Source organism: Streptomyces sp. NPDC004111, assembly GCF_042874215.1.
In the GTDB taxonomy this organism is placed as follows: Bacteria; Actinomycetota; Actinomycetes; order Streptomycetales; family Streptomycetaceae; genus Streptomyces.
Window position 1 is genome coordinate 1 of record NZ_JBIAMU010000040.1, and the last position, 44,911, is coordinate 44,911.

Here is a 44,911-nt window from a genome sequence, read left to right on the forward strand (position 1 = left end):
GCCGCTCCGCACCGGAATGGCCCGCTGCGCGGGGCCTCACCCCCCCCCGCCCCTTCCCGAAACCGGAGCTCCGCCCCGGACCCCGAGTGGCGGGCCCGCCCAGGGGAGAGTGCGCACGCGCGGGAGGAGCGTGGTTGCTCGCGCAGTTCCCCGCGCCCCCGGCCGGGCGCCCCCCCCCCCCCCCCCCCCCCCCCCCGCCCCCCCCCCCCCCCCCCCCCCCCCCCCCCCCCCCCCCCCCCCCCCCCCCCCCCCCCCCCCGGGCCGGGTACCGCCGGACAGCCGAACCGGCCACAACCGGAGCATCAGATACCAAGTCGGCCTCATCCTTGGGACGACCGGCCTGTGGCCTGGTCCATCCGCGTAGACTCCTGCGCGTGGCCAAGGTGACGCGGGACGATGTGGCACGACTGGCGGGTACTTCGACCGCGGTCGTCAGCTACGTCATCAACAACGGACCCCGGCCGGTCGCCCCGGCCACGCGCGAGCGTGTCCTCGCCGCCATCAAGGAGCTGGGCTACCGCCCGGACCGGGTCGCGCAGGCGATGGCGTCCCGGCGGACCGACCTCATAGGCATGATCGTGCCGGACGCCCGGCAGCCGTTCTTCGCGGAGATGGCGCACGCGGTCGAGCAGGCCGCCGCCGAGCGCGGGAAAATGGTGCTCGTCGGCAACTCCGACTACCGCAACGAGCGCGAGGTGCACTACCTCCGCGCCTTCCTCGGGATGCGCGTCTCCGGCCTGATCCTGGTCAGCCAGGGCATGAGCGAGAGCGCGGCGGCGGAGATCGACGCGTGGGACGCCCGGGTGGTGCTGCTGCACGAGCGGCCCGAGGCGATCGACGACGTCGCGGTCGTCACGGACGACGTGGGCGGCGCCCAGCTCGCCACCCGCCACCTCCTCGAACACGGTCACGCGTACGTGGCGTGCCTGGGCGGGGTCGACTCCACCCCGTCCGTCGGCGACCCGGTCGCCGACCACGTGGAGGGCTGGCGCCGGGCCATGCAGGAGTCGGGCCGCCCGACCGAGGGCCGGCTCTTCCAGGCCCCGTACGACCGGTACGCGGCCTACCAGGTCGCCCTGGAGCTCCTCGCGGGCCCCGACCGTCCCCCGGCCATCTTCTGCTCCACGGACGACCAGGCGATCGGTGTGCTGCGGGCGGCGCGGGAGCTGCGGATCGACGTGCCGGGAGAGCTGGCGGTGGCCGGCTTCGACGACGTCAAGGAGGCGGCCCTCACCGACCCGCCGCTGACGACGGTCTCCTCGGACCGCCCGGCGATGGCCCGTGCGGCGGTGGACCTGGTGCTGGACGACGGGCTGCGGGTGGCGGGCTCGCGCCGCGAGCGGGTGAAGCAGTTCCCGTCGGCGCTGATCGTGCGCCGCTCCTGCGGCTGCGGCTGACCGCACCCGCACCCTCCCGGACGGCGGGGCCACTCCCCTGGCCCCGCGGCCCTTACATCGGGCATACAGGAATCTGCCGCCCTTCTTAAGCTGCCCTCAGGTTCTTCTCATGCAGCGGGCCGAAGCTCATGAGCATGACGAACGAGACCCCGCAGCCCGGTATCCCGCAGCCCTCACCGTCGTACGCCGGCTTCCCGCCGCCGCCCGAGCAGCCGCCCACCGCGCACCGGGCCCGTGCCCGCCGCCCGGTGGCCCTCCTGGCCGCCGTCGCCATCGTCGCGGCCACCGTCGGCGGCGGTGCCGCCTACCTCACCGAGCGGTACGTCGGCGGGGACGGCACCACCGGCACCGGCACCGGCGCCGCCGGTACGAACGTCTCGCAGTCCAGCATGGGCACCGTCGCCGGTGTCGCCCAGGCCGTCGGACCCGCCATCGTCGAGATCAGCGCGACCTCCAGCGCGGGCGCCTCCACCGGCTCCGGCGTGATCATCACCGAGGACGGCGAGATCGTCACCAACAACCACGTCGTCGCCGGCGCGGACACCGTGAAGGTCACCCTGTCCACCGGCAAGTCGTACACCGCGAAGGTCGTCGGCACCGACCCGGACAAGGACCTCGCCCTCATCAAGCTCCAGGGCGCGAGCAAGCTCCCCACCGCCAAGCTGGGCAGCAGCAAGGACCTCAAGGTCGGCGAGCAGGTCGTGGCGATCGGCTCCCCCGAGGGCCTGTCCGGCACGGTCACCAGCGGCATCGTCTCCGCGCTCGACCGCGACGTCACCGTCTCCAAGGACCAGGACAAGGGCCAGGGCCAGGGCGGGCAGGGCGGCGGACAGGGCGGCTGGCCGTTCGAGTTCGGCGGCGAGCGCTTCAACGGCGACACCGGCTCCTCCAAGACCACGTACAAGGCGATCCAGACCGACGCCTCCCTCAACCCGGGCAACTCCGGCGGTGCGCTGATCAACATGCGCGGCGAGATCATCGGCATCAACTCCGCTATGTACGCGCCGAGTTCCGGCTCCGGCAGCAGCTCGGGCAGCGTCGGCCTCGGCTTCGCCATCCCCGTCGACACGGTCAAGTCCGACCTGGACAGCCTCCGCAAGGGCGGCAGCGGCGACACCGGCTCCCGGAACGACACCCCCTCGTCCCCCCAGGACCGGCTCGGCGGCTTCGGCATCTAGGCGTGCCCCGCGCCCAGGCAGCGGCGGCCCCCGGTCCCGCCGGACGGGCCGCGGCCCCCTCGGCCGTGCAAAGCTGGACCGCACCGCCCACCGGAGAACACCAGGAAGCCCCGATGACCCCCGCGACCTCCGCAGCCCCGCCCCCCGAGGAGCGCCCGCACGGCGCCGAGCGCATCCTCGTCGTCGACGACGAACCGGCCGTACGGGAGGCGCTCCAGCGCAGCCTGGCCTTCGAGGGGTACGGGACGGAGACGGCCGCCGACGGCATCGAGGCCCTCACGAAGACGGCCGCGTACACGCCCGACCTGATCATTCTCGACATCCAGATGCCGCGCATGGACGGCCTCACCGCCGCCCGCCGGCTCCGGCACTCCGGGGACACCACCCCGATCCTCATGCTGACCGCGCGCGACACGGTCGGCGACCGCGTCTCGGGGCTGGACGCCGGGGCGGACGACTACCTGGTCAAGCCGTTCGAGCTGGACGAACTCTTCGCGCGGGTACGGGCGTTGCTGCGCCGCAGCTCGTACGCGGCGCAGGCCGGGCTGCCGGCCGCGCCCGGCGACGTACTCACCTTCGAGGACCTGCGGATGGACATGGTCACCCGGGAGGTGACGCGCGGGGAGCGGCAGGTGGACCTGACGCGCACCGAGTTCACCCTGCTGGAGATGTTCCTGGCGCACCCCCGCCAGGTCCTCACCCGGGAGCAGATCCTCAAGTCGGTCTGGGGCTTCGACTTCGAGCCGTCCTCGAACTCCCTGGACGTGTACGTGATGTACCTGCGCCGCAAGACGGAGGCGGGCGGCGAACCGCGGCTCGTCCACACGGTGCGGGGCGTGGGCTACGTACTGCGCACGGACTCCGGGACTCCGGCGGGCACCGGCACCGCGCCCGGCACGCCTCCGGGCCACCGGCCGGGCGGCTCCGCGTGACCTCGCCGCTGCGGCGCCTGCGCACCCTGCCCATCCGCTCCCGGCTCGCGCTGCTGGTGGCGACGGCCGTCGCGGTGGCGGTCGCGGCGGTGGCGGCGGCGTGCTGGCTGCTCACCCGCGAACAGCTGCGCGGCGAACTGGACAACTCGCTGCGCAACATCGGCGTGCCGAGCTTCATGCTCCAGTCCACGTACACGGAGTGCCTGCCCAGCGGCCCGCCGCCGGACCGCAACGCGCTGCCTGGGACGGCGGACCTCCAGCTGGTGCTGGCCGACGGCAGCCGCTGTGTGCACAAGGGCTCCTCCCCGGTGACCGTGGAGCCGGCGGACATTCGGGTGGCGCTGCGGCTGCTGCCCGAGGCGCTGCACGACGGCACCAACAGCCAGGGCCAGTCTGTCCGCATCCTCACCCAGCGCGACGACGCCACCGGCCTCGCCTACTCCCTCTCCCGCCCCCTCAAGGAGGTCGACAACTCCCTCAACCGCCTCGCGCTGGTCCTGCTGGCGGTGACCGGCCTGGGGGTGATCGGCGCGGGCGCGGCCGGACTGTGGGTGGCCCGCACCGGTCTGCGCCCCGTGGACCGCCTCACCGGGGCGGTCGAGCACGTGGCCCGCACCGAGGACCTGACGGTCCGCATCCCGGTGGAGGGCGAGGACGAGATCGCCCGGCTGTCCGCGTCGTTCAACGCGATGACGGCCGCCCTGGCCTCCTCCCGGGACCTCCAGTCGCAGCTCATCGCCGACGCCGGCCACGAACTGCGCACCCCTCTCACCTCCCTCCGCACGAACATCGAGCTGCTCGCCCGCAGCGACGAGACGGGCCGCCCGATCCCGGCGGCCGACCGCAAGGCGCTGCTCACCTCGGTCAAGGCCCAGATGACCGAACTCGCCTCCCTCATCGGCGACCTCCAGGAGCTGGCCCGCCCGGAGAAGCCCACCGCGGGCCCGTCCGCCCCCCAGGTCGTCTCCTGGCACGACCTCACCCGCATCGCACTGGACCGCGCGCGGCTGCGCGGCCCGGAGCTGACCTTCGAGACGTCGCTGGCCCCCTGGTACGTACGGGCCGAACCGGCCGCGCTGGAGCGGGCCGTGGTCAACATCCTCGACAACGCGGTCAAGTTCAGCCCGCCGAACGGCACGGTCGAGGTCCGCCTGCACCTGGGCGAACTCACCGTCCGCGACCACGGCCCCGGCATCCCGCCCGCCGACCTCCCGCACGTCTTCGAACGCTTCTGGCGCTCGGAGTCGGCCCGCGCGCTCCCCGGCTCCGGCCTCGGCCTGTCGATCGTCGCCCGCACGATCCGCGAATCCGGCGGCGAGATCGCCCTGCGCGCACCGTCGGACGGCGGCCCGGGAACAGAGGCGGTCGTCCGCCTCCCGGGCGCCCCGACACCGCCGCCGAGCGAGGTGCCCTAGGGGCGGGGACGGCGGCGCACGGCCGGGAAGCGAATCACCCCAACGAGACGGACCGTCTTGCCAAGTCGCGGACAACCCGCTACTGTCGTGCGAGTCGAGACGGTTCGTCTCGTTGAGCGACACCTTCCTCGCCCCCTGCGAAAGGCCCCCACTTGTTCCCAGCAGCACCCCTCACCCCCGCCACCGCCTCCCAGCTCGCCGCCCTCGGCCTCACCAAGCGCTACGACGACCAACTCGTGCTGGACCGCGTCTCCTTCAGCGTCCGGCCCGGCGAGAAGGTCGGTGTGGTGGGGGAGAACGGGTCCGGCAAGTCCACCCTGCTGCGGCTGCTCGCCGGGCAGGAGCAGCCCGACAACGGCAGCCTCACCGTCGTCGCCCCCGGCGGCCGGGCCCACCTCGCGCAGACGCTCGGCCTGCCGGGCACCGCCACCGTCGGCGACGCGATCGACCTCGCGCTGGCGGACCTGCGGGAGCTGGAGCGGCGGATCGCCGACGCCGAGACCCGGCTCACCGAAAGCGGTCTCGACGCGTACGGCGCACTGCTCGCCGCCCACGAGGCGCGCGGCGGGGCGGACGCCGACCGGCTCGTCGACATCACCCTGCGCGACCTCGGGGAAGCCGCGGCGCTGGACCGGGACCGGCCGCTCGGCACGCTCTCCGGCGGGCAGCGCTCCCGGCTCGCCCTCGCCGCCGCGCTCTCCTCCGGCGCCGAACTCCTCCTCCTCGACGAGCCGACCAACGACCTCGACGACTCTGCCGTCCGCTGGCTGGAGGACCGGCTGCGGGCGCACCGCGGGACGGTCGTCGCCGTGACGCACGACCGGGCTTTCCTGGAGCGGGTCACCCCGACCGTCCTGGAGGTGGACGGCGACACGCACACCGTGCACCGGTACGGCGACGGGTACCGCGGATTCCTCGTGGCGAAGGCCGCCGCGCGGGCCCGCCGGGCGCGCGAGCACGAGGAGTGGAAGCAGGAGGTGGCCCGGCACACCGCGCTCGCCGAGGCGAACGGCGGCGCCATGGCCGCGGTCCCCCGCAAGCTGCCGCGCGGCTTCAGCGGCGCCGGCGCCTTCCGGGCCCGCTCCCGTACACACGGCGCCGCGGTCCGCGTCCGCAACGCCCGCGAGCAGCTGCACCGCCTGACCACCCACCCCGTACCGCCGCCGCCCGAGCCGCTGCGCTTCACCGGCCGGATCGCGGACACGGGCGAGGGGGCGGCCGTCGAGCTGACGGACGTACGGGTGGCGGGGCGGCTGCACCTGCCCGGCACCACGACCCTGGAGCCCGGCGCCCGCCTCCTGCTCACCGGCCCCAACGGCGCGGGCAAGTCGACACTGCTGGACGTCCTGGCCGGACGTCTCGCCCCCGACTCCGGGAGCGTCGTACGCCCCGCCCGGGTCGGCCACCTGCGCCAGGACACCCCGCCCGGGGACGGCCGCCGGGTCCGCGCCGCCCTGGGCGAGGAGCACACCGAACTCCTCGTGCGGCACGGCCTGCTGAGGCCGCGGGACACCGACCGCCCGCTCGCCGCGCTCTCCGTCGGACAGCGCCGCAAGCTGGCCCTCGGCGCACTCCTCGTCGCCCCCGTCGACCTCCTCCTCCTCGACGAGCCGACCAACCACTACTCCCCCGCCCTGGTGGAGGAGCTGGAGTCCGCCCTCGCGACGTACTCCGGAACCCTGGTCGTCGCCTCGCACGACCGGCTGCTGAGGGAGCGGTTCGGCGGGCGGACGCTCGCGCTCGGCACCACGTGAGGCAGGACGCGGCAGGGGCGGCACACCCGGAGGTGTGCCGCCCCTGCCGCCGTACGGGGAGGTGCTACTTGACGATCGTGATGCGGTCCGTGGCCGGCGGGGCCAGCGGCTTGGCGGCGCTGGAGTTCGCGGCCAGGTAGGCGTTGAAGACGTCCAGGTCGGAGGCCGCGTTCAGCTTGTTCTTGCCGAGGGCGAGGGCCGGGAAGTTGTCGCCGCCGCCCGCCAGGAACTCGTTCATCGCGACGCGGTAGGTCTTGGCGGGGTCGATCGCCTCGCCGTTCAGCTTGACCGTCGCGGCGTCGACGCGGTCGGCGCCCTTCTTGGTCAGGTCCAGGGTGTAGGTCAGGCCCCTGGAGATCTGGAGGATCCGGGGGGAGGCCTCGTTCGGGCCGCTGACCTGCTGCTTCAGGGCGGCGATGAGGTCGGCGCCGGTCAGGTCGACGACGTTCATCAGGTTGGTGAAGGGCTGGACGGTGAAGGCTTCCCCGTAGGTGACGACACCGTCGCCCTCCGCGCCGGACGCCTTGTAGACGAGGTCGGAGCGGATGCCGCCCGGGTTCATCAGGGCGAGCTGGGCGCCGCCCTTGTCGGCGGCGGACAGGCCCTGCTGCTGGGCGTCGGCGATGAGGTTGCCGAGCGGCTTCTCCATCGCCGTGGAGCCGCGGCCGTTGATGTCGGCGGAGATGTAGCCCTGCGGGCGGTTGGCGATCGGCGCCGCGAGGACGTTCCAGCGCTCGATCAGCTTCCGCATGTCCGCGCCGAGCTTCTCCCGCTCGGGCTGGTCACGGGTGACGATGTGGTTGCGCGAGCTGGGCGACTTGGCCGTGGTGCGGACGATGTCCTTGGTACGGCGGTCGTAGGTGAGCGTGGTCTCCGTGTAGACCTTGCCGAAGGAGGCGGCGGAGGTCACCAGACGGGGGTTGCCCGCCGGGTCGGGGATGGTGCAGACGTAACTCTGGTGGGTGTGGCCGGTGACCAGCGCGTCGACCTTGGGGCTGATGCCCTTGGCGATGTCGGTGATCGGACCCGAGATGCCGTCGCCGGGGCCGGGGCTGTCGCAGTTGTAGTCGTACGCGGTGGAGGCGGGGGCGCCGCCCTCGTGGATGAGCGCGACGATGGACTTCACGCCCTGCCGGTCGAGCTCCTTGGCGTACTTGTTGACCGTCTCGATCTCGTCGTGGAACTTCAGCCCCTTGACGCCCGCGGCCGTGACGATGCCCGGGGTGTTCTCCAGCGTGACGCCGATGAAGCCGATCTTGACGCCGTTCTTCTTCCACACCGTGTACGGCTTGAGGAGCGTCCTGCCCGTCTTCTCCTTGGTGACGTTCGCGGAGAGGTACGGGAAGTCGGCGCCCTGGAACTTCTTGGGCTTGCCCTTCTTGTCCTTCTCGTAGCAGCCCTCGGTGGGGTGGCAGCCGCCGTTCTGGATGCGCAGCAGCTCCGCCGAGCCCTCGTCGAACTCGTGGTTGCCGACGGACGTCACGTCGAGCTTCATCTTGTTCAGGGCTTCGACGGTGGGCTCGTCGTGGAAGAGCCCGGAGAGCATCGGGCTGCCGCCGATCATGTCGCCCGCGGCGGCCGTGACCGAGTACTTCTTGCCCTCGCGGGCCTTGCGGAGGCTGGTCGCCAGGTGCTCGGCACCGCCGGCGTCGATGGTGCCGACCTTGCCGGAGGAACCGGCCGGGGGCTCCAGGTTGCCGTGCAGGTCGTTGAAGGAGAGGAGCTGCACGTCGACGGTCCGGCCGTGGCCGTTGCCGTTCCCGTGGCCGCCGCCGTGGCCGTTGCCGCTCGGGCCCTGGGCACCCGCGGGCATCGCGGCGACGAGCGCGCCGACGGTGGTGAGCCCGGCGGCGGCGACCAGAAGGCGCCGCACCGCGCGGTTCGGACGAGGGTTCGCTGACATCTGTCCCCTTGTGAGTTCAGCGTGAAGGGTGTGGGCTGCGCCTCGCAGCCTATGGTTGACGCGCGTAGCGCAACAGGGGTGAGCCGGTTACGAGGTGGTTTCCGTTGGCCGTACGCGGGGCGTGGGCGCGCGGCACCCGTCGCCCCTGCCGCCCGCCGCCCCGCGGTCGTAACCTCGTCACCATGACCACTGACGCATCCACCGCCGCCTCCCCAGGCCCCGCCGCACCCCGGATCACCACCCTCGACGCGCTCGACGAGCGCCGCGCCGCGGACGTCCTCGCGCTGCTCGCCGACGCCGCGCGGGCGGACGGCGCCCAGGCCGTCTCCGAGCAGGGGCGGCTCGCCCTCAAGGGCGGGCGCCGGGAGGGGGTTTCGCACCTGCTGGCGTACGACGCGGACGACGTGCTCGTCGGGTACGCCCAGCTGGAGGACACCGACCCGGTGGAGGCGCCGGCCGCCGAGCTGGTGGTCGACCCGGAGCGGCGCGGGCAGGGGTTCGGGCGGGCGCTCGGGGACGCGCTGCTCGCCGCGTCCGGGCGGCGGCTGCGGGTGTGGGCGCACGGCGGCAAGTCGGCGGCCCGGCATCTCGCGCAGGTGCTGGGGATGGCGCTCTTCCGCGAACTGCGCCAGCTGCGGCGCCCGTTGGGCAAGCTCGACGAGCTGGACATCGCCGAGCCGGTGTACCCGGCGGGCGTGCGGGTGCGGACCTTCGTGCCGGGTCAGGACGACGCCGCCTGGCTGGCGGTGAACGCCGCCGCGTTCGCCCACCACCCCGAGCAGGGCTCGCTCACCCAGCGCGACCTGGACGACCGGATGGCCGAGGAGTGGTTCGACCCGCGGGGGTTCTTCCTCGCGGTGGCCGAGGACGACGGGCGGATCGTCGGCTTCCACTGGACCAAGGTGCACCGCGAGGAGCAGCTCGGCGAGGTGTACGTCGTGGGGATCTCGCCGGACGCCCAGGGCGGCGGGCTCGGCAAGGCGCTGACCGCGACCGGGCTGCGGCACCTGGCCGCGGAGGGGCTGCCGACCGCGTCGCTGTACGTCGACGCCGACAACGTGGCGGCCGTGACGGTGTACGAGCGGCTCGGCTTCACGACGTACGAAACGGACTTGATGTACCGAACCGAGTCGTAACACCCGCAGAACACCCCGAGGGGCCGGTGCCGATTGACACCGGCCCCTCTTTTGCATCACCCTTTCACTACTTGATTAGTGAAAGGGGGGTGAGCGTGATGGTCGAGTACCGCATCGACCGGCGCAACGGCGTCGCCACCTACCTCCAGATCGTGCAGCAGACCAAGCACGCCCTGCGGCTCGGGCTGCTGAAGCCGGGGGACCAGCTCCCCACCGCCCGCGCGGTGGTGGAGGCCACGGCCATCAACCCGAACACCGTGCTCAAGGCCTACCGCGAGCTGGAACGGGAGGGCCTGGTGGAGGCCCGGCGCGGGATGGGGACCTTCGTGACCCGGTCCCTGGGGGCGGCCCAGCCCGCCGGTTCGCCGCTGCGCGACGAGCTGAAGGAGTGGGGGAAGCGCGCCAAGGAGTCCGGGATGGACCGGGACGACGTGGCCGCGCTCCTCACCTCCGTACTGGACGAGGTATTCGACGGCGGGACACCCGCCGGCACCGCACAGCACATAGGGGAGCAGGGATGACGGCGACTGCCGCGATCGAGGCGGCCGGCCTCGGAAAGAAGTACGGACGGCGGGACAAGTGGGCGGTGCGCGACTGCTCCTTCCGCCTCCCGAAGGGACACATCTGCGCGCTCGTCGGCCCCAACGGGGCGGGCAAGTCGACACTGCTGGCACAGCTGGCCGGACTGCTGCGGCCGACCGAGGGCGTCGTACGGGTGCTGGGCGCGAACCCCGGCGAGGCACGCGAGCGGATCTCCTTCCTCGCACAGGAGAAGCCGCTGTACGGCCAGTTCAGCATCGCCGAGACGCTGCGCATGGGCCGCGAGCTGAACCCCGGCCGGTGGGACGACACCCGTGCCGAACGCATCGTCGCGGACGGCGGCCTCGACCTCGCCACCCGGGTACGGGACCTCTCCGGCGGCCAGCGCACCCGGGTCGCCCTCGCCCTCGCCCTCGGCAAGCAGCCCGAACTGCTGCTGCTGGACGAGCCGATGGCCGACCTGGACCCGCTCGCCCGCCACCAGCTGATGGGCAACCTGCTCGCCGAGGCGGGCGAGAGCGGCACCAGCGTCGTCATCTCGTCGCACATCCTGGCCGAGCTGGAGGGCGCCTGCGACTACCTCTTCCTGATGGAGGAGGGCCGGGTGCGGCTCGGCGGCGAGACCGAGGAACTCCTCGCCGCGCACGCCCTGCTGACCGGCCCGGTCGCCGAACTCGGCCCGGACACCACGGTCGTCGAGTCCCGGGTGACAGGCCGGCAGATGACGGCACTGGTCCGCCGGGACGGCGCCCCGGCCCCCGGCGGCAACTGGGAGTCCGTCGAACCGACGCTGGAGGAACTGCTCCTCGCCCACATGCGCTCGCCCCAGGCGCCCGCACTGCTGACCCCGAGCGCGGAACCGCGCACGACGGCCGCCGGACACTCCGGCCGCTCCAGCCACGAGACGGGAGTCGCCGCATGAGCGCCCTCACCCTGCTGCCCACCCTGCGCGGCCCCCAGTGGGTCACCATGCGCCAGCACCGCACCACGGCCCGGGTGTTCGCCTGGGTCGTGCTGGCGGCGGCCCTCGGCGTCGCGGCCTTCCTGATCGCCGCGGGCACCGACCCCAAGGGCTCGCTCGCACACAACGCCGACACCGGCATGGCCATGGTCCTGGGCCGGTCCACCACCGCGCTCGGCCTGCTGCCCGCCCTGGCCGGCGCGTTCGTCGCCGGCCCGCTGGTCGCCCGCGAGCTGGAGAGCGGCACGTACACCTGGCTGTGGACCCAGTCGGTGCCGCCCGTCCGCTGGCTGGCCGCCAAGCTGGCCCTGGCCACCGCGGTGATCCTGGGCGGCGCGACCGTGCTGGTGGTGCTGTTCCGGCTGGCCAGGGGCGGCCTCAAGGAGGAGTCGGCGTTCAGCCTGTCCTGGTTCGGCTCCGCCTACGAGATGCTCGGCCCGGTCATGGTCGCCCAGTGCGCGCTCGGCGTCGGTGTCGGCACGCTGGTGGGGCTGCTGGTGCGCAGGACCGTACCGGCGATGGTGACCACCGGCCTCGCGGTGATCCTCACCCAGGTGGCCTTCTTCTCCTTCCTGCGCGAACTGCTCTGGCCGGTCGAGACGATCACCCCCAAGGCACTCTTCGCCGGGACGCCCAACGTCCAGATGATCCAGGAGGGCATGCTGACCGCCACCGGCGAACGCATCCCCGTGGAGACCTGCCTGGGCCCGACCGGCGTCGGCAACACCCTGGAGGGCTGCATGGCCGACCTCGGCGGCGTCCGCAACTTCGCGGACGTCCACCCGGAGTCGCACTTCTGGCCGCTGCAACTGGTCGAGAGCGGAATTCTGCTCCTGCTCGCGACCGTCGCCCTGACGGTGGCCTTCCGGGTGCTGCGGAGGCGGTACGGGGTGGGGGCTTGAGCACCGTACGGGGGTCGGTCCGCGTGGTGCTGGCACAGCACCGGCGGACCCTGACCGCCGCGGCGGTACTGGTGGCGCTGGCCGCGGTGGCCGGGGGCGGCATGCGGTGGCGGTGGGAGTCCGCCGTCACCGCCCCGGACGCACCGGAACGAACCCCCGGCCTGCTGGCCCTGGCCGCCGAGTGGGGCGGCACCGCCCTCACCCTCCTCCCCCTCCTCCTCGGCGCGTTCGTCGCGGGCCCGATGGTCGCGCGGGAGCTGGAGTCGGGCACCCACCGGCTCGCCTGGACGCAGTCGGTGTCCCCGGCCCGGTGGCTGGCGTCGAAGCTGGCCGTCGTGCTGGCGGGGGTGCTGGTGGCGGTGCCGCTGCTGATGGCGGTGTACCGGGTGGTGCGCGAACCGTTCACGGCGTCCGAGTACCTGCAACTGCCCTGGTACCAGGGCACCGTGTACCGCGCCCTGGGCCCGGTGACCGTCGCGAACGCGCTGGCGGGGGTCGCGCTGGGCGCGCTGGCCGGACTGCTGGTGCGGCGGACGGTCCCCGCGATGCTCGCGGCGGCGGTCGCGGCGGGGGCGGTGCTGGTCGCACTCCAGGAGTGGCGGCAGGACCTGTGGCCGATGCGCACGTACGCGGGTCCGGGGGCCGGCGTGTCGCGCTACGACTCCCCGGAGTGGGGACACGGCGCGGGCTGGCAGACGGCGGACGGAACACGGCTGGCACTGGAGCCGTGCGAGAGGGCCGCCCGGGAGGCGGTGCGTGCGGGAGGGCCGGAAGGGGCGTACGAGAGCGTCTTCCGCAAGTGCGTCGCGGAGCGGGGCGGAGTGACGGAGTGGGCGGACTACCACTCGGGGGCGGACTTCTGGCCGCTGCAGCTGGTGGAGAGCGGAATCCTGCTGGTGCTCGCGGCGCTGGCGGCGTACGCGGCCTTCCGCGTCCTGAGACGCCTGCACCCGTAGGAGGCTCGGCAGTGGAGGTCCGCTGCGCGGGGCTTCTCCCCCACCCCGCCCCTTCCCGAAATGGGTGGCGATCCCTCCCCGGCCGGATGCGTATCCGCGGCTCGTACGTGCCCGCTCGCGCAGTTCCCCGCGCCCCTTCAGGGGCGCGGGGAACTGCGCGAACAACCAAACACCCACCCGCCAAATCCCCACCAGCCCCGCGGCAGCGGTTTAGGGAAGGGGCGGGGAGGGGCAGAACCCAGCGCCACGCGGCGGCAGCCGCACATGCGGCACAGCGGGAAGGGGCGGGGAGGGGCAAAAGCCCGCCGCAGGCGCGACACCGCCCGGCCGTGATCTCGACGCAGGCGCGACACCGCCCGGCCCGTCCCCCCGGGGGCGGCGGCTCCGGGGGAACCCGGGGGGTGAAACCCCCGGTCGACGCCACCCCGCCCGCCCTCACCACGGCTCCCGCATGACACGTCCCCGTAACCCCCCATTCAGACATGCTTGCGAAGCTCGCGGGATGCGACCCCCCGTGCACTCTCCGCCCGCCGCCCTCTATTTCGGCGCGCCCGCCGAGGGCCCCGCGCGGAAGAATGGGGACATGAGCCAGCAGCCGAAGCCCCGCGTCAACGCCGAGGTCCCCGTTCAGCACGTGCAGCCGGCCGCCCCTTCCCCGGCCACGGCCCAGGAACGGACCCAGACCCACTCCACGCCCCAGGGCCAGGGCAAGGGCAAGGGCCAGGAGGAGGAGCGGGCCGCATCCCGCTCCGCCCAGCCCTCCGTGGGCGCGATAGCCGCGCACCGGCCGCACACCCGCGCCGAGAGCGGTTCCGCGACGGCCGGTGCGTCCCACGGGCTCGACCCCGACCTCGACGCGGACATCGACGTGTACGACGAGTCCGAGCACGGCGACGGCAGCAGCACACCGCTCCCCCAGGGCCGTTTCCTGGACCGCGAGCGCAGCTGGCTCGCGTTCAACGAGCGCGTCCTCGAACTGGCCGAGGACCCCACCACCCCCCTCCTCGAACGGGCTAACTTCCTGGCGATTTTCGCCAGCAACCTGGACGAGTTCTTCATGGTCCGCGTCGCCGGACTCAAGCGGCGCATCGCGACCGGCGTCGCCTCCCGCTCCGCATCCGGGCTCCAGCCCCGCGAGGTGCTGGACCTGATCTGGACCCGCTCCCGCGAGCTCATGGCCCGGCACGCCGCCTGCTACCAGCAGGACATCGCGCCCGCGCTCGCCGACGAGGGCATCCACCTCATCCGCTGGCCCGAGCTGACGGAGAAGGAGCAGGCCCGCCTCTTCACCCTCTTCCGGCAGCAGATCTTCCCGGTCCTCACCCCCCTCGCCGTGGACCCGGCGCACCCCTTCCCGTACATCTCCGGGCTCTCCCTCAACCTGGCCGTCGTGGTGCGCAACCCGGTCTCCGGCCACCGCCACTTCGCCCGGGTGAAGGTCCCGCCGCTGCTCTCCCGGTTCCTGGAGGCGTCGCCCGAGCGCTACGTACCGCTGGAAGACGTCATCGCCGCGCACCTGGAGGAGCTGTTCCCGGGCATGGAGGTGCTGGCGCACCACATGTTCCGGGTCACCCGCAACGAGGACCTGGAGGTCGAGGAGGACGACGCCGAGAACCTCCTCAAGGCCCTGGAGAAGGAGCTGATGCGGCGCCGATTCGGCCCGCCGGTGCGCCTGGAGGTCGAGGAGTCCATCGACCCGTACGTACTGGACCTGCTCGTACGGGAGCTGAAGGTCTCGGACGCCGAGGTGTACCCGCTGCCCGGCCCGCTCGACCTCACCGGCCTCTTCGGCATCGCGAGCCTGGACCGCCCCGAGCTCAAGTACCCGCGCTTCATCGCCGGGACCCACCGCGACCTCGCCGAGGTCGAGTCGGCCTCCGCGCCCGACATCTTCGCGGCCCTGCGCGAGCGGGACGTGCTCCTGCACCACCCGTACGACTCCTTCTCGACCTCCGTCCAGCTCTTCCTGGAGCAGGCCGCCGCCGACCCCGACGTACTGGCCATCAAGCAGACGCTGTACCGGACCTCGGGCGACTCGCCGATAGTGGATGCGCTCATCGACGCCGCCGAGTCCGGCAAACAGGTCCTCGTACTGGTCGAGATCAAGGCCCGGTTCGACGAGCAGGCCAACATCAAGTGGGCCCGCAAGCTGGAGGAGGCCGGCTGCCACGTCGTGTACGGCCTGGTCGGTCTGAAGACCCACTGCAAGCTGTCCCTGGTGGTGCGCCAGGAGGGCGACACCCTCCGCCGCTACTCGCACGTCGGCACCGGCAACTACCACCCCAAGACGGCCCGGCTGTACGAGGACCTCGGCCTGCTCACCACGGACCCGCAGGTCGGCGCCGACCTCTCCGACCTCTTCAACCGACTCTCCGGCTACTCCCGCCGCGAGACCTACCGCCGGCTGCTCGTCGCGCCCAAGTCCCTGCGCGACGGCCTGGTGTCCCGCATCAACAAGGAGGTCGTCCACCACCTGGCCGGCCGCCCCGCGTTCGTCCGCATCAAGGTCAACTCGATGGTCGACGAGGCCGTCATCGACGCGCTCTACCGGGCCTCCCAGGCGGGCGTCCCGGTCGACGTGTGGGTACGGGGCATCTGCGCGGTCCGCCCCGGCGTCGCCGGACTCTCGGAGAACATCCGGGTCCGGTCCGTCCTCGGCCGCTTCCTCGAACACTCCCGGGTCTTCTCCTTCGGCAACGGCGGAGAGCCCGAAGTCTGGTTCGGCAGCGCGGACATGATGCACCGCAACCTGGACCGCCGCATAGAGGCGCTGGTACGCGTCACCGACCCGGCGCACCGGGCGGCGCTGAGCCGCCTGCTGGAGACCGGGATGTCGGACACCACCTCGTCCTGGCACCTCGGTCCGGACGGCAACTGGACCCGCCACTCGACGGATGCGGACGGACACCCCTTGCGCCACGTACAGGAAATGCTGATCGACGCCCGGAGGCGCCGACGTGCCACACCATGACCCAGCCACTACGGGAACCGATGACTCCGCACTTAACGGGCGCGCCCAGCGCGCTCTCCAGGCACCTGTGAAGGGTGCGCCCGAGGGGCCCTGCGACAGCCCCCTCGCCCCCTATCTGCACGAGCAGGCCGCCGAGTTCCTGCGGGCGCTGCGCCGGCACCGGGAGGGCTCGGACGCCACCGACCCGGAACTGTCGGCGCGTTCGGCGCTGGAGATGCGGCGGGCCGCCCGGCGCATCGGCGGGGCGCTGCACACCTTCCGGCCGCTGACCGACCGGACCTGGGCGGACCCGCTGCGGGCCGAACTGGCCTGGCTCTCGGGCACGCTGGCCCGCGAACACGCGCACGCGTCCCAACTGGCGCGCCTGCTGGAGGCGCTCCAGCGGCTGGGCTCGCCCGTCGCGGTGCCGCAGCCGGTGCGGGCGGGGAGAACCGGCGCGGTGGGCGCGGTCTCCGGGACCGCCGCCCAGGCCCGGTCCGCGGAGGACACGGCGTCCTCGCGGGAAGCGGCGTCCTCGCGGGAAACAGCGACCTCGCGTGAGGCGGCCCCTTCCCGGGACACGGCCTCCTCCCGGGAGACGGCCCCCTCCCGGGAGACGGCTCTCGGGATCGCGCGGGCCGGAGCGCTGCTGGAGCGGCAGCTCACCCTCGCGCGCACCCGCGCGCACTCCGCGGCCCTCCAGGCGCTGGGCTCCTCCCGGTTCCACGCGGTGGCCGACGCGGTGGCGGTGCTCGCCTCCGAGGCGCCGGTGACGCCCGGGGACCCGGCACCGTACGCCGCGCACGCCGCACGCCGGCTCACCGAGGCGGTGGACGTCCTTCCGCTGGGGCGCGCGGCCCGTCCGTACAACGCGGAAGCGGTCCACGAGGGCCAGGACTCCCCCTGGCACCAGGTCCGCCTGCTGCTGCGGCTGCACCGGTACGCCCAGGAGGTCACCGGCGGCAGCACCACGGCACTCGCCGAGGCGAGCCGCACCCTGGACCGGCACCGCGACGCGGCGGAAGCGGCGGCGGCAGCGGCGGCGGCGGCCCGCACCGCCCGCATCGCCCCGGCCACGGCGTACGCGCTCGGGGTGCTGCACTCGGAGCAGCGGCACGAGGTGGAGGCGGCCAGATTCGCCTTCCAGCGGCAGTGGCGGCTCGCGGCGGAGACGACGATCAGGGAGGCGGTATCGGGATGAGCAGCGGAAGCCGTACGGTGCTGGCCGCCGGCTGCGTGCTGTGGCGGCGGGCACCGTACGACGACGGCATCGAGATCTGCCTGGTGCACCGGCCGCACTACGACGACTGGTCGCACCCGAAGGGCAAGCTCAAACGCGGCGAGGACCCGCTGGCGGGGGCGCTGCGGGAGGTGCTGGAGGAGACGGGGTACCACTGCGTGCCGGGGGCACGGCTGCCGACGGTGCGGTACGTGGCGAACGGGCGGCCCAAGCAGGTGACGTACTGGGCGGCGGAGGTCACGTCGGGGGCCTTCGCCCCGAACCCGGAGGTCGACCGCATCATCTGGCTCCCCCCGACGGCGGCCGGGTCCCGCCTCACCCACCCCCGCGACCGCCCCCTCCTCACCTCCCTACTCACCTCCCTCCACCCCTCCTAACCCGCACCCCGGCCCGCTTGGGCGGCGCCCCTTTAGGGGCGCGGGGAACTGCGCGAGCAAGCCCCACCCGCCCGCGCGTAGGCACCCGCCCCTGGTGGGCCCGCCACTCGGGGTCCGGGGCGGAGCTCCGGTTTCGGGAAGGGGCGGGGTGGGGTGAGGCTCCGCGCAGCGGCCACTTGGGTGCGGAGCAGCGGGCCGGGGCCGGAAGGGGTGCGGCTCCGCCGGGGGCCGCCCCCTTGCCCGCCCGTTCCGCCCCCCGGGGGGCGGCCCCGCCGCCCAAGGGGGCGGGGGTGCGCACACGCACCCGCATGGGAGAAGCGCGGCCCCCCACCCCGTTCACCCGAACGGCCCAGCACCCCGCCGCCCGCCACGGTTCACCTCTCGTTCACTCTCCCCCGTAGGCCGCTTCACCTGTTCTGCCTAATTTCGTACCTACGAGGTGCCCGGCCCCCCGGCCGGAGCCCTCACCCACCGGTACGAAGTACCCGCAGCAAGAAGTGCAACCACATCCCACGCACGCCGCCCGCCCAAGGGACCGGCGGCCCCCGGAAGGAACCAGAGAGTGATGAAGCTCCAGCGCAAGAACCGGCTCCGCGCCTCCGCATTCGGCGCCCTCGCCGTCTCCGGCGCCCTGCTCCTCACGGCGTGCGGCTCGGACAACAACACCGGTGGCACCGGCGGCACGGGCAGCTCCGCCGCCGCCAAGAACGTCAAGTGCGAGGGCGCCAAGGGCAAGCTCCTGGCCGCCGGTTCCTCCGCGCAGAAGAACGCCATGGACCTCTGGGTCAAGAACTACATGGCCGCCTGCCAGGGCGTGGAGATCAACTACAAGTCCTCCTCCTCCGGCGAGGGCATCTCGAACTTCACCAGCGGCGTCGTCGGCTTCGCCGGTTCCGACTCCGCGCTGAAGCCCGAGGAGGCCACCGCCTCCAAGGCCGTCTGCAAGACCGGCCAGGGCATCAACCTCCCGATGGTCGGCGGCCCGATCGCGATCGGCTACAACCTGCCGAACGTCGACAACCTCGTCCTCGACGCCTCCGCCATCGCCAAGATCTTCAACAACCAGATCAAGAAGTGGAACGACCCCGCGCTGGTCAAGCTGAACCCGGGCGCCAAGCTGCCGGACAAGCCGATCCAGTCGGTCCACCGCTCCGGCGACTCCGGCACCACGCAGAACCTCGGCAAGTACCTGGGCAAGGCCGCCCCGGCCGACTGGAAGTACGAGGCCGAGAAGAAGTGGCCCGCCCCGGGCGGCCAGGGCGCCAACGGCTCCGCCGGTGTCGCGGCCCAGGTCAAGCAGGTCGAGGGCTCCATCGGCTACTTCGAGCTCAGCTACGCGACCTCCCAGTCCATCCCGACGGTGAAGGTCGCCACCGGCGCCGCCGCCCCGGTCGCCGCGAACTCCGAGAACGCCTCGAAGGCCATCGCCGCCGCCAAGATCAAGGGCACCGGCAAGGACCTGGCGCTGGGCCTGGACTACACCACCAAGGCCGAGGGCGCCTACCCGCTGGTCCTGGTCACGTACGAGATCGTCTGCGACTCGGGCAACAAGGCCGACACCCTGCCGACGGTCAAGTCCTTCCTCGGCTACACCGCTTCGGAGGAGGGCCAGAAGGTCCTCTCCGAGGCCGGCTACGCCCCCATCCCCGCCGAGATCAACCAGAAGGTCCGCGAAACCATCGCCGGCCTGAAGTAACCCCCTCCCCCCCCGCCCGTACCCCCCCCCCGCCCCCTTGGGCGGCGGGGCCGCCCCCCGGGGGCGGAACGGGCGGGCAAGGGGGCGGCCCCCGGCGGAGCCGAACCACCCGCCCCCCCCGCACAACCCGCTTCACCCGCAAGACCCGCCCCACCCGCCCCATCCATCCGGTGCACCGCCGCCCGGGAGCCCCCGCCCCACGGACCTCCCTCCCAGACCGGAAAGACCCGCCATGCCAACCACCGCAGCACCACCACCGCCCGACACAGCCTCCCCACCGCCGCCCCCCGGGCCCGCCGCGCAGGCGAAGAGCGTCACCCGCCCCGGCGACAAGATCTTCCTCGGGCTCTCCCGAGGCTCCGGCATCCTGCTGCTCGTCGTGATGGCGTCGATCGCGGTGTTCCTCACGGTCCGCGCCGGTGCCGCCCTCTCCAAGAACGAGGGCAACTTCCTCACCACGTTCGACTGGGACCCGGCCGCCACCCCGCCGGTCTTCGGCATCGCCGTGCTCCTCTACGGCACCGTCGTCAGCTCGATCATCGCGATGGTCATCGCGGTCCCGATCGCCGTCGGCATCGCCCTCTTCATCTCGCACTACGCCCCGCGCAAGCTGGCCGCGCCGCTCGCGTACGTGGTGGACCTGCTGGCCGCCGTACCGTCGATCATCTACGGCCTCTGGGGCGCCCTCGTCCTGGTCCCGTACCTCGGCGGACTGAACGAATGGCTGGACGGCTACTTCGGCTGGACGCTCATCTTCGAGAAGACCGAAGTGGGCGCCGCCCGCAACCTGTTCACCGTCGGCATCCTGCTCGCGATCATGATCCTGCCGATCGTGACCAGCGTCAGCCGCGAGGTGTTCCTCCAGGTCCCGCGGATGAACGAGGAGGCCGCACTCGCCCTCGGCGCCACCCGCTGGGAAGTGATCCGGATGTCGGTCCTCCCCTTCGGCCGCTCCGGTGTGATCAGCGCCTCCATGCTCGGCCTGGGCCGCGCGCTCGGCGAGACGATGGCCGTCGCCACCGTCCTGTCGCCCAACTTCCTGCTCTCCTTCCACCTGCTCGACGCGGGCGGCGGTACCTTCGCGCAGAACATCGCCGCGAAGTTCGACGAGGCCAACGAGTACGGACGGGACGCGCTGATCGCCTCCGGTCTGGTCCTCTTCGTCCTCACCCTGCTGGTCAACGGCGCGGCGCGGCTCATCATCGCCCGCCGCAAGGAGTACTCGGGGGCCAACGCATGAGCCAGGCAACGATGACCAAGGACGCGGTTCCCACCCCGGCCCCCCGGCCCTCCTCCCTCGCGGGCAAGAGCCTCCCCCGCTGGTCCCCGATCGGCTTCGCCGTCCTCTCGCTCGCCCTCGCCGTCGGCCTGGGCACCGTGGCGGGGTGGCAGAGCAAGGTCCAGTGGGGCATGCTCGCCGCACTGTTCTTCGTCGTCCTGACCTACACCGCCAGCAGCGCGGTCGAGGGCCGGCGGCAGGCCAAGGACCGCGTCGCCACCAGCGTCGTCTGGGTGTGCTTCGTGGCCGCGGTCGTCCCGCTCGCCTCCCTCCTCTGGACGACGATCAGCCGCGGCATCAAGGTCCTCGACGGCTACTTCCTCACCCACTCGATGGCGGGCGTGCCCGGCTTCGAGGCGGGCGGCGGCGTCTACCACGCCCTGATCGGCACCATCGAGCAGGTCGGCCTCGCCACCCTGGTGGCCGCCCCGGTCGGTCTGCTGACCGCCGTCTACCTGGTGGAGTACGGCAAGGGCGCGCTCGCCAAGTCGGTGACGTTCTTCGTGGACGTCATGACCGGCATCCCCTCGATCGTCGCGGGCCTCTTCCTCCTCGCGATCATGCTGATGTTCGGACTCGGCCCCTCCGGCTTCCTGGGCGCGCTCGCCCTGGCGATCCTGATGGTCCCGGTCGTCGTCCGCTCCACCGAGGAAATGCTGAAGCTGGTGCCCAACGAGCTGCGCGAGGCCTCCCTCGCCCTCGGCGTGCCGAAGTGGCGCACGATCCTGAAGGTGGTCCTGCCTACCGCCATCGGCGGCATCACCACCGGCGTCATGCTGGCCATCGCCCGCATCGCCGGCGAGACCGCCCCGATCATGCTGCTGGTCTTCGGCACCCAGCTGATCAACTCGAACCCCTTCGACGGCGCCCAGTCCTCGCTCCCCTTCTACATCTGGGAGCAGTACCGGGTCGGCAGTGAGGCGAGCTACGACCGTGCCTGGGCAGCCGCCCTGGTGCTGATCGCCTTCGTCATGATCCTCAACCTGGTGGCCCGCGGCATCGCCCGCTGGAAGGCCCCCAAGACCGGTCGCTGACGCGACACCCTGAAAGCGAAGTGACCACATCATGGCCAAGCGAATCGACGTCTCCGGACTGTCCGCCTTCTACGGCGACCACAAAGCCATCGACGACATCTCCATGACCGTCGAGCCCCGTTCCGTGACCGCCTTCATCGGCCCCTCCGGCTGCGGCAAGTCGACCTTCCTGCGCACCCTCAACCGGATGCACGAGGTCACCCCCGGCGGCCGCGTCGAGGGCAAGGTCATGCTGGACGACGAGAACCTGTACGGGTCCAACGTCGACCCGGTGTCGGTACGCCGCACCGTCGGCATGGTCTTCCAGCGCCCCAACCCCTTCCCCACCATGTCGATCTTCGACAACGTGGCGGCGGGCCTGCGCCTCAACGGCTCCTACAAGAAGTCGGAACTCTCCGACATCGTCGAGAAGTCCCTCAAGGGCGCCAACCTCTGGAACGAGGTCAAGGACCGCCTCAACAAGCCGGGCTCCGGCCTCTCCGGCGGCCAGCAGCAGCGCCTGTGCATCGCCCGCGCCATCGCGGTCGAGCCGCAGGTCCTCCTCATGGACGAGCCCTGCTCCGCCCTCGACCCGATCTCCACCCTCGCCATCGAGGACCTGATCGGGGAGCTGAAGGAGCGGTTCACGATCGTCATCGTGACGCACAACATGCAGCAGGCCGCACGGGTCTCCGACCGCACGGCCTTCTTCAACCTGGCGGCGGTCGGCCAGCCGGGCAAGCTGATCGAGATCGACGAGACGGAGCGCATCTTCTCCAACCCCTCGGTCCAGGCCACCGAGGACTACATCTCCGGCCGCTTCGGCTAACCCCGCCCCCTCCCGGCCAACCCCGGCCCCTCCGGCCGGCCCTTGGACCCTCGCGGTGCTGCATGGCGGTGCCACCGCGAGACCCCTTCGCCCCGCCGGCACCCCCGGCGGGGCGAAGCCATACCCCACCCGCTCCCTTCGACGGCGGGCCCGCCCTTCTCGCTCCCCCCGCCCCCTCGACCGGCGGAGCCGCACCTCTCGCTCCCCCGCCTCCTTGGGCGGCGGGGCCGCCCCCGGGGGGCGGAACGGGCGGGCAAGGGGGCGGCCCCCGGCGGAGCCGCACCCCTTCCGGCCCCGCCCGGCCCCGGCCCGCCGCTCCGCACCGGAATGGCCCGCTGCGCGGGGCCTCACCCCACCCCGCCCCTTCCCGAAACCGGAGCTCCGCCCCGGACCCCGAGTGGCGGGCCCGCCAAGGGGAGAGTGCGCACGCGCGGGAGGAGCGTGGTTGCTCGCGCAGTTCCCCGCGCCCCTGAAGGGGCGCACCTGCACAGGTGGAGGCGGGTACGCGCGCTCGCGTCCGAGCAGGTCAAAAAGGAACCGCCCCCGGCAAGTAGCCGGGGGCGGTTCGAAAGGGAGGGGCAAGCCGCGTCAGCCGAAGGCGACCTGTACAGCCCAAAAGCTGACCGCCGCCACAATCGCCGCCGCCGGCATCGTGATGAACCACCCCATCACGATGTTCTTCGCGACGCCCCACCGGACCGCCCGCGGCCCCTTCGTCGACCCCACACCCATGATCGCCGAGGTGATCACATGCGTCGTGGAGATCGGCGCGTGGAACATAAACGAAGCCGTGTACATCACGGACGCCGCCGTCGTCTCCGCCGCGAACCCCTGCGGCGGGTCCAGCTCGATGATCCGCCGGCCCAGCGTCCGCATGATGCGCCAGCCTCCCGCGTACGTACCGAGCGACAGCGTCACCGCACAGGCGATCTTGACCCAGATCGGAATCGCTTCGTCCTGGCCCTCGACATCGGCGATGACCAGCGCCATCACCACGATGCCCATGGTCTTCTGCGCGTCCTGGAGGCCGTGGCCGAGCGCCATGCCCGCCGCGGAGACCGTCTGGGCGATACGGAAGCCGCGCTTGGCCTTGTGCGGATTGGCCTTCCGGAACATCCACATGATCGCGACCATCACCAGATAGCCGAGCACCAGACCGATCACCGGCGAGAGGAACATCGGGATGACGACCTTGGACAGCACGCCGCCCCAGATCACCTCCGTACCGCCGGCCAGCGCCGCGCCCACCATGCCGCCGAACAGGGCGTGGGAGGAGGACGAGGGCAGACCGAAGTACCAGGTCACGAGGTTCCAGACGACCGCGCCGACGAGCGCGGCGAACAGGATCGCCATGCCCTTCTGGCCGTGCGGCGTCTCGATGAGGCCCTCGCTGACGGTCTTCGCGACGCCCTGCCCGAGGAAGGCTCCGGCGAGGTTCATGACGGCGGCCATCGCCAGTGCCGCACGCGGGGTGAGCGCACGGGTGGAGACCGACGTCGCGATCGCGTTCGCCGAGTCGTGGAAGCCGTTGGTGTACGTGAAACCGAGCGCGACTCCGATGGTCACGATCAGCGCAAAGGTGTCCACGAAGCTCAGGACTCCTTGACGGCGATGGTCTCCACCGTGTTCGCCACGTGCTCGAAGGCGTCGGCCGCCTCCTCCAGCACATCCACGATCTGCTTCAGCTTCAGGACCTCAATGGCGTCGTACTTGCCGTTGAAGAGGTGGGCGAGCAGCTTGCGGTGGATCTGGTCCGCCTGGTTCTCCAGCCGGTTGACCTCGATCCAGTACTCGGTGAGATTGGTCATCGTGCGCAGGGAGGGCATCGCCTCGGCGGTCAGTTCGGCCGCCCGCGCCAGCACCTCGATCTGCTGCTCGACACCCTTGGGGAGCTCTTCCACCTGGTACAGGACGACCAGGTCGACGGCCTCCTCCATGAAGTCCATGATGTCGTCGAGCGACGACGCGAGGTTGTAGATGTCCTCGCGGTCGAACGGCGTGATGAACGAGGAGTTCAGCTGGTGGAAGATCGCGTGAGTGGCGTCGTCACCCGCGTGCTCCGCTGCCCGCATGCGCTCCGCGATCTCGGCCCGTGCGGAGGAGTCCGCTCCGAGCAGTTCCATGAGGAGCTTGGAGCCCGTGACGATGTTGTCCGCGGATGCGGAGAACATGTCGTAGAAGCTCGTCTCCCGGGGGGTCAGACGAAAGCGCACGTGGGTTCCTCGGGGTGCATTGGATTCGGTCAGGCTGATGCTAGGCGCATCATCCGGCCACGGCTAACCGGCGTTCTTCAGTGTCGCCCATCGGGCAGAGTGGCGGGCACGGGCCCCCGCGGCCCGCTGGAAAGCGCCGTACAATATACCCATGAGGGGTATCCAACCCCGCTGATGTCCCTGCTGACATCCCGTTGATACCCCGCTGAATTCACAGGAGGACGCGATGACGACCACCGAAGAGGCGGCCGGCGTGACCACGACGGACGCGCCCTCCGAAGCCGCCGTGACGCACGGCTACCACAAGCAGAAGGACGAACACCTCAAGCGGCTGCGCCGTATCGAGGGCCAGATCCGGGGCCTGCAGCGGCTCGTCGACGAGGACGTCTACTGCATCGACATACTCACCCAGGTCTCCGCCTCCACGAAGGCCCTGCAGTCCTTCGCGCTCCAGCTGCTGGAGGAGCACCTGCGGCACTGCGTGGCGGACGCGGCGCTCAAGGGCGGTGCGGAGATCGACGAGAAGGTCGAGGAAGCGACGAAGGCCATCGCCCGCATGATGCGCACCTGACCCCGGCCGGCACCCGACCGGACGACGGCCGTCCGGCCGCCGAACCCGGCCCGCTGCGTGCGTCCAGGCAACGGCTGAGGGGGGAGACGGCGTCCGCCGTCTCCCCCCTCGCCACTTCTCGTCCGCCTTGAGCCCCGGCTATTCGAACTCCTTGGCCGCGGCCCTCAGCACCTCGTCGATCCGGTCCGCGCTGAGCCGCTCCCCGTCCGTCGACGAGGCGGCGATCATCAACTCACCGCACAGTTCGATCTCGGCGAGGGCAACGCGGTCCTGTACGGCAGCACCACGCATCACAACCACCTGCATCACCTCTTCCCGACCTTGCTTCTGCTGCGGGCCGACTTCCAAGCGTAGGGACGGGGACACGGACCGCGCATGGCACGGACGGACCATTTCACCCCCACCCGCCCTCGCCATGCGCCGGAGTACGCCGGGGACTACAACCCGTCCACCGCCCGGCCACCGGTCCGCCGCTCCCCGGCCGGCCGCCCGGCTACTGACGGATCTTGCCCGCGTAGATGTCCTTGGCGGGCGGCAGCACGACCCGCACCGGCCTGCCGAACGCCTCCAGCGAAGTGGTGGACGCCACAGCCACGTCCTTGCCCCCGTTCATGAAGCCGAACCGGTGACGCACCTTGCTCACCCGGCCCCGCTCGTCGAGGTACGCGTCGAACGGCACCTCCTTCGTGGAGAACCCTTTCGCCGCCGCTCCCAGCGCCCCCCGCTGCTCCGCGGAGGCCACCCGGGCGGCCCCGGGCAGATCGGCGACGCCGCGGTAGTGCCGCAGCCCGCCCTCCTTCCCCACGTACCGCACGTCCCGTGCGCCCCGCAGCAGTTCGACGGCGGCCATCGGGTCGGTCGCCCCGCCCGTCACCAGGTTCCCGTCCTTCAGCGCGGCGGTCTCGATGCGCACCCACTTGTCGGCGGGGACACCGGCGCCCCGGTTCTTCATGAACAGCGCGCCCGGCGCGAACACCTCCACCATCGGCCGGTGCTCCTGCCGGCCCGTCGGCCCCGTGGGCAGCAACAGCCTCAACTGCCCCCGCGCCGCACGGAAGTCGTACGTGCCCCGGCCGTGGATGGTGACGCGGGTGCCCCCGGCCGCCATCTCCATCCCCGTGCGCACCGTGCCCGCGCTGCCCGACCTGAGCACGGCGTCGGCCGCGCTCCTGACCGTCTCCGAGACGTCCCCGCCGCGGTCGTCGGCGGCGGCACCGCCCCCCGCGCACCCGGCGGTCGCCCCCACCAGCCCCACCACGGCGGCAAGTCCGGCCGCCCCGCCTCTGACCCTGTCCATCCCGACCGCCTTCGAAGTACGAGCCCCCTGCTCGCCCGTACAACGACCCCACCCACACCTCCGTCACGCCCCGGAGAGGAGCGCGGAGGCGCGACGGGGCCGGAGTGGGCGCGCCCCCTTCCCTCCCCCAGTACCGTGGGAAGCGTGTCCCAGATTGACCCGCCGCCGTCGCCGGCAGGCACCGATTCCCATCGCACCACCACCACCGAGCGCGGCTCCTTCGCCCACGCCCACTGCACCTGCGGCTGGCGCGGCCCCTCCCGCCGCAGCCGCGACAAGGCCCGGCAGGACGCCACCCACCACAGCGAACACCCCTGAGCCCCCCTCCCCCGCCAACACCTCCCGGCCACCCAGCACGACGGCCCCGGAACCCACCACCCCCTTCCCGGCCACCCAGCACCACGGCCCCCGGAACCCACCGCCCCCTCCCGGCCGTCCCTTCCCCGGGAGGCCCCATGTCACTGACCCGCCGTACGCTCCTCACCGCCACCGCCACCGCCGCCACGGCTGCCGCCACAGCCACGGGCTGCCGAAGCGAGCGGCCGGCCGCCCCGCCCGCGTCGTCGCCGCCGACACCGCCGGCCACGAAACCGAGGCCGCCGTCGCCCCCGGCCACCCGCCGCCCGCACGACTGGGCCGCCCTCGCCCGCACCCTCGAAGGCACCCTCCTGCGCCCCGAGGACGCCGACTACGCCTCGGCCGCCCGCCTCTACAACACCCGCTTCGACCATCTCAGGCCCGCCGCCCTCGCCCACGTCGCCCACGAGGCCGACGTCCGCGAGGTCCTCGGCTACGCCCGCGCGACCGGCACCCCGGTCGCCGTCCGCAACGGCGGCCATTCGTACGCCGGTTGGTCCTCCGGCACCGGGCGCCTGGTGATCGACGTCTCCGCGCTCGCCACCGTCGGGACCCCGGCCGCCGGGACCGCCACCGTCGGCGCCGGGGCCAAGCTCATCGACGTCTACCGGTCCCTCGGCGCGGCCGGCCGGACCGTCCCGGCCGGCTCCTGCCCCACCGTCGGCATCTCCGGCCTCACCCTGGGCGGCGGCCACGGCGTCGTCTCCCGGGCGTACGGACTGACCTGCGACAGCCTCACCGCCGCCACCCTCGTCACCGCCGACGGCCGGACGCTGCGCTGCGACGCGAGCCGGAACACCGACCTGTTCTGGGCCCTGCGGGGCGCGGGCAACGGCCAGTTCGGCGTGGTCACCGGGCTCGAATTCCGTACCCACCCCGCCCCGCGCGCCGTCACCGGTTACCTCGGCTGGCCCTGGTCGAAGGCCGCCGCCGTGCTCGGCGCCTGGCAGGAGTGGGGCCCGGACCAGCCGGACGAGATCTGGTCGTCGGCCCACTTCTCGGCGGGCGCGGCGGGCGGCGACCCGACGGTCTCGCTGGCCGTCTTCTCCCTCGGCACCCGGGGCGACCTCGCCGACGCCGTCGACCGCCTCGCCGCGAAGGCGGGCGCCCCGCCCCGCTCCGTCTCGCTGATCCCGCGCGGCTACCAGGAGTCGATGCTGCTGTACGCGGGCTGCGCCGACCTCTCCGAAGCGCAGTGCCACCTGCCCGGCCGCACCCCGGGCCGCACCCCGGAGGGCGCGCTGGGCCGTGAGACGTACGACTCCCGCTCCGACTTCTTCGCCCGCTCGCTGAACCCCGCGGGCATCCGCACCCTGCTCTCCGGCGTCGAGGACTTCACCCGGATCGGCGCGGCGCAGGGCGGTGGCGGCGGCACCGTGACGCTCACCGCGCTGGGCGGTGCCGTCAACCGGGTGGCCCCCGGCGCGACCGCCTTCGTCCACCGGGACATGCGGATGCTGGCCCAGTACACGGCCTCCTGGCGGCCGGGGACGCCCGGCACCGCGCAGCGGAACTGGCTGGCCCGGACCCACGGTGCGATGCGCCGGCACGCCTCCGGTTCCGCGTACCAGAACTACACCGACCCCACGCTCACCGACTGGCGCCGGGCCTACTTCGGCAGTGCCGCGGCCCGGCTCACCGCGCTCAAGTCCCGGTACGACCCGGACCGGGTCTTCGACTTCCCGCAGGCGCTGTGAGCCGGGCCGTCACATCCCTTACGCGGCGAGGTCGTTGAAGCCGCGGCCGTCGTCGCCCCGGCGGGCGCGGGCGACCTCCCTGGCCCGTCCGGCCAGTGCGGCGGCCCGCCGCTCGGCGTCGGCCTCCCGCGCCCGCCGGCTCCGTACCAGCGGAGCGGTCGCGGCCCAGCGGGAGAGCGCGGACACCAGCGGCGTCAGCACCATCATGGCCAGCGGCGCGAGCAGCAGCGTCACGGCCGTGCCGAGGGCGAACCCGCCCACCACGTCGGACGGGTAGTGCACCCCCATGTACACCCGGCAGAAGCCCTCCGCCGCGGCGAGCGCGAGCGCCACCAGGCCGAGCTTGCGGTGTGCCATGAAGATGCCGACGCCGAGTGCCATCGCGAGCGTCGCGTGGTCGCTCACGAAGGAGAAGTCGGTCTTCCCCGACGCCAGGACCTCCAGGCCCTTGTGTTCGAGGAAGGGGCGCGGGCGTTCCACGAAGCCCCGGATCGGGATGTTCACCAGGAGGGCGATACCGGCCGCGAGGGGCGCCCAGACGAGGGCGGCGGCCGAGGCGACCGAGTCCTCGGCGCTGCCCCGGCCACGGCCGCGCCACCAGCACCAGATGCCGACGAGGACGAGGCCGAGCAGGATTCCGTACTCGCCGACGAACGCGACGATCCGGTCGGCCCAGCCCGGGGCATCGGCTGCGATGCCGTTGATGTCGTAGAGCAGGCTGACGTCGGGGTTCGACGCCTCCACCGCTAGTCCAGCCATCTGCACGGCCCCTTGCCCTTGCTGTGTCGCTTCTCGCGCGTCCGCCCGTCGCACGCACGGCGTGTGCGTGGCGGGTCCATCACCCCCGTGACAGTTCTTCGTCGTGTCATCTGCGTCTGCGGCTGCGTGTTCTTCTCGGTGTTCCGTGTGCCCGGCGCATGGTCAGTGCTGCCGTGTTTCCTGATGTTCCCGCCCAGGGAACGCCTCACGCCCGGCCGGGGTTCCACTCTCCACCGAACGATCACCATGACGTTATCGACTCTTGACCCATCGTCCCAGCTCAGGGGCGAGTCATTACGGAGAGTTCCGGCCATCCGGGGCGCGATGTCAGGCTTCCGGCCGGGGTGTCGGCAATGCCTCCGCTCCCGCCTGCGTCACACGCGTCGCACCGAAATAGTCGGGGGTGTCGATTTTGTCGAAGCGGATGACGGCTCCGGTGTAGGGGGCGTTGATCATGTATCCGCCGCCGACGTAGATGCCGACGTGGCGGATTTTGCGCGAATTGGTGAGGTCGTCGGAGAAGAAGACGAGGTCGCCGGGGAGCAGTTCCTCGCGGGAGGGGTGCGGTCCCGCGTTGTACTGGTCGTTGGCGACGCGCGGCAGCTCGATGTCGACGGTGCGGTAGGCGGCCTGCGTCAGCCCCGAACAGTCGAACCGTCCTTGCTGGTCAGGGGTGCCGTTGCCGCCCCAGAGGTAGGGCGTGCCGAGCTTCTTCTGCGCGTAGTAGATGGCGGCGGCGGCCTGCTTGGAGGGGGCCACGCGGCCTACGGGCTGGGCGAAGCTCTGCTCCAGGGAGCGGATGATCTTTACGTAGTTCTTGGTCTCCGGGTACGGCGGCACGCCCCCGTACTTGATGACCGCGTACGCGCCGGCGTTGTAGGCCGCGAGCATGTTGTCCGTCGGGTCGCCCGGCGCCTTCTTGACGTATCCAGCCAATTCGCAGTCGTACGAAGCGGCCGACGGAATGGCGTCCGCCGGGTCCCAGATGTCCTTGTCGCCGTCGCGGTCACCGTCCACGCCGTGCGCGGCCCAGGTGCCCGGGATGAACTGGGCGATGCCCCTCGCGTCGGCCGGGCTGACCGCCTTGGGGTTCCAGCCGCTCTCCTGGTACAGCTGCGCGGCGAGCAGCGCCGGGTTGATGGCGGGGCACAGGTTGCCCCACTTCTGCACGATCGGCTGGTACAGCCCCGGGACCGCACCCTTCGCCAGCCCGACCGCCCGCCCTCCGGCACCGCCCTGCCCGGCGATCCCGGCCGCGGCCGAGAACGTACCGACGACGAGCAGCGCGACGAAGGCCAGGAACACCCCGACCCCGATCCCGCTCGCAACCCAGACTTTGCGCACTCGACAACCCTCCCCCATCCGGTCCGGTTGTACGTCCGTTTCGACGCAGGCATGTCGCCGGGCCGCGTCATCCGGACCACCTTAGGAGGGGTACATGAACCCCTCGCAGTTGATGACCTTGTACTGCCTGGGCGCCGTGACGTGCAGGTAACTGACGGTCCATTCGCCGGTGTACGAGGAGAGCGGCGCGGCGGGCAGTTCCTTGCCGTCCTTCCTGGTCTTGAAGTCGTCGGGGTAGACGAAGGACTTGAACTCCTCGCCGCCGCCCTCGTGCAGGTTCATCACTTTGCTCACCGCACCGAGCTCGGTGTTGTCCTGCCCGTTCTTCGACACGGGCTTCACGGCCACGGCCACGTAGTACGCCGGCGCGCCCGTCACCGCGTACTTGAGCCGGTAGCCGATCTCCACCTTGCCGGGCGGCATGTCACTGGGCGCGCCGTTGTGCGGTACGGAGGTCTGCAGGTCCAGCGGGGCCTGCTCCTCCGGGGGAAGCGCACACGTGTCGCGCAGCCCGTTCCACCAGTGGGCGGCGGGGGCGGTCTGCTCGACGTACTGCGGCGGCCCAACCGGCTCCTCTCTCTTCGGGGGGTCGCTCGGCTTCTGGGTCTGTGCCCCGCTGCCCGGTCCCGAACCCTCCGTTTTCCCGCCCGGCCCCGGCGTCCGCGCCCCCGCCGTCCGCTTCGTGTCCGGCTGCCCGGTTGCCGGGCCCGCGGCACCCGGCGTGCCCTCGGCGCCGCTCCCCCCGCCGCCCTCCTTGTCCGGCGGCAGCAGTTGCAGCGCCCCCACCACCGACACCCCGACCACCGCTCCGACCGCGGCGGCCACCAGCCACGGGCGGGCCCTGCGGCCGGTGCGGCCGGAGCCGGGCGCGGTCGTCCCGGGGTGCGCGCCGCCGACCGTGGGCACGTAACCCAGCCCCGGCCCGCCCGTCGGCAACTCGTGCAGCACGTCCGGCGCGTCCGGCACCGATTCCCCGAGGCCGCCCACCAGCGCCCCGTAGAAGGAGTCGTCCACCAGGGCGATCCGCACCCCGCACCGCCGGATGACCTCCTCGGGCGTGGGCCGGTCCGCCGGCTCCTTCGCCACGCACGCCCGCAGCAGTTCGGCGAGCGGGCCGTCCGTGACGCCGTCGAGGTCCATCGGCTCGTGCACGGCGCGGTACGACACGGCGTCCGCCGGCCCGCTGCCGAACGGCGGCCGGCCCGTCGCCGCGTAGGCGACCGTCGCCCCCAGCGCGAAGACATCGGCCTCGGGCCCGACCTGATTGCGGATCAGCACCTCGGGCGCGGTGAACCCGGGCGTCCCCGGCGCCATGCCGGTCACGGTCAGCGCCGTGTCCCCGACCCCTCGGGCGATCCCGAAGTCGATCAGCTGGGGACCCTGGGCGGCGAGGATGACGTTCATCGGCTTGAGGTCCCGGTGCGTGACGTCGTACGCGTGGACGCTCGCCAGCCCCTCCGCCAGCGCGGCGCACAGCCCGCGCGCGGTGTCGGCCGGGAAGGCGCCGCGCTCCCGCACGGCACGGGCCAGGGTCGGCCCGCTCACGTACTCGGTGGCGATCCAGTACGGCGCCGCCTCCAGCGAGGCGTCCATCAGGTTCGCGGTGTACGCGCTGCGCACGGCCCGCACGGTGTTCGCCTCGCGCCGGAACCGCGACAGCGCCTCCGGGTGATCGGTGATCTCGTCCCGGATCACCTTGATGGCCACCAGCCGCCCGCCCTGGGACCGCCCGAGGTACACCTGCCCCATGCCCCCGGCACCGAGGCGCGCGAGCAGGGTGTAGGTGCCGATGTACGCCGGGTCCTGGCGGGGTCTGAGTGATTCCACCCGCCGACTGTACCGAGCCGTACCCGCCCTCCCACAGGGGGAGTTGACGGCCGCTCAGGTCCAGGACGCGGGCTTCCGGGGAGGGCTCCGCGCGTGCCCCGGGTCAGCCCCAGCCCACCGCCGCGACCACCTCGGCCGCCAGCTCCGTCGGCCCGGGACCGCCGTCCCGCACCTCGACCGTGCACCCGCCGGCCCCCGCCGCGTCGAGGATTCCGTCCAGCTCGCTGGAGCGGCGCAGATGCCACTCCAGCCCCGCGGCGTCCCCCTCGTGCCGCCGCACCAGCCGCTCCCGTACCAGCGGCAACGGGACCTTCAGGCGGCACACCGTCAACGGGACGCCCACCGCCTCCTCGTACCGCTTCCGCTCCTCCTCGCTCTCCGCGACCCCGGCCAGCACGAGTCGTACCGCGCCCGCGTCGAGGTGGTTGGCGGCGACCGCCGCCAGGTTGCGCAGCAGCAGCGCGAGGTGGAAGGGGTCGTCGTCGGGCGCGGGCCAGCCCTTGGCCAGCCAGTCCAGGTCGATCACCGCGTGCGGCACGCCGGCCCCGGCGAGCAGTTCCCCGACGGCCTCCGCGGTCGTCGTCTTGCCCGCCCCGACCGTCCCGGTCAGCAGCAGCGCGCGGGCCCCGGCGGCGCGCCCGGTCACGTCGTCAGCACCCCGGTCGCCAGCCCCAGCGCGAACAGCGCGCTGAGGTGCGCCGTCACCAGCGCCGCCCATCCCACGAACGGCAGCTGCCGGCCCAGCCGCGCCAGCAGCCGCCACTCGTGGACGGCCGCGCCGATGCCCACCAGGTACAGCGGCACCCACAGCAGGGCCCACCAGTTCCAGGGGCCGTCGGTCCACCCGATGACGAGGCTGGGAACCCCGAAGAGGAACAGGACGATGCCCCACCCCGGCCGCTCCTCCCGCTGCGCGGCGGCTATCGCGGCGGCCCGCGCGTCGACGTCCTTGGCTCTCACCCGTACTCCTCCCGTCCTTGCGTACGACAACCATCTCATCGGCACCGCAAGGTCCACATTCCTGAACCGAACCTGCCAAAGAGCGCGATCGGCGCGTGATCCCGCGTGGCTAGGATCGCCGACCATGAAACTCAGCAAGGCAGGCAAGGCGGCCGGCGTTCTCGCGTCGGCCTTCGCTCTCACGCTCGGCTTCGGCGGCTCGGCCATGGCGGCCGACCACACCATGAACACGGGTGACGTCTGGGGCGCCTTCGGCTACAGCGGCAAGGCGGAGTTCACCGAGTACGGCGACATCCTCAAGATCTGCGACATCGACGCGGACGGCTACGCCGTGAAGATGTGGGTCTCGCTCGGCGACGCGTACGGCCCGAAGCTGTACGAGACCTGGGTCGGCGGCGAGGGCAACTGCATCACCCACCGCGCGCGCGAGGGCGGCAAGCTCGACCTCCCGGAGAACAAGAACATCGGCTTCCTCTTCTGCCGCTACAAGGGCGGCAAGGAATCGGAGTGCCGCGCGTACAAGTTCAAGAACGACCACTGATCCAGCACCCGGCGGGCTCCTCTTGGCCCCTACGGCCCGGCGGCGGCGGTCCGCCGCCGGGACCGCACCGACCGGCCCCGCGTCTCGTTCCCCTCCGGGACAGGATGCGGGGCCGGTAGCGCGTTGCGGCACCGTAGGAGTGGACAGCAGTCACTGCGAACGACGGACGCGGAGCAGCCGCAGCGAAGGAGCCCCGGCATGGACACCCCCGCCCCTCTCGACTGGACCCGGGCCGCCCCCGAGGACGAGGAGGGGCCCGGCCCCTGGATCGAGATCGCCTTCGGCCCCGGGGAGGGCCCGGAGGACCCCGTCTACCTCCGCGAGACCAGCGACCCGGACACCGTCGTCACGACCAACAGGCGCAAGTGGGAGGCCTTCGTGCTCGGCGTCCGGGCGGGCGAGTTCGACCACTTCGCCGAGGAGTGAACGCCGGCCCATCCGGAAGGCCGCGCACCGTTCCGCCGAACGGGGTGACGGTCACTCAGAGTCCCCGCGCCCGGGGCCCGCAGAAGCACGGCGGGCGGTGCGCCTTCGCGACCGCAGCCCCCGGCGGGCACCGCCGCGCCCGCGTCCACGCGGACACGGCCCCCGCACCCAACAGAGCAAGGGTGCCTAACGCCAGTCATTGCCCGGAGTCACCCCCCGTGATACACAGAGTGACCATACGGCTTTTCGCACGCTCCGGGCTCCCCCCACCGCTCCGCACCGCAGGTCAGGGCGGTGAGACCGGACTCATGTGCGGAAGTCGGGTAAAGATAGCCGCCAAGTCGACATACCGAGGCGGTTTCATCAGCGAAGATAGGGCGATGCTCTCTGCCGTCCGGCAGGGAGGCCAACCAACCGACAGGGGCGGTGACTTAATGATCCTGGCAGCCGAAAAGGGCGACATCACCACCATCATCGGCGGAATCGCGCCGAACTGGGGCCCGTTCGGGAGCCTCGGCAGCGAAGCCCGCATCATGATCGAGGTCGTGATGGCGGTGGCCATCCTGTTGTGCCTCGGCATCGCCATCTGGGGTGCGGCCAAGCAGCGGATCGGCGCGACCGCACTGCGCGACACGTTCAGCGCGGAACAGGGCAAGGGCCTCATCGTCGCGGGACTGACCGGTGTCTTCATCATCGGCTCGCTCGGGACGCTGTTCACCATCGTGTACGGAATGGCCGTCTAGCCACCTCTCCCCAGTCCTCACCGGGCGTGCCCGGCCCTCCCCCTGAGGTTGCGTTTCCTGATGACGAGTCACCACACCGCGCCCGCGCGGAGAGCGGCCCCGCTACCGTCTAAGTACTACGCATACGAATGCGAGTACGACTACGACACGGGACTGCGAAAGGCTGAGGGGGCGTACGCGGCATGAGCCTCGGTGAGGACGACGACCGGAGGGGAACCGACGACCCCTACACGACGATGGGCGGCACCCGCCAGACGCGTACCCGGATGCCGGAGGACCACGGCTCGGCCCGCCCCCGAGGCACCCGCCAGGGCCCGCGCGCCTCGCGGTCGATGATCGCGGCGGTGGCCGTGGTGGTACTCCTGATCGCAGCCATCGCCTTCGCCAACCGGGGACCGGGCAGCGGCCCGGCGGAGGGCGGGAGCGAGGGCAAGGAGGGGACGCCTTCTTCGGGGTCGACGGCGGCGAGCGGGGAGAAGCCGGTGACCGGCAAGGGCGCGACGGGAATCCCCTCGGGGTTCGCCCGCAACGCCCAGGGCGCACAGAGCGCCGCCACGAACTACACGGTGGCGCTGGGCTCCGTCGACATGTTCAAGGCCGACAGCAGGCACCGCATCGTCGACTCCCTGTACACGCCGGAGTCGGCGGCCAAGCTCAAGGGGCCGCAGGACACCGCGTACTCCCCCCAGTTCCTCCAGAAGCTGGGTCTCGACGCCGAAGGCAACGCGCCCTCGGGCAGCACCTTCGTCTCCCGCACCCTGCCGGTCGGCGCGAAGACCGAGTCCGTCGACGCCGACAACGCCAAGATCTCCGTTTGGTACACGGGCCTGATCGGCATGTCCGGCGCGAAGTCCATCGACCCGGTGAAGACCAACTGGGGCACCTGGACCTTCGACCTGAAGTGGGTGGGCGACGACTGGAAGATCGTCGGCGATGCCCAGAAGAAGGGGCCGACCCCTGTACCCGGTGACGAGACTGCTTCCAGCTCGGACGAGATCAGCAAGGCAGTCGATGAGTACGGAGGGTTCACTTATGCCCGGTAGCCTCCGACGCCGGCTCGGCCCGGCAGCCGCCACCTTCGCAGCCGTCCAGGTGGCGGTCTTCGTGCTGGCGGCCCGCGCGACTGCCGCGCCCACGCCACCGGCCCCTACTCCGACGCCGACGCCGGGCGCGAGCAACAACCCCTGCGACCTGCTGATCGGCCCCGCCAAGGAGTACTGCGAAAAGGGCAACAGCGCCGGAACCTCCCCCTCCTCCGTAGCCCCCGCCCCCACCGACTCCACCCTCGACCCCCTCTCCTCCCTCGCCAAAGGCTGTGCTGACGCCGCCGCCTGGATCGTCGGGAAGCTCAGTGAGGCCGTGAACTCCACCGCCAACGTGGACTTCACCAACGCCAAGTTCCTCCAGCAGTACGCCGTCGTGTTCGCCGCATCGACCGTGCTCACCCTCGTGCTGTGGCTGCTGGCCGTCGCCAAGCGGGCCATGCGCGGCGTACCGCTGTCCACCGCCGTCTCCGAGGCCATCGGCTTCCTTTGGCTGACGGTGCTGGCGTCCGCGTTCACCCCGCTGATCCTGTACACCATCGTCTCGGCCACCGACGGCGTCACCAAGGTCATCGCCTCCGCGTCCGGCGGCCAGAGCGACGTGTTCTTCGGGGCGTTCGCCGAGGCGCTGCAGAAGCGCGACCAGATCGGCGGCGGCCCGATCATGCTGATCGTCGTCGCCCTCGTCACGATCCTCGCCGCCGGCGTCCTCTGGCTCGAACTGGTCATCCGCGCGGCCCTGTTGTACGTCGGCGCCCTGCTCGGCACCGTCGTCTACGCCGGTCTGGTCGACAAGAACCTGTGGAGCCACGTCCGCCGCTGGGCCGGGATCATGATCGCGGTGATCCTCGTCAAACCGGTCATCGTGATCGTCCTCGGACTGGCCGGCGCCCTCTCCAGCGGCGACGGGCCGAACGCGTTCTCCGCCGTCGTCTCCGGCCTCGCCATCATCCTGCTGGCCATCTTCGCCTCCGCGATGATCTACAGGTTCGTGCCCGGCTTCGGCGACGACATCGCCGCCGCCAGCGCCAGCCGCAAGCAGGTCACCGACGGAGCCCGCGCCTCCGCGGTCCTCTCCTCCCCCGCCAACCTCGTCTCGCAGGGCATCAAGACCCACAGCAGCCGGGGCGGCGGAGGCGGCGGCAGCACCCCCGCGCCCCGCCAGGCCTCCGCCGCCAACGCCAGCGACGGCATGGCCGCCCACGGCGCCCGCGGCAACGGCGGCAGCCCCACGTCCGGAGGCGGAAGCGGAGGCGGTGGCGGAGCGATCCCGTCCGCCGCGCCGTCGGCCCGTAGCAACAGCACCCACAGCAACCGCGGCACCGGCAATACGGGAACCTCGAACTCCCCGCACGGCCACCGCAAGAACACAGGAGGTGGAGGGCGTTGACCACCCAGTCCCACCCGATCACGCCCCGCCGTACCTATCTCATCGGCCGGGCCAGGCCGAACGCGATCGTCGGCAAGAACCGCGAGACCGGCGAGATCGCACTGATCATCGCGGGCGCGTTCCTCGGCATGATGTGCGGGCTCCTCGTCCCCACCCTCTCGCTGCGCATCATGCTGCTCGTCGGCTTCCCGCTGATCGCGCTCATGGCGGTGTACGTGCCCTACAAGCACCGCACCTTCTACAAGTGGTTCGAGATCAACCGGAGCTACAAGCGGAACCTCCGCAAGGGCACGACGTACCGTTCCGGCAGCATGGAGGCGGGCGTCAAGGGCGACGGCCGCGAGGTCGAGATCGGCCCGCCGCCCGGCATCGGACGGATCAACTGGCTGGCCGCCCCCTTCGGCCCGGACGAGATCGCCGTGCTGCTGCACGCCGACCGGCGCACCGTCACCGCCGCCATCGAGATCGAGGGCCCCGGCGTCGGCCTGCGCGACAGCGAGGACCAGGAAGCCCTGGTGGACCGTTTCGGCACGCTGCTCAAGCACGTGGCGAACGGCGACGGCTTCGTCACCCGCCTCCAGATGCTGGCCCGCACCCTGCCCGCCGACCCCGACGCCCACGCCAAGGACGTCGCCCAGCGCGGCGACCACAGCGCGCCGGGCTGGCTCACCGAGTCGTACGACCAGCTCCAGTCCATGGTGTCCACCTCCAGCGAGCAGCACCGGGCCTACCTGGTCGCCTGCATGCACTACACGCGCGAGCTGGCCGCCGAGGGCGCCGCGATGGCCCGCGCGTCCCGTCCCAAGGGCACCCGCAAGCTGGACAAGGACGCCGGTCTCGCCATCGTCATGGCGCGCGAGCTGACCGACATCTGCGCCCGGCTCGCCGAGGCCGACATCCGGGTCCGCCAGCCGCTCGGCCAGGGCCGGCTGTCCTCCCTGGTGCACTCGATGTACGACCCGGACCACCCCATCGACCACATCCAGGCCATGACCAAGCGCAACGCCTGGCCCGCCGAGCTGGACGCGATGGAGCCGACGTACCTCCAGGCCAAGACCCGCGAGTCGCTGACCCGCGAACCGTGGTGCCACGCCACCGCCTGGGTGAAGGAGTGGCCGATGACCCCCGTCGGCGTCAACTTCCTCGCCCCGCTCCTCGTCCACACCCCGGACGTGATCCGCACCGTCGCCGTCTGCATGGACCTCGAACCCACCGAGGTCGCCATCGAGCGGATGCTCACCGAGAAGACCAACGACGAGGCCGACGCCTCCCGTGCCGCGAAGATGAACCGCACGGTCGACCCCCGCGACATCGCCGCCCACGGCCGCCTCGACCAGCGCGGCGAGGACCTGGCGTCCGGTGCGGCCGGGGTCAACATCGTCGGCTACATCACCGTCTCCTCCCGCAATCCGGAAGCGCTCGCCCGCGACAAGCGCACCATTCGCGCCTCGGCCGGCAAGTCCTACCTGAAGCTGGAGTGGTGCGACCGCGAACACCATCGCGCGTTCGTCAACACGCTCCCCTTCGCCACCGGCATCCGTCGCTGACCCGCATCCGTCGCCGACCGGCCCAGACCCGCTGACCGGCCCAGCTCCCCGAAAGGACAGATCATGCGAGACCCGCTGTCCGCAGCCACGGATGCCTTCACCAGCTTCCTCTTCGGCAAGGTCGAGACGACACGCCTGCCCGTCCGTACGTCCACCGGTCAGGCGCAGGCGGTCTACCTCCCGACGGCGGCCCCCGGCCTGGGCGACTCCGGCGTGATCATCGGACGCGAGGTCTACAGCGGCAAGGGCTACATCTACGACCCCTTCCAGCTGTACGGACAGCAGCTCCCGGCGCCGCACTGGCTGGTGCTCGGCGAGTCCGGCAACGGCAAGTCGGCGCTGGAGAAGACCTACGTACTGCGCCAGCTCCGCTTCAAGGACCGCCAGGTCGTGGTCCTGGACGCACAGGGCGAGGACGGCGTCGGCGAGTGGAACCTGATCGCCCAGCAGCTGGGGATAACTCCCATCCGGCTGGACCCGATGGCCGCCCTCGACGGCGGCATCCGGCTCAACCCCCTCGACCCGGCGATCACCACCACCGGTCAGCTGGCCCTGCTCCGTACGATCATCGAGGTCGCCATGGGGCACGGGCTGGACGAGCGTTCCGGCTTCGCGCTCAAGGTCGCGCACGCGTACGTCAACGCGACGATCACCACCCGCCAGCCCGTACTGACGGACATCGTCGAGCAGCTCCGCCACCCCGAACCGGAGTCGGCGGAGGCGATGAACGTCGACATAGACGACGTACGGGCCTGGGGTCTGGACGTCGCCCTCGTCCTCGACCGGCTGGTCGACGGCGACCTCCGCGGCATGTTCGACGGCCCGACCACGGTCGGCATCGACCTGGACGCCCCGCTGATCGTCTTCGACCTCTCGCACATCGACCGCAACTCGATCGCCATGCCGATCCTGATGGCGATCGTCGGCGTGTGGCTGGAGCACACCTGGATCCGCCCCGACCGGGTGAAGCGCATCTTCCTCGTCGAAGAGGCCTGGCACATCATCAACAGCCCGTTCGTGGCACAGCTCTTCCAGCGCCTCCTGAAGTTCGGCCGCCGCCTCGGCCTGTCCTTCGTGGCCGTCGTCCACCACCTCTCCGACGTCGTCGACGGCGCGGCGGCCCGCGAGGCCGCGGCCATCCTCAAGATGGCCTCCACCCGCACCATCTACGCCCAGAAGGCCGACGAGGCCCGCTCGACCGGCAAGGTCCTGGGCCTCCCCCGCTGGGCCGTCGAGATCATCCCCACCCTCACCCCTGGCATCGCCGTCTGGGACGTCAACGGCAACGTCCAGGTCGTCAAACACCTCATCACCGAGGCCGAACGCCCCCTGGTCTTCACCGACCGCGCCATGACCGAGTCCTCGGCGGGCACCCCGGCGGACGACGGCTTCCTCAACGACGAGGCCCGCGCCGCCGACTGGGAGGCGGAACAACGCGCGGCCCTGATCGAGGCCCAAATGGCCGAAGTCGAATCCTCCGACGCCACGGTCGCCTGAAATGCCCCCCACCCCCCGACCCCCCAGACCCCCCCTCCTCCCCACCTGGCCCACCCCCGCCGCCGTCCCCTTGGGCGGCGGGGCCGCCGCCGCCTCCTTGGGCGGCGGGGCCGCCCCCCGGGGGCGGAACGGGCGGGCAAGGGGGCGGCCCCCGGCGGAGCCGAACACCCGCTCCGCCCACGCCCCGCACACCCCCGCCCTGGCCCCCGCCCTCCGCAACACCCCGGGCCAAGGCTCCGGCCACGGCCCCACCCACAACCGTCACACCCACCCCCACACCCCCCACACCCCCCGCCCCGAACGCGGCATCCCCGACAGCCTCCTCGTCGGCCTCCTCGCCCTCCTCCTCGGCCTCACCGTCCTCACCTGGACCGCCACCGGCCTCGCCGGCCTCTTCGCCCACGGCTCGTGGCCGAAGGACGTCACGTTCCCGAACACCCCCACCGCCCTGCGCCAACTGGCCACCGCCCCCACCGACCTGGCCGCCGCCTGGCCCAGCACACCCCCCGCCGAACTCTCGGGCTACGGCCTCTTCTGGGGCCTGTTCATCGGCCAGTTCCTGGTGCTGATCGTTCTCACGATCTTCGTGCTGGGCACCCTCGCCCGCTGGCGCCTGGTCCGCGCCCAGGCCCGCGAGGACCGCCTCCGCACCCCGCACGAAACCTCCGTCCCACCGTCCCGCACCCCCTCGGACGAAGCGCCCGCGCAGGCGACGGAGTCACTCACCCCTCCCTCCCCCGAGCCCTCCCGGACTCCGGAGCCGAACCCCGCACCCGGGCCCAGCCCCACCCCCGTACCCCCGGCCATGCCCGAAGCGGAGCCCCAACCCCAGCCGGCCACCACGTCCCACCCCTCCACCGCGTCCCACCCCGGCCCCGGCCCCGCCCCCCAGCCCCGTACCGACCCCGAATTTCCCGCCACGCCCCTCTACAACCGCACCACCCACCGCCGAACCGCCCTCCAGACCGTCCTGGAGGCCCCCGGCGCCGCCCTGGTCCTCACCTCCGACCCCACCCTCTGGTCGGAGACCACCGGCGCCCGCTCCAAGCTCGGCCCCGTCCTCCTCTACGACCCCAACCACCTCTGCGACACCCCGGACCGCCTGCACTGGTCCCCCTTCGCCGGCTGCGAGCGCCCCTTGACCGCCGCCGCCCGCGCGACCGCGCTCCTCGCCCCGGTACGCCCGCAGGCCCGGATGGACGCGGCCATCGCCGACACCGCGGAAACCCTGCTGCGCAGCTATCTGCACGCGGCGGCGATCAGCGGCAGCAACCCCCTGAAGCAGCTGCACCGCTGGACCCAGGGCAGCCACACCCAGGAAGCCGTACGCATCCTGCGCACCCACCCCAAGGCCACCTCCGGTGCCGCCGGCCTCCTGGAGTCCGCGCTGACCGCGTACCCCGAACGTCGCGAGATCGCCCAGGAGTTGACCGCGCGGGCATTCTCCGCCCTCTCCTCGATCCACATCCGCGAATCTTGCACCCCCAACCGAAACGATTCGCTCACCTTGGAATCATTCGCGGACGAGGGGGGAACGCTTTATGTGGTCGGTGAACCGATCGAGGACCCTCGTACGCGTCCCTCGGGACCGGGCGCGATGCCTCTGCTCACCGCCCTCGCCTCATACGTGGTCGAGCACGGCCGCCGCATGGCCGCACGGTCATCCGACGGTCGGCTCGACCCACCAATGACGCTCGTCCTGGACGATGTCGCGGCCGTGGCTCCACTTCCCCAGCTCCCGGAGCTCCTCACGGCCGGTCAGGGCCAAGGTCTCCCGACCCTGGCCCTGCTCCGTTCCGAGGAACAGTTCAAGTCCCGCTGGCCACAGCGGAGTTGACGGTACCCGGGGGTACACCCACGTACACCGGCAACCGGCCTCCCACCCCCACTGTTCCCCGCCTCCGAACCCGCGAGAGTCGTCAGTGCCCCCTCAGGGAGCACCATCCACTCCGCACCGGCAGAAGAGGCCACCATGCCCACCCGACGCCAAGTCCTCGGCACGACCGCCGCCCTGACCGCCACCGCCCTCGTTCCCGCCGGCGCGGCAGCCGCGGAATCCCGTGGCACGGCCGCCCGGACCGCACCGCGCCCGGCCGCCCCGTCCGACACCCTCGCCCTCACCCACGCCACGGTCCTGGACGGCGCCCACCCGCACCCGCAGCAAGACCGCACACTGATCCTGCGCGGGGGTCGCCTGGTCCGTTCGGGACCCAGTGCCCAGCTCCGGCCGCCGCGCGGCGCCCGGGTCGTCGACCTCACCGGCAAGTACGTCGTCCCGGGGCTGATCGAGTCCCACGTGCACACCAGCGACGGCCAGGAGGGCATCCACCCGCCGCTCTTCCCGCTGACCGGCGTGACCTCGGTCCGCGACATGTGGGGCACGCCCCTCCAGCACTCCTGGCGGGAGAAGATCGCGGCGGGCACCCTGCTCGGCCCGCGCTTCGTCATCGCCAGCCCGATCATCGACGGCCCGCCCTCGATCTGGGCCCGCGACCTCGGCCTCCCCCTCATCGAGGTCGCCGACGCCAAGTCCGCCCGCGCCGCCGTCCGCCGGGTCAAGCGCGAGGGCGCCGACTTCGTGAAGGTCTACTCCCGGCTCTCCCCTCAGGCGTACGCGGCCATCGCCGACGAGTCGCGCGCGCAGCGCATCCCGTTCGCCGGCCACTGCCCCGACACCGTCCCGATGGCCCGCGCCGCCACCTCCGGCCAGCGCTCCATCGAGCACCTGCACGCGATGCTGCTCGCCACCTCCTCCCGCGAGCGGGAGATCCGCGAGGGCCTGGCGAAGGTCCGCATCGACCCGAACGACCCCTCCAGCATGTCCCGTTACCGCAGCTGGTTCCGCCAGGTGCACCCCTTGGAGTGGGAGGCGATGCGCAGTTACGACAAGGGCCGCGCCCGCCGGCTCTTCGACGCGCTCGCCGAGAACGGCACCCGCGTGGTCCCCACCCTCACCGTCCACCACTCCCTGGAACGCACCGACGAGCTGCCCGCCTCGGCCGAGGAGTGGAAGTACCTCCCCGCCTGGCAGGTCCAGTCGTGGCCGAGCACCTGGGAGGCCCTGGTCGGCTCCCGCACCCCGCAGGACACCGCCCGGGTCCGCGAGATCTACGAGCACCGGCTGCGGCTGGTCGCCGAGATGCACCGCGCGGGGGTCCGGCTCGTCGCCGGTACGGACACCGGCACCGGGTACGCGGTCCCCGGCTTCTCTCTGCACGGCGAGCTCCGCCTCCTCGCCGAGGCGGGCATCCCCGCCCACAGCGTGCTGGAGGCCGCCACCACGACCCCCGCCGAGCTGCTGCGGCTCCCCGAGGACCGCCCGGCCGACCTGCTGGTCCTCGACACGGACCCGCTCGCCGACATCGCCCACACCCGCCGCATCCACGCGGTCGTCAACGCGGGCCACTACATCGACGCCCACGAACGCACCCGTCTGCTGGCGGCCGTGCAGAAGGCCGCCGAGAACAGCACCCCGCCGGCCGGCGGAGCCCAGGCAGCGGCCCGCACCACCCCGGGCTGCGCCTGCAACGCCCCGCACTGATGCGTGAGGGGGAAGGGTCAGCGGGCGGGCCTCGGTACGGCCATCTCGATCTCGTTCTCGTCGGACCGGGCCCCTTCCATCGGGACGGTGTGCCCGGTCCGTTCGAAGCCCACCTTCCGGTAGAGGCCCTCGGCGCGTGCGTTCCGCTCGTGCACGAACAGCCGGACCCGCTGGATCCGGGGCTCGGCCAGCTCGAAGGACCACTCCACGGCAGCGGTGAACAAGGCGTCCGCCAGCCCGGTCCCCCGCGCCTCGGGCCGTACGAACACGCCCACCACATGGGTCTGGTCCACGGCGGCGGCATCCGCGAAAGCCCCGCCGGAACCGGCCGGCTCGACCATCACGGTCACCGTCCCGTCCCAGCGCCCGTCCGGCCCCTCGGCAATGAGCTGCGCGATGGAATCCCCGGCGGCAGCTCCCTCCGCCCGCCCCTGCCAGAACGGATCCGGCCGGTCGAGGGCCTGCTCGTACGTCTCCAGAAAGGCGATCGGTGCGGCAGGGTCCTGAAGGGCGGCCAGCCGAAGCTCCTTGACCTGCTGCCATTCATCGGCACGCACACGGCGAATGAGGTGTTCCATGTGCCGATGCTATAGACGGGAAACCGCCCCGTAAACGCAGAAGAGCCCCGTACCGGTATCCCCGGCACGGGGCTCTTCGCAATGATTGTTCGGCGGCGTCCTACTCTCCCACAGGGTCCCCC

40 protein-coding genes are annotated in these 44,911 nt (G+C 72.2%); 29 read left to right on the forward strand and 11 right to left on the reverse strand.

The genetic code is table 11. The features are described from left to right. The first annotated feature begins 374 nt into the window (after positions 1 to 374). The 5 genes from ACFYVL_RS43285 to ACFYVL_RS43305 all read left to right on the forward strand — a co-directional run bounded on the left by ACFYVL_RS43285 (position 375) and on the right by ACFYVL_RS43305 (position 6,676). Complete coding sequence (locus ACFYVL_RS43285) at positions 375 to 1,397, forward strand: LacI family DNA-binding transcriptional regulator (RefSeq protein ID WP_389255435.1); 1,023 nt, start codon at positions 375 to 377, stop codon at positions 1,395 to 1,397. 134 nt (positions 1,398 to 1,531) lie between these two features. Next, on the forward strand, positions 1,532 to 2,575 hold the full coding sequence (locus ACFYVL_RS43290) for a S1C family serine protease (protein WP_389255437.1): 1,044 nt from the start codon (positions 1,532 to 1,534) through the stop codon (positions 2,573 to 2,575). Positions 2,576 to 2,688: 113 nt separating this feature from the next. Next, positions 2,689 to 3,507 carry a response regulator transcription factor gene (locus ACFYVL_RS43295; RefSeq protein WP_389255439.1) on the forward strand — a complete coding sequence of 273 codons (819 nt, stop codon included), beginning with the start codon at positions 2,689 to 2,691 and terminating at the stop codon, positions 3,505 to 3,507. After that, on the forward strand, positions 3,504 to 4,922 hold the full coding sequence (locus ACFYVL_RS43300; protein ID WP_389255441.1) for a sensor histidine kinase: 1,419 nt from the start codon (positions 3,504 to 3,506) through the stop codon (positions 4,920 to 4,922). The genes ACFYVL_RS43295 and ACFYVL_RS43300 overlap by 4 nt, the downstream gene beginning before the upstream one ends. Positions 4,923 to 5,074: 152 nt before the next feature. Beyond that, a complete protein-coding gene (locus ACFYVL_RS43305; RefSeq protein ID WP_389255443.1) occupies positions 5,075 to 6,676 on the forward strand; it encodes an ABC-F family ATP-binding cassette domain-containing protein in 1,602 nt (533 codons plus the stop codon). Positions 6,677 to 6,740: 64 nt separating this feature from the next. Here ACFYVL_RS43305 and ACFYVL_RS43310 read toward each other — a convergent pair whose 3' ends face one another. Next, the gene (locus ACFYVL_RS43310) at positions 6,741 to 8,579 is read right to left on the reverse strand and encodes a bifunctional metallophosphatase/5'-nucleotidase (protein WP_389255445.1); all 1,839 of its coding nucleotides are present in this window, start codon (positions 8,577 to 8,579) and stop codon (positions 6,741 to 6,743) included. A gap of 182 nt (positions 8,580 to 8,761) precedes the next feature. Here ACFYVL_RS43310 and mshD point away from each other — a divergent pair, with 182 nt between their 5' ends. From mshD to pstB, 12 genes are all read left to right on the forward strand, one after another. Further along, positions 8,762 to 9,715 carry a mycothiol synthase gene (gene mshD / locus ACFYVL_RS43315; protein ID WP_389255447.1) on the forward strand — a complete coding sequence of 318 codons (954 nt, stop codon included), beginning with the start codon at positions 8,762 to 8,764 and terminating at the stop codon, positions 9,713 to 9,715. A gap of 98 nt (positions 9,716 to 9,813) precedes the next feature. Then, positions 9,814 to 10,236 (forward strand): GntR family transcriptional regulator, encoded by a 423-nt coding sequence (locus ACFYVL_RS43320; protein ID WP_389255510.1) that lies wholly within the window; start codon positions 9,814 to 9,816, stop codon positions 10,234 to 10,236. Then, complete coding sequence (locus ACFYVL_RS43325) at positions 10,233 to 11,177, forward strand: ABC transporter ATP-binding protein (protein WP_389255449.1); 945 nt, start codon at positions 10,233 to 10,235, stop codon at positions 11,175 to 11,177. The genes ACFYVL_RS43320 and ACFYVL_RS43325 overlap by 4 nt, the downstream gene beginning before the upstream one ends. Next, entirely contained in the window at positions 11,174 to 12,118 is a 945-nt protein-coding gene (locus ACFYVL_RS43330) for an ABC transporter permease (protein WP_389255451.1), read from the forward strand. The genes ACFYVL_RS43325 and ACFYVL_RS43330 overlap by 4 nt, the downstream gene beginning before the upstream one ends. Next, a complete protein-coding gene (locus ACFYVL_RS43335) occupies positions 12,115 to 13,074 on the forward strand; it encodes an ABC transporter permease (protein WP_389255453.1) in 960 nt (319 codons plus the stop codon). The genes ACFYVL_RS43330 and ACFYVL_RS43335 overlap by 4 nt, the downstream gene beginning before the upstream one ends. A 583-nt stretch (positions 13,075 to 13,657) precedes the next feature. Further along, a complete protein-coding gene (locus tag ACFYVL_RS43340; protein WP_389255455.1) occupies positions 13,658 to 16,045 on the forward strand; it encodes an RNA degradosome polyphosphate kinase in 2,388 nt (795 codons plus the stop codon). 67 nt (positions 16,046 to 16,112) lie between these two features. Beyond that, positions 16,113 to 17,225: a CHAD domain-containing protein gene (locus tag ACFYVL_RS43345; protein ID WP_389255457.1), complete on the forward strand. Its 1,113-nt coding sequence runs from the start codon at positions 16,113 to 16,115 to the stop codon at positions 17,223 to 17,225. Continuing rightward, on the forward strand, positions 17,222 to 17,641 hold the full coding sequence (locus ACFYVL_RS43350; RefSeq protein WP_389255459.1) for an NUDIX hydrolase: 420 nt from the start codon (positions 17,222 to 17,224) through the stop codon (positions 17,639 to 17,641). The genes ACFYVL_RS43345 and ACFYVL_RS43350 overlap by 4 nt, the downstream gene beginning before the upstream one ends. Before the next feature lie 565 nt (positions 17,642 to 18,206). Continuing rightward, complete coding sequence (gene pstS / locus ACFYVL_RS43355) at positions 18,207 to 19,337, forward strand: phosphate ABC transporter substrate-binding protein PstS (RefSeq protein ID WP_389255461.1); 1,131 nt, start codon at positions 18,207 to 18,209, stop codon at positions 19,335 to 19,337. Between the two features lie 232 nt (positions 19,338 to 19,569). Then, entirely contained in the window at positions 19,570 to 20,577 is a 1,008-nt protein-coding gene (gene pstC / locus ACFYVL_RS43360; RefSeq protein ID WP_389255463.1) for a phosphate ABC transporter permease subunit PstC, read from the forward strand. After that, on the forward strand, positions 20,574 to 21,650 hold the full coding sequence (gene pstA / locus ACFYVL_RS43365; protein ID WP_389255465.1) for a phosphate ABC transporter permease PstA: 1,077 nt from the start codon (positions 20,574 to 20,576) through the stop codon (positions 21,648 to 21,650). The genes pstC and pstA overlap by 4 nt, the downstream gene beginning before the upstream one ends. Positions 21,651 to 21,681: 31 nt before the next feature. Then, positions 21,682 to 22,458, forward strand: coding sequence for a phosphate ABC transporter ATP-binding protein PstB (gene pstB, locus ACFYVL_RS43370; RefSeq protein WP_389255467.1), 777 nt, complete (start codon positions 21,682 to 21,684; stop codon positions 22,456 to 22,458). A 588-nt stretch (positions 22,459 to 23,046) separates the two neighbouring features. Here pstB and ACFYVL_RS43375 read toward each other — a convergent pair. After that, positions 23,047 to 24,045, reverse strand: coding sequence for an anion permease (locus ACFYVL_RS43375; protein WP_389255469.1), 999 nt, complete (start codon positions 24,043 to 24,045; stop codon positions 23,047 to 23,049). Between the two features lie 5 nt (positions 24,046 to 24,050). Further along, positions 24,051 to 24,671, reverse strand: coding sequence for a DUF47 domain-containing protein (locus ACFYVL_RS43380; protein ID WP_389255471.1), 621 nt, complete (start codon positions 24,669 to 24,671; stop codon positions 24,051 to 24,053). Positions 24,672 to 24,897: 226 nt separating this feature from the next. Between ACFYVL_RS43380 and ACFYVL_RS43385 the strand changes: the two genes are divergently transcribed. After that, positions 24,898 to 25,242 carry a metal-sensitive transcriptional regulator gene (locus ACFYVL_RS43385; RefSeq protein ID WP_389255473.1) on the forward strand — a complete coding sequence of 115 codons (345 nt, stop codon included), beginning with the start codon at positions 24,898 to 24,900 and terminating at the stop codon, positions 25,240 to 25,242. 138 nt (positions 25,243 to 25,380) lie between these two features. Here the strand turns inward: ACFYVL_RS43385 and ACFYVL_RS43390 are convergent, their stop codons facing one another. After that, the gene (locus tag ACFYVL_RS43390; RefSeq protein ID WP_389255475.1) at positions 25,381 to 25,548 is read right to left on the reverse strand and encodes a hypothetical protein; all 168 of its coding nucleotides are present in this window, start codon (positions 25,546 to 25,548) and stop codon (positions 25,381 to 25,383) included. Between the two features lie 187 nt (positions 25,549 to 25,735). Next, positions 25,736 to 26,539, reverse strand: a complete 804-nt coding sequence (locus ACFYVL_RS43395) for a hypothetical protein (protein WP_389255477.1) — start codon at positions 26,537 to 26,539, stop codon at positions 25,736 to 25,738. Positions 26,540 to 26,683: 144 nt separating this feature from the next. On the opposite strand from ACFYVL_RS43395, the gene ACFYVL_RS43400 reads away from it, so the two are divergent. Continuing rightward, positions 26,684 to 26,857 carry a hypothetical protein gene (locus ACFYVL_RS43400; RefSeq protein WP_389255479.1) on the forward strand — a complete coding sequence of 58 codons (174 nt, stop codon included), beginning with the start codon at positions 26,684 to 26,686 and terminating at the stop codon, positions 26,855 to 26,857. Positions 26,858 to 26,994: 137 nt separating this feature from the next. Further along, positions 26,995 to 28,593 carry an FAD-binding oxidoreductase gene (locus ACFYVL_RS43405; RefSeq protein WP_389255481.1) on the forward strand — a complete coding sequence of 533 codons (1,599 nt, stop codon included), beginning with the start codon at positions 26,995 to 26,997 and terminating at the stop codon, positions 28,591 to 28,593. 18 nt (positions 28,594 to 28,611) lie between these two features. Here the strand turns inward: ACFYVL_RS43405 and ACFYVL_RS43410 are convergent, their stop codons facing one another. From ACFYVL_RS43410 to ACFYVL_RS43430, 5 genes are all read right to left on the reverse strand, one after another. After that, the gene (locus ACFYVL_RS43410; RefSeq protein ID WP_389255483.1) at positions 28,612 to 29,352 is read right to left on the reverse strand and encodes a phosphatase PAP2 family protein; all 741 of its coding nucleotides are present in this window, start codon (positions 29,350 to 29,352) and stop codon (positions 28,612 to 28,614) included. A 327-nt stretch (positions 29,353 to 29,679) separates the two neighbouring features. Next, positions 29,680 to 30,714 (reverse strand): NlpC/P60 family protein, encoded by a 1,035-nt coding sequence (locus ACFYVL_RS43415; protein WP_389255485.1) that lies wholly within the window; start codon positions 30,712 to 30,714, stop codon positions 29,680 to 29,682. 63 nt (positions 30,715 to 30,777) lie between these two features. Continuing rightward, on the reverse strand, positions 30,778 to 32,523 hold the full coding sequence (locus ACFYVL_RS43420) for a serine/threonine-protein kinase (protein ID WP_389255487.1): 1,746 nt from the start codon (positions 32,521 to 32,523) through the stop codon (positions 30,778 to 30,780). A 103-nt stretch (positions 32,524 to 32,626) separates the two neighbouring features. Then, positions 32,627 to 33,169 carry a hypothetical protein gene (locus ACFYVL_RS43425; protein WP_389255489.1) on the reverse strand — a complete coding sequence of 181 codons (543 nt, stop codon included), beginning with the start codon at positions 33,167 to 33,169 and terminating at the stop codon, positions 32,627 to 32,629. Next, the gene (locus ACFYVL_RS43430; protein WP_389255491.1) at positions 33,166 to 33,483 is read right to left on the reverse strand and encodes a hypothetical protein; all 318 of its coding nucleotides are present in this window, start codon (positions 33,481 to 33,483) and stop codon (positions 33,166 to 33,168) included. The genes ACFYVL_RS43425 and ACFYVL_RS43430 overlap by 4 nt, the downstream gene beginning before the upstream one ends. Before the next feature lie 124 nt (positions 33,484 to 33,607). Here ACFYVL_RS43430 and ACFYVL_RS43435 point away from each other — a divergent pair, with 124 nt between their 5' ends. From ACFYVL_RS43435 to ACFYVL_RS43475, 9 genes are all read left to right on the forward strand, one after another. Then, a complete protein-coding gene (locus ACFYVL_RS43435; RefSeq protein WP_389255493.1) occupies positions 33,608 to 34,024 on the forward strand; it encodes a hypothetical protein in 417 nt (138 codons plus the stop codon). A gap of 198 nt (positions 34,025 to 34,222) precedes the next feature. Further along, the gene (locus ACFYVL_RS43440; protein WP_389255495.1) at positions 34,223 to 34,450 is read left to right on the forward strand and encodes a DUF397 domain-containing protein; all 228 of its coding nucleotides are present in this window, start codon (positions 34,223 to 34,225) and stop codon (positions 34,448 to 34,450) included. Between the two features lie 434 nt (positions 34,451 to 34,884). Beyond that, positions 34,885 to 35,193, forward strand: a complete 309-nt coding sequence (locus tag ACFYVL_RS43445) for a hypothetical protein (RefSeq protein ID WP_384346002.1) — start codon at positions 34,885 to 34,887, stop codon at positions 35,191 to 35,193. A 182-nt stretch (positions 35,194 to 35,375) separates the two neighbouring features. Continuing rightward, complete coding sequence (locus ACFYVL_RS43450) at positions 35,376 to 36,236, forward strand: hypothetical protein (protein WP_389255497.1); 861 nt, start codon at positions 35,376 to 35,378, stop codon at positions 36,234 to 36,236. Then, positions 36,226 to 37,626, forward strand: a complete 1,401-nt coding sequence (locus ACFYVL_RS43455; protein WP_389255498.1) for a hypothetical protein — start codon at positions 36,226 to 36,228, stop codon at positions 37,624 to 37,626. Before ACFYVL_RS43450 ends, ACFYVL_RS43455 begins: the two co-directional genes overlap by 11 nt. Then, positions 37,623 to 39,173: an SCO6880 family protein gene (locus ACFYVL_RS43460; protein WP_389255500.1), complete on the forward strand. Its 1,551-nt coding sequence runs from the start codon at positions 37,623 to 37,625 to the stop codon at positions 39,171 to 39,173. Before ACFYVL_RS43455 ends, ACFYVL_RS43460 begins: the two co-directional genes overlap by 4 nt. Positions 39,174 to 39,236: 63 nt before the next feature. Then, positions 39,237 to 40,670: an ATP-binding protein gene (locus ACFYVL_RS43465; RefSeq protein ID WP_389255502.1), complete on the forward strand. Its 1,434-nt coding sequence runs from the start codon at positions 39,237 to 39,239 to the stop codon at positions 40,668 to 40,670. Between the two features lies 1 nt (position 40,671). Continuing rightward, positions 40,672 to 42,507: a type VI secretion protein gene (locus tag ACFYVL_RS43470; protein WP_389255504.1), complete on the forward strand. Its 1,836-nt coding sequence runs from the start codon at positions 40,672 to 40,674 to the stop codon at positions 42,505 to 42,507. A gap of 135 nt (positions 42,508 to 42,642) precedes the next feature. Beyond that, positions 42,643 to 44,211, forward strand: a complete 1,569-nt coding sequence (locus ACFYVL_RS43475) for an amidohydrolase family protein (protein WP_389255506.1) — start codon at positions 42,643 to 42,645, stop codon at positions 44,209 to 44,211. A 17-nt stretch (positions 44,212 to 44,228) separates the two neighbouring features. Here ACFYVL_RS43475 and ACFYVL_RS43480 read toward each other — a convergent pair whose 3' ends face one another. Beyond that, the gene (locus tag ACFYVL_RS43480) at positions 44,229 to 44,789 is read right to left on the reverse strand and encodes a GNAT family N-acetyltransferase (protein ID WP_389255508.1); all 561 of its coding nucleotides are present in this window, start codon (positions 44,787 to 44,789) and stop codon (positions 44,229 to 44,231) included. Between the last annotated feature and the right edge of the window lie 122 nt (positions 44,790 to 44,911).

Coding starts and splice junctions, on each gene's coding strand:
- ACFYVL_RS43480 (WP_389255508.1), bottom strand. CDS start 44,789: ATGGAACACCTCATTCGCCGTGTGCGTGCCGATGAATGGCAGCAGGTC.
- ACFYVL_RS43415 (WP_389255485.1), bottom strand. CDS start 30,714: ATGGGGGAGGGTTGTCGAGTGCGCAAAGTCTGGGTTGCGAGCGGGATC.
- pstS (WP_389255461.1), top strand. CDS start 18,207: ATGAAGCTCCAGCGCAAGAACCGGCTCCGCGCCTCCGCATTCGGCGCC.
- ACFYVL_RS43450 (WP_389255497.1), top strand. CDS start 35,376: ATGAGCCTCGGTGAGGACGACGACCGGAGGGGAACCGACGACCCCTAC.
- ACFYVL_RS43385 (WP_389255473.1), top strand. CDS start 24,898: ATGACGACCACCGAAGAGGCGGCCGGCGTGACCACGACGGACGCGCCC.
- ACFYVL_RS43470 (WP_389255504.1), top strand. CDS start 40,672: ATGCCCCCCACCCCCCGACCCCCCAGACCCCCCCTCCTCCCCACCTGG.
- pstB (WP_389255467.1), top strand. CDS start 21,682: ATGGCCAAGCGAATCGACGTCTCCGGACTGTCCGCCTTCTACGGCGAC.
- ACFYVL_RS43320 (WP_389255510.1), top strand. CDS start 9,814: ATGGTCGAGTACCGCATCGACCGGCGCAACGGCGTCGCCACCTACCTC.
- ACFYVL_RS43440 (WP_389255495.1), top strand. CDS start 34,223: ATGGACACCCCCGCCCCTCTCGACTGGACCCGGGCCGCCCCCGAGGAC.
- ACFYVL_RS43405 (WP_389255481.1), top strand. CDS start 26,995: ATGTCACTGACCCGCCGTACGCTCCTCACCGCCACCGCCACCGCCGCC.
- ACFYVL_RS43435 (WP_389255493.1), top strand. CDS start 33,608: ATGAAACTCAGCAAGGCAGGCAAGGCGGCCGGCGTTCTCGCGTCGGCC.
- ACFYVL_RS43395 (WP_389255477.1), bottom strand. CDS start 26,539: ATGGACAGGGTCAGAGGCGGGGCGGCCGGACTTGCCGCCGTGGTGGGG.
- pstC (WP_389255463.1), top strand. CDS start 19,570: ATGCCAACCACCGCAGCACCACCACCGCCCGACACAGCCTCCCCACCG.
- ACFYVL_RS43330 (WP_389255451.1), top strand. CDS start 11,174: ATGAGCGCCCTCACCCTGCTGCCCACCCTGCGCGGCCCCCAGTGGGTC.
- ACFYVL_RS43290 (WP_389255437.1), top strand. CDS start 1,532: ATGACGAACGAGACCCCGCAGCCCGGTATCCCGCAGCCCTCACCGTCG.
- ACFYVL_RS43325 (WP_389255449.1), top strand. CDS start 10,233: ATGACGGCGACTGCCGCGATCGAGGCGGCCGGCCTCGGAAAGAAGTAC.
- ACFYVL_RS43465 (WP_389255502.1), top strand. CDS start 39,237: ATGCGAGACCCGCTGTCCGCAGCCACGGATGCCTTCACCAGCTTCCTC.
- ACFYVL_RS43310 (WP_389255445.1), bottom strand. CDS start 8,579: ATGTCAGCGAACCCTCGTCCGAACCGCGCGGTGCGGCGCCTTCTGGTC.
- ACFYVL_RS43350 (WP_389255459.1), top strand. CDS start 17,222: ATGAGCAGCGGAAGCCGTACGGTGCTGGCCGCCGGCTGCGTGCTGTGG.
- ACFYVL_RS43445 (WP_384346002.1), top strand. CDS start 34,885: ATGATCCTGGCAGCCGAAAAGGGCGACATCACCACCATCATCGGCGGA.
- ACFYVL_RS43390 (WP_389255475.1), bottom strand. CDS start 25,548: ATGCAGGTGGTTGTGATGCGTGGTGCTGCCGTACAGGACCGCGTTGCC.
- ACFYVL_RS43295 (WP_389255439.1), top strand. CDS start 2,689: ATGACCCCCGCGACCTCCGCAGCCCCGCCCCCCGAGGAGCGCCCGCAC.
- ACFYVL_RS43475 (WP_389255506.1), top strand. CDS start 42,643: ATGCCCACCCGACGCCAAGTCCTCGGCACGACCGCCGCCCTGACCGCC.
- ACFYVL_RS43410 (WP_389255483.1), bottom strand. CDS start 29,352: ATGGCTGGACTAGCGGTGGAGGCGTCGAACCCCGACGTCAGCCTGCTC.
- mshD (WP_389255447.1), top strand. CDS start 8,762: ATGACCACTGACGCATCCACCGCCGCCTCCCCAGGCCCCGCCGCACCC.
- pstA (WP_389255465.1), top strand. CDS start 20,574: ATGAGCCAGGCAACGATGACCAAGGACGCGGTTCCCACCCCGGCCCCC.
- ACFYVL_RS43340 (WP_389255455.1), top strand. CDS start 13,658: ATGAGCCAGCAGCCGAAGCCCCGCGTCAACGCCGAGGTCCCCGTTCAG.
- ACFYVL_RS43455 (WP_389255498.1), top strand. CDS start 36,226: ATGCCCGGTAGCCTCCGACGCCGGCTCGGCCCGGCAGCCGCCACCTTC.